The sequence below is a fragment of the Meridianimarinicoccus marinus genome, assembly GCF_040689105.1.
Classification (GTDB): domain Bacteria; phylum Pseudomonadota; class Alphaproteobacteria; order Rhodobacterales; family Rhodobacteraceae; genus Meridianimarinicoccus; species Meridianimarinicoccus marinus.
Genome location: NZ_JBFBVU010000002.1, coordinates 219751 through 274772 on the forward strand (window position 1 = coordinate 219751; position 55022 = coordinate 274772).

General features: G+C 64.8%; 57 protein-coding genes (2 of these 57 only partly in view). 31 read left to right on the forward strand and 26 right to left on the reverse strand.

The window, feature by feature from the left end; all coding sequences use genetic code 11:
* The 3 genes from coaBC to AB0T83_RS03140 all read right to left on the reverse strand — a co-directional run.
* Positions 1-1080, reverse strand: the 5' portion of a protein-coding gene (coaBC, locus tag AB0T83_RS03130; RefSeq protein WP_366191466.1) for a bifunctional phosphopantothenoylcysteine decarboxylase/phosphopantothenate--cysteine ligase CoaBC. The gene continues 114 nt to the left of window position 1, outside the view; the window shows 1080 of its 1194 coding nt (coding positions 1-1080); the start codon lies at positions 1078-1080; its stop codon lies beyond the left edge, outside the window.
* Positions 1081-1152: 72 nt separating this feature from the next.
* Entirely contained in the window at positions 1153-1938 is a 786-nt protein-coding gene (locus AB0T83_RS03135) for a ChaN family lipoprotein (RefSeq protein WP_366191467.1), read from the reverse strand.
* Positions 1939-1945: 7 nt separating this feature from the next.
* Positions 1946-2824 (reverse strand): RNA polymerase factor sigma-32, encoded by an 879-nt coding sequence (locus tag AB0T83_RS03140; protein WP_366191468.1) that lies wholly within the window; start codon positions 2822-2824, stop codon positions 1946-1948.
* An 84-nt stretch (positions 2825-2908) separates the two neighbouring features.
* Between AB0T83_RS03140 and cobU the strand changes: the two genes are divergently transcribed.
* The 4 genes from cobU to AB0T83_RS03160 are packed head-to-tail and all read left to right on the forward strand — an operon-like array spanning position 2909 to position 6334.
* A complete protein-coding gene (gene cobU / locus AB0T83_RS03145) occupies positions 2909-3448 on the forward strand; it encodes a bifunctional adenosylcobinamide kinase/adenosylcobinamide-phosphate guanylyltransferase (protein ID WP_366191469.1) in 540 nt (179 codons plus the stop codon).
* Entirely contained in the window at positions 3441-4016 is a 576-nt protein-coding gene (locus tag AB0T83_RS03150) for a histidine phosphatase family protein (RefSeq protein ID WP_366191470.1), read from the forward strand. The genes cobU and AB0T83_RS03150 overlap by 8 nt, the downstream gene beginning before the upstream one ends.
* Positions 4017-4074: 58 nt before the next feature.
* A complete protein-coding gene (locus AB0T83_RS03155) occupies positions 4075-4776 on the forward strand; it encodes a glutathione S-transferase (protein WP_366191472.1) in 702 nt (233 codons plus the stop codon).
* Positions 4777-4822: 46 nt separating this feature from the next.
* Positions 4823-6334, forward strand: coding sequence for a YifB family Mg chelatase-like AAA ATPase (locus AB0T83_RS03160; protein ID WP_366191473.1), 1512 nt, complete (start codon positions 4823-4825; stop codon positions 6332-6334).
* 37 nt (positions 6335-6371) lie between these two features.
* Here AB0T83_RS03160 and gshB read toward each other — a convergent pair whose 3' ends face one another.
* From gshB to rsmI, 3 genes are all read right to left on the reverse strand, one after another.
* Entirely contained in the window at positions 6372-7307 is a 936-nt protein-coding gene (gshB, locus tag AB0T83_RS03165; RefSeq protein ID WP_366191474.1) for a glutathione synthase, read from the reverse strand.
* Between the two features lie 70 nt (positions 7308-7377).
* A complete protein-coding gene (locus tag AB0T83_RS03170) occupies positions 7378-7728 on the reverse strand; it encodes a YraN family protein (RefSeq protein WP_366191476.1) in 351 nt (116 codons plus the stop codon).
* A complete protein-coding gene (gene rsmI / locus AB0T83_RS03175) occupies positions 7725-8585 on the reverse strand; it encodes a 16S rRNA (cytidine(1402)-2'-O)-methyltransferase (RefSeq protein ID WP_366191478.1) in 861 nt (286 codons plus the stop codon). The genes AB0T83_RS03170 and rsmI overlap by 4 nt, the downstream gene beginning before the upstream one ends.
* Positions 8586-8679: 94 nt before the next feature.
* Between rsmI and AB0T83_RS03180 the strand changes: the two genes are divergently transcribed.
* The 3 genes from AB0T83_RS03180 to murJ are packed head-to-tail and all read left to right on the forward strand — an operon-like array spanning position 8680 to position 14201.
* Positions 8680-9840, forward strand: coding sequence for a penicillin-binding protein activator (locus AB0T83_RS03180; protein ID WP_366191480.1), 1161 nt, complete (start codon positions 8680-8682; stop codon positions 9838-9840).
* Between the two features lie 12 nt (positions 9841-9852).
* Positions 9853-12660 (forward strand): [protein-PII] uridylyltransferase, encoded by a 2808-nt coding sequence (locus AB0T83_RS03185; RefSeq protein ID WP_435891137.1) that lies wholly within the window; start codon positions 9853-9855, stop codon positions 12658-12660.
* Positions 12657-14201: a murein biosynthesis integral membrane protein MurJ gene (murJ, locus tag AB0T83_RS03190; protein WP_366191482.1), complete on the forward strand. Its 1545-nt coding sequence runs from the start codon at positions 12657-12659 to the stop codon at positions 14199-14201. Before AB0T83_RS03185 ends, murJ begins: the two co-directional genes overlap by 4 nt.
* A 3-nt stretch (positions 14202-14204) precedes the next feature.
* Here murJ and AB0T83_RS03195 read toward each other — a convergent pair whose 3' ends face one another.
* Entirely contained in the window at positions 14205-14882 is a 678-nt protein-coding gene (locus AB0T83_RS03195; RefSeq protein ID WP_366191484.1) for a rhomboid family intramembrane serine protease, read from the reverse strand.
* Between the two features lie 75 nt (positions 14883-14957).
* Between AB0T83_RS03195 and trpS the strand changes: the two genes are divergently transcribed.
* From trpS to AB0T83_RS03255, 12 genes are all read left to right on the forward strand, one after another.
* Positions 14958-16013: a tryptophan--tRNA ligase gene (gene trpS, locus AB0T83_RS03200; RefSeq protein WP_366191485.1), complete on the forward strand. Its 1056-nt coding sequence runs from the start codon at positions 14958-14960 to the stop codon at positions 16011-16013.
* A 98-nt stretch (positions 16014-16111) separates the two neighbouring features.
* Positions 16112-16591 carry a VOC family protein gene (locus AB0T83_RS03205; protein WP_366191487.1) on the forward strand — a complete coding sequence of 160 codons (480 nt, stop codon included), beginning with the start codon at positions 16112-16114 and terminating at the stop codon, positions 16589-16591.
* Positions 16592-16666: 75 nt separating this feature from the next.
* Positions 16667-17122 carry a universal stress protein gene (locus AB0T83_RS03210; RefSeq protein WP_366191489.1) on the forward strand — a complete coding sequence of 152 codons (456 nt, stop codon included), beginning with the start codon at positions 16667-16669 and terminating at the stop codon, positions 17120-17122.
* A 75-nt stretch (positions 17123-17197) separates the two neighbouring features.
* A complete protein-coding gene (locus tag AB0T83_RS03215) occupies positions 17198-17758 on the forward strand; it encodes a NifU family protein (RefSeq protein WP_366191491.1) in 561 nt (186 codons plus the stop codon).
* Positions 17759-17762: 4 nt separating this feature from the next.
* Positions 17763-18416, forward strand: a complete 654-nt coding sequence (gene tsaB / locus AB0T83_RS03220; protein WP_366191493.1) for a tRNA (adenosine(37)-N6)-threonylcarbamoyltransferase complex dimerization subunit type 1 TsaB — start codon at positions 17763-17765, stop codon at positions 18414-18416.
* On the forward strand, positions 18413-18826 hold the full coding sequence (gene rimI / locus AB0T83_RS03225; protein WP_366191495.1) for a ribosomal protein S18-alanine N-acetyltransferase: 414 nt from the start codon (positions 18413-18415) through the stop codon (positions 18824-18826). Before tsaB ends, rimI begins: the two co-directional genes overlap by 4 nt.
* Positions 18827-19002: 176 nt before the next feature.
* Entirely contained in the window at positions 19003-19998 is a 996-nt protein-coding gene (locus tag AB0T83_RS03230; RefSeq protein WP_366191497.1) for a BMP family lipoprotein, read from the forward strand.
* A 6-nt stretch (positions 19999-20004) separates the two neighbouring features.
* A complete protein-coding gene (locus tag AB0T83_RS03235) occupies positions 20005-21582 on the forward strand; it encodes an ABC transporter ATP-binding protein (protein ID WP_366191499.1) in 1578 nt (525 codons plus the stop codon).
* Position 21583: 1 nt separating this feature from the next.
* Entirely contained in the window at positions 21584-22675 is a 1092-nt protein-coding gene (locus tag AB0T83_RS03240) for an ABC transporter permease (protein ID WP_366191500.1), read from the forward strand.
* On the forward strand, positions 22672-23640 hold the full coding sequence (locus AB0T83_RS03245) for an ABC transporter permease (RefSeq protein ID WP_366191502.1): 969 nt from the start codon (positions 22672-22674) through the stop codon (positions 23638-23640). Before AB0T83_RS03240 ends, AB0T83_RS03245 begins: the two co-directional genes overlap by 4 nt.
* Positions 23641-23763: 123 nt before the next feature.
* Complete coding sequence (locus AB0T83_RS03250; RefSeq protein ID WP_366191503.1) at positions 23764-24684, forward strand: sulfite exporter TauE/SafE family protein; 921 nt, start codon at positions 23764-23766, stop codon at positions 24682-24684.
* A complete protein-coding gene (locus tag AB0T83_RS03255) occupies positions 24684-25442 on the forward strand; it encodes a TIGR02186 family protein (protein ID WP_366191505.1) in 759 nt (252 codons plus the stop codon). The genes AB0T83_RS03250 and AB0T83_RS03255 overlap by 1 nt, the downstream gene beginning before the upstream one ends.
* On the opposite strand, the gene AB0T83_RS03260 is transcribed toward AB0T83_RS03255, so the two are convergent.
* From AB0T83_RS03260 to ccrA, 5 genes are all read right to left on the reverse strand, one after another.
* The gene (locus AB0T83_RS03260) at positions 25413-26972 is read right to left on the reverse strand and encodes an ATP-dependent DNA helicase (protein WP_366191507.1); all 1560 of its coding nucleotides are present in this window, start codon (positions 26970-26972) and stop codon (positions 25413-25415) included. The two genes, AB0T83_RS03255 and AB0T83_RS03260, sit on opposite strands and share 30 nt — an antisense overlap.
* Before the next feature lie 39 nt (positions 26973-27011).
* Positions 27012-27647: an acyl-homoserine-lactone synthase gene (locus AB0T83_RS03265; RefSeq protein WP_366191508.1), complete on the reverse strand. Its 636-nt coding sequence runs from the start codon at positions 27645-27647 to the stop codon at positions 27012-27014.
* Between the two features lie 104 nt (positions 27648-27751).
* Entirely contained in the window at positions 27752-28465 is a 714-nt protein-coding gene (locus tag AB0T83_RS03270; RefSeq protein WP_366191509.1) for a helix-turn-helix transcriptional regulator, read from the reverse strand.
* Positions 28437-28625: a hypothetical protein gene (locus AB0T83_RS03275; protein WP_366191511.1), complete on the reverse strand. Its 189-nt coding sequence runs from the start codon at positions 28623-28625 to the stop codon at positions 28437-28439. Before AB0T83_RS03275 ends, AB0T83_RS03270 begins: the two co-directional genes overlap by 29 nt.
* Before the next feature lie 205 nt (positions 28626-28830).
* A complete protein-coding gene (gene ccrA / locus AB0T83_RS03280) occupies positions 28831-30120 on the reverse strand; it encodes a crotonyl-CoA carboxylase/reductase (protein ID WP_366191513.1) in 1290 nt (429 codons plus the stop codon).
* Positions 30121-30479: 359 nt separating this feature from the next.
* Between ccrA and AB0T83_RS03285 the strand changes: the two genes are divergently transcribed.
* Genes AB0T83_RS03285 through AB0T83_RS03300 form a run of 4 tightly spaced genes read left to right on the forward strand, consistent with a single transcriptional unit; the run spans position 30480 to position 34671 of the window.
* Positions 30480-32447 (forward strand): methylmalonyl-CoA mutase family protein, encoded by a 1968-nt coding sequence (locus tag AB0T83_RS03285; RefSeq protein ID WP_366191515.1) that lies wholly within the window; start codon positions 30480-30482, stop codon positions 32445-32447.
* Positions 32444-32911, forward strand: a complete 468-nt coding sequence (locus tag AB0T83_RS03290) for a hypothetical protein (protein WP_366191517.1) — start codon at positions 32444-32446, stop codon at positions 32909-32911. Before AB0T83_RS03285 ends, AB0T83_RS03290 begins: the two co-directional genes overlap by 4 nt.
* A 57-nt stretch (positions 32912-32968) precedes the next feature.
* Positions 32969-33673 carry a purine-nucleoside phosphorylase gene (gene deoD, locus AB0T83_RS03295; protein WP_366191519.1) on the forward strand — a complete coding sequence of 235 codons (705 nt, stop codon included), beginning with the start codon at positions 32969-32971 and terminating at the stop codon, positions 33671-33673.
* Positions 33670-34671, forward strand: a complete 1002-nt coding sequence (locus AB0T83_RS03300) for an aldo/keto reductase (protein ID WP_366191521.1) — start codon at positions 33670-33672, stop codon at positions 34669-34671. Before deoD ends, AB0T83_RS03300 begins: the two co-directional genes overlap by 4 nt.
* On the opposite strand, the gene AB0T83_RS03305 is transcribed toward AB0T83_RS03300, so the two are convergent.
* The 13 genes from AB0T83_RS03305 to AB0T83_RS03365 all read right to left on the reverse strand — a co-directional run bounded on the left by AB0T83_RS03305 (position 34668) and on the right by AB0T83_RS03365 (position 43479).
* Positions 34668-35525, reverse strand: coding sequence for an urea carboxylase-associated family protein (locus tag AB0T83_RS03305; protein WP_366191523.1), 858 nt, complete (start codon positions 35523-35525; stop codon positions 34668-34670). The genes AB0T83_RS03300 and AB0T83_RS03305 overlap by 4 nt on opposite strands.
* A gap of 87 nt (positions 35526-35612) precedes the next feature.
* A complete protein-coding gene (locus AB0T83_RS03310) occupies positions 35613-35771 on the reverse strand; it encodes a hypothetical protein (protein WP_366191525.1) in 159 nt (52 codons plus the stop codon).
* Positions 35772-35884: 113 nt separating this feature from the next.
* Complete coding sequence (locus tag AB0T83_RS03315; protein WP_366191526.1) at positions 35885-36109, reverse strand: hypothetical protein; 225 nt, start codon at positions 36107-36109, stop codon at positions 35885-35887.
* A 3-nt stretch (positions 36110-36112) separates the two neighbouring features.
* Positions 36113-36313 (reverse strand): DUF3955 domain-containing protein, encoded by a 201-nt coding sequence (locus AB0T83_RS03320; protein ID WP_366191528.1) that lies wholly within the window; start codon positions 36311-36313, stop codon positions 36113-36115.
* 80 nt (positions 36314-36393) lie between these two features.
* The gene (locus tag AB0T83_RS03325) at positions 36394-37173 is read right to left on the reverse strand and encodes a succinate dehydrogenase iron-sulfur subunit (protein WP_366191529.1); all 780 of its coding nucleotides are present in this window, start codon (positions 37171-37173) and stop codon (positions 36394-36396) included.
* Positions 37174-37183: 10 nt separating this feature from the next.
* Positions 37184-38989 carry a succinate dehydrogenase flavoprotein subunit gene (sdhA, locus tag AB0T83_RS03330; protein ID WP_366191531.1) on the reverse strand — a complete coding sequence of 602 codons (1806 nt, stop codon included), beginning with the start codon at positions 38987-38989 and terminating at the stop codon, positions 37184-37186.
* A gap of 20 nt (positions 38990-39009) precedes the next feature.
* Positions 39010-39381 (reverse strand): succinate dehydrogenase, hydrophobic membrane anchor protein, encoded by a 372-nt coding sequence (gene sdhD / locus AB0T83_RS03335; RefSeq protein WP_366191532.1) that lies wholly within the window; start codon positions 39379-39381, stop codon positions 39010-39012.
* A gap of 13 nt (positions 39382-39394) precedes the next feature.
* Complete coding sequence (gene sdhC / locus AB0T83_RS03340) at positions 39395-39778, reverse strand: succinate dehydrogenase, cytochrome b556 subunit (protein WP_366191534.1); 384 nt, start codon at positions 39776-39778, stop codon at positions 39395-39397.
* 175 nt (positions 39779-39953) lie between these two features.
* Positions 39954-40988, reverse strand: coding sequence for a MaoC family dehydratase (locus AB0T83_RS03345; RefSeq protein ID WP_366191536.1), 1035 nt, complete (start codon positions 40986-40988; stop codon positions 39954-39956).
* Positions 40988-41191, reverse strand: a complete 204-nt coding sequence (locus AB0T83_RS03350; RefSeq protein ID WP_366191538.1) for a DUF1737 domain-containing protein — start codon at positions 41189-41191, stop codon at positions 40988-40990. The genes AB0T83_RS03345 and AB0T83_RS03350 overlap by 1 nt, the downstream gene beginning before the upstream one ends.
* Positions 41192-41194: 3 nt before the next feature.
* Positions 41195-41740, reverse strand: coding sequence for an NnrU family protein (locus AB0T83_RS03355; protein ID WP_366191540.1), 546 nt, complete (start codon positions 41738-41740; stop codon positions 41195-41197).
* A 2-nt stretch (positions 41741-41742) separates the two neighbouring features.
* Positions 41743-42615, reverse strand: coding sequence for an HpcH/HpaI aldolase/citrate lyase family protein (locus tag AB0T83_RS03360; protein ID WP_366191542.1), 873 nt, complete (start codon positions 42613-42615; stop codon positions 41743-41745).
* A 111-nt stretch (positions 42616-42726) separates the two neighbouring features.
* Entirely contained in the window at positions 42727-43479 is a 753-nt protein-coding gene (locus AB0T83_RS03365) for a sulfite exporter TauE/SafE family protein (protein ID WP_366191543.1), read from the reverse strand.
* Positions 43480-43640: 161 nt separating this feature from the next.
* Here AB0T83_RS03365 and mdh point away from each other — a divergent pair, with 161 nt between their 5' ends.
* The 8 genes from mdh (at position 43641) to lpdA (ending at position 54325) form a co-directional block, all read left to right on the forward strand.
* Positions 43641-44603, forward strand: a complete 963-nt coding sequence (gene mdh / locus AB0T83_RS03370; RefSeq protein ID WP_366191545.1) for a malate dehydrogenase — start codon at positions 43641-43643, stop codon at positions 44601-44603.
* A gap of 3 nt (positions 44604-44606) precedes the next feature.
* On the forward strand, positions 44607-45434 hold the full coding sequence (locus AB0T83_RS03375; RefSeq protein ID WP_366191547.1) for a glycosyltransferase: 828 nt from the start codon (positions 44607-44609) through the stop codon (positions 45432-45434).
* 248 nt (positions 45435-45682) lie between these two features.
* Positions 45683-46876, forward strand: a complete 1194-nt coding sequence (gene sucC / locus AB0T83_RS03380; RefSeq protein ID WP_366191549.1) for an ADP-forming succinate--CoA ligase subunit beta — start codon at positions 45683-45685, stop codon at positions 46874-46876.
* Between the two features lie 4 nt (positions 46877-46880).
* Positions 46881-47768 carry a succinate--CoA ligase subunit alpha gene (gene sucD, locus AB0T83_RS03385; protein ID WP_366191551.1) on the forward strand — a complete coding sequence of 296 codons (888 nt, stop codon included), beginning with the start codon at positions 46881-46883 and terminating at the stop codon, positions 47766-47768.
* 323 nt (positions 47769-48091) lie between these two features.
* The gene (locus AB0T83_RS03390; RefSeq protein WP_366191553.1) at positions 48092-51055 is read left to right on the forward strand and encodes a 2-oxoglutarate dehydrogenase E1 component; all 2964 of its coding nucleotides are present in this window, start codon (positions 48092-48094) and stop codon (positions 51053-51055) included.
* Between the two features lie 3 nt (positions 51056-51058).
* Positions 51059-52549 carry a 2-oxoglutarate dehydrogenase complex dihydrolipoyllysine-residue succinyltransferase gene (gene odhB, locus AB0T83_RS03395; protein WP_366191555.1) on the forward strand — a complete coding sequence of 497 codons (1491 nt, stop codon included), beginning with the start codon at positions 51059-51061 and terminating at the stop codon, positions 52547-52549.
* A gap of 1 nt (position 52550) precedes the next feature.
* Entirely contained in the window at positions 52551-52820 is a 270-nt protein-coding gene (locus tag AB0T83_RS03400; protein ID WP_366191556.1) for a hypothetical protein, read from the forward strand.
* A gap of 110 nt (positions 52821-52930) precedes the next feature.
* Positions 52931-54325, forward strand: coding sequence for a dihydrolipoyl dehydrogenase (lpdA, locus tag AB0T83_RS03405; RefSeq protein ID WP_366191558.1), 1395 nt, complete (start codon positions 52931-52933; stop codon positions 54323-54325).
* A gap of 513 nt (positions 54326-54838) precedes the next feature.
* Here lpdA and AB0T83_RS03410 read toward each other — a convergent pair.
* Positions 54839-55022 carry the end of a GntR family transcriptional regulator gene (locus AB0T83_RS03410; protein ID WP_193140752.1) on the reverse strand. The gene runs 485 nt beyond the window's last position, so 184 of the gene's 669 nt are visible here — the last part of the coding sequence; the start codon falls outside the window, past its right edge; its stop codon occupies positions 54839-54841.

A 55022-nucleotide genomic window follows, 5' to 3' on the forward strand; every position in this document is an offset into this window, starting at 1 on the left:
GCCGCCCATGATGCCAGTGCCCGGCGAGACATCGTTGGCAACGATCCAGTCGCAGCCCTTGCGGAGGCGTTTGGCCGTCGCATGGGCAATCACGTCATGGGTTTCGGCGGCAAAGCCGACCACCAGGCCGGGCCTGTCTGGCCCCTTCGAAACCCCCGCCAGAATGTCGGGATTTTCCACCAGATCCAGCGGCGGCGGCGCGCCGGTGCCGTCCTTTTTCAGCTTGCGGTCGCCGGCCCCGGCCACGCGCCAGTCGGCCACGGCGGCGGCAAAGACGGCAGCATCGGCGGGAAGGGCGGCGGTGACGGCTTCCTGCATCTGGCGGGCGGTTTCCACGGCGACGACCTGCACGCCGTCGGGCGGCGGTACGCTGGCCGGGCCGGTAACGAAGATCACTTCGGCGCCCAGATCCGCCAGCGCCGCCGCCAGGGCCGTGCCCTGCGCGCCGGACGAGCGGTTGGCGATATAGCGCACCGGATCGATGGGCTCATGCGTCGGCCCCGAGGTCACGACGATGCGCTTGCCCGACAGCGGGCCGGTGGCGAAATGGGCCCGCGTGGCGGCCAGAATTTCCGCCGGTTCGGCCATCCGGCCAAAGCCGAATTCGCCGCAGGCCATCGCGCCTTCGTTGGGGCCGACCACGCGCACGCCATCGCCCTTCAACACCGCCAGATTGCGCCGGGTGGCGGGATGATCCCACATGCGCACGTTCATTGCGGGCGCGATCAGCACCGGCGTGTCGGTGGCCAGCAGCAGCGTGGTGGCCAGATCGTTCGCCTGCCCGGTGGCCATCTTGGCCATCAGATCGGCGGTGGCCGGGGCAACGACCACCAGATCGGCGGCGCGGGACAGTTGGATATGGCCCATCTCGGCCTCATCCGTCAGGTCGAACAGATCGCGATAGACCTTCGATCCGGCCAGCGCCGAGACCGACAGCGGGGTCACGAATTCCTCGCCCGCGCGGGTCAGAACCGGCGTCACGCTGGCGCCGGCGTCCTGATAGCGGCGGATCAACTCCAGCGATTTATAGGCTGCGATGCCGCCCCCGATGATCAGAAGAATGCGCTTGCCTGCCAGCATCTGGTCCCGCTCCATGACTTGCCCGGACCCTAGGCCGGGGCCGCGGGCGGGGCAACCGGGGTTTTGGCGCCACTACCTTGCAAAGACCGCACAGGGATCGTCGCGCTCGGCCGGGGCCGACAGAATCCACAGATCATAGGGCGCGTCGTCGGGCAGCCTGCCCTGACGTTCGACCTGGCCCACCGACAGCACGGTGACCTCGGGTGCCGCGTGCGACAGGTAGACCGGGATGCCCCAGTCCTTGCGCACATGGCCGTTGCCGGCAATCACCGCCACCGGGCCGCCGGTGTCCACCAGCGCCTGCAGGATCGTCCGGGCAAAGACGGCATCACGGAACCGCTGGGCCTCGACCATCCCCGGCAGCATCTCGCGGGGGAGCGCCTCGCAATGGGCGGCGAACTGTGCCTCTTCGCGGGCCGCCTGTTCGTCGTCGGGCAAGGGCTGATCCAGCCCGAAGCGCGCGGCCTCGGGTCCGAAGGCCGCCGCTGCGCCACCGTCGAACACCGCGCCCAGATCGGCACGGGGCACGGCCATGCCGTAGACGCGCGTGGCCCGCGCGGCCTCGATCACCGGTTCATAAAGGGAAAAGTCTGGCCAGCCGGAGCCGTCCCAGTCCAGCGCCTCGGCCAGTGCCTCGCCCGAAAGCGGGCTGTCGGCAAGAACGTCGGCCTGCGCGGGCGTCAGCATCTCGAACACCACAGCGGCAGGCTCCATGCCCTTCAGGGCGGCGGCTTGCCGGTCGTGATGCGCGCCATTGTCATGCACCTCGCCCAGCAGAACAATCTGTGCGTCGGGCAGATCGATGCTGTCGACCGGCGGCGGCGTCCCTTCGAAGGCCGCCGCCGCGCCTGCCAGCACCAATAGACTAGACCAGAAAGCGATGAACCTCGCCGGATTGCGCCTCAAGGTTCTTGCGCATCTTGCCGAAAGCGGCGGCTTCCAGCTGACGGACCCGCTCTTTCGACAGGCCCAACTCGTTGCCCAGGCTTTCCAGGGTGCGGGGCGTATCGCGCAGCTTGCGCTCGCGGACGATGAACCGCTCGCGCTCGTTGAGCGCGCCCATGGCCTCCAGCAGCCATTCCCGCAGGCGGGAGGTATCGCGCGAATGCTCGACGATATGCTCGGCCTGAAGGCCATCGTCTTCCAGCGTGTCGATCCACTCACGGCCCTCATCCTCGGCGCTTTGCGTGGCGTTGAGGGAAAAATCCGACCCCGACAGGCGGCCTTCCATCATTTCCACGTCGTGCAGGGGCACCCCCACTTCCGAAGCGATCATCTGCCGCAACTGGTGCTTGTCAAGTTCCTCGCCGCGGGTCATGGCCTCGCGCTCCAGCCGCGCCTGCACCCGGCGCATGTTGAAAAACAGCGACTTCTGGCTGCTGGTCGAGCCGGTCCGCACCATCGACCAGTTGCGCATCACGTAATCCTGAATGGAGGCCTTGATCCACCACACCGCATAGGTCGAAAACCGCACGCCGCGATCCGGGTCGAACTTGTCGGCAGCCTTCATCAGCCCCAGCCCGGCCTCTTGAATCAGGTCGTTCATCGGCGCGCCGTAGCGTTTGAATTTCGCCGCCATCGAGATCGCCAGCCGCATGTAAGCGGTGATCAACCGATGCAGGGCCTCCTCGTCGCGTTGGTCGCGCCAGGCATAGGCCAGAGCCAGCTCGGTCTCGGCGTCCAGCATTTCCGCTTTCATTGCGCGGCGTGTCATGGATTGATCCGCGTATCCGTCCAGTGCCATATGATTTCCACTCCCGGTCGGTGCTGCTGTTCAGCGTTGTTGTCGGAAGGATTACGGACACCTGCGGAAACTGGATCACAACAAATGACAAAAAATGCAGTGCCCCGGCTTGCGCTTGTGACCGGCGGGGCGGCGTCAGGGAAATCCCGTTTCGCCGAGGCGCTGGTATCGGGCTTTGGCCGCCCCCGCGTCTATGTGGCCACCGCGCAGGCCTGGGATGACGAGATGCGCGCCAAGATCGCGCGGCACCGGGCGCAGCGCGGCCCCGACTGGCGGCAGGTGGATGCGCCCGACGATCTGGCCGGGGCGCTGGCGCTGGCCCAGCCCGAAGAAGTGCTTCTGGTCGATTGCCTGACCATGTGGCTGACCAACCGGATGCTGGCCGAGGCGGATCTGGCCGCCGAAAGTAGCGCGCTGGCACAGGCCCTGGCCCGGGCGCCCGGCCCGGTGGTCTGTGTCACCAACGAGGTCGGACAGGGCATCGTGCCCGAAAACGCCATGGCGCGCGCCTTCCGCGAGGTTCAGGGTCGTCTGAATCAGCAGGTGGCCGCCGAAGCCGATCTGGTGGTCGCGGTGATGTCGGGCCTGCCGCTGGTGCTGAAGGGCCGGCTTCCGCATGACTGAGCCGCTCACCATCTGGTGGGTCCGCCACGGGCCGACGCACGCCAAGACCATGATCGGCTGGACCGACCTGCCCGCCGACCTGTCGGATGCGCCGGTGCTGGCCCGCCTGCGCGCCTATCTGCCCGACGTGCCGGTGGTGTCTTCGGACCTGCTGCGCGCGCGCCAGACCGCCGAGGCCATCGCCGGGGACCGCCCTCGCCTGACCGCCCTGCCCGAGTTGCGCGAGATCCATTTCGGCGCGTGGGAGCATCGCAGCTTCGAGGAGGCCGAGGCCGAGGCCCCCGATCACGTCTTCCGGTTCTGGGACCAGCCCGGCGAGATTGCCCCGCCGGGGGGCGAAAGCTGGAACGCGCTGGCCGACCGGGTGAACCAGGGGGTGGCGCAGCTGCACGGTCTGGGGGAGGTCATCGCGGTCGCGCATTTCGGCGCCATCCTGACCCAAGTGCAGCGCGCGCAGGGTGTCAGCGCCAAGCAGGTGATGGGGCAATACATCAACAACCTGTCGGTCACCCGACTGGCCTTTGACGGGCAGCGCTGGTCGGCGCATCCGATCAATCACAGGCCGTGATGGGACGCTTCAAGAAAGATCGTTTCTCCGGATTGCCCGGCGCGTCTAGGGTGGCGCCATGACCCATATCCTCGCCCTTGCAGACCCCGCTCATTCCAGTTGGTCCATGCGGATCGGCCTGTTGGTCCAACGGTTCGGCCTGCCCGTCTCGCTGACCTTCGCCGATCTCTACACCTCTGATTTCCCGAAGATGCTGGCCGAATTCGCCCCGGCCCGCACCGTGCCCGCCCTGAAGCTGGAAGATGGCACCGTGGTTTGCGAAAGCCTCGCCATAGCCGAGGAACTGGCCAGCCGCTTTCCCGACGCCGGACTGTGGCCGCAAGACACCGCCGCCCGCGCCCACGCCCGCGGATTGACCGCCGAAATGCACGCGGGCTTCGTGGTGCTGCGCGACAAATGTCCGATGAACCTGCGCACCACTTATGCGAACACCCCCCTGCAAGCCGAGGTGCAGGCCGATCTGGATCGGCTGGAAGACATCTGGGGCCGCGCCCGCGACAGGTTCGCGGCGGACGGGCCGTGGCTTTGCGGGCCCTATTCCATTGCCGATGCCTTCTATGCCCCGGTGGCCGGGCGCATCGCCGGGTACGGGCTGAAGGTCGGCCCCGTCAGCGCGGCCTACACGGCGGCCCATCTGGCCGACCCGGCGTTTCGGGCGTGGCGCGAGATGGGGCTGGCTCAGGGGCCGCATCAGGCCACCTATGATCGCCCCTACCCGCAACGGTCCTGGCCGGAACCTGCGGACCTTAACCAATCCTAAAGGCTTCCTGCGCTCCCTTAACCATGAACACCCACAGGAGGGGATCATGGTGGCACGGGCCTTCACGGTGGCCTTCGAAGGGATCGATGCCCGGCTGGTCGAGGTGCAATGCGCCGTCGTGCCCGGCCTGCCCGCGTTCTCCATCGTCGGGTTGCCCAACAAGGCGGTGAGCGAGGCGCGCGACCGCATCCGCATGGCGCTGTCGGCCATGTCCATCGCGCTGCCCTCGAAGCGGGTGACGATCAACCTGTCACCGGCCGACCTGCCCAAGGAAGGTGCGCATTTCGACCTGCCGATTGCGCTGGCGCTGCTGGCAGCGCTGGACATCCTGCCGCCCGAAGAGGTGGCCGAGACCGTCGCCCTGGGCGAGATGTCGCTGGACGGCACCCTGCACCCGGTGATCGGCGCGCTGCCGGCGGCTTTGGCCGCGGCGGAGGGGGATCGCGCCCTGCTGTGTCCGCGCGCCTGCGGGGCCGAGGCGGCCTGGGTCGGGGACGCGCGCGTTCTCGCCGCCGGATCCCTGGGAGAGGTCGTCCGCCATTTCACCGGACAATCGCCGCTGCAGGATGCCCGTCCAGGCGAGGTGAGCGCCGTGGCCGATGTGGCCGACTTGCGCGACGTCAAGGGGCAGGAACGGGCCAAACGGGCGCTGGAGATTGCCGCTGCCGGACGTCACCACCTGCTGATGACCGGCACGCCGGGATCCGGAAAATCCATGCTGGCTGCACGGTTGCCGGGGCTGCTACCGCCCCTTTCGGCGGGCGAAGCCCTTGAAACCTCGATGATCCATTCGCTGGCGGGTCTGCTGGACGAAGGCGGCATTTCGCGGGTGCGCCCGTTCCGGCGGCCGCATCACACGGCCTCGGTCGCTTCCATCGTCGGCGGGGGCAAAGGGGCGAAACCGGGCGAGATCTCACTGGCCCACAACGGGGTGCTGTTCCTGGACGAACTGCCCGAGTTCCCGCGCGCCGTGCTGGAAACCCTGCGCCAGCCGATCGAGACCGGCGACGTGGTGGTGTCGCGCGCCAACGCCCATGTGCGCTATCCCGCCCGCTTCCTGCTGGTGGCGGCGGCCAACCCCTGCCGCTGTGGATATCTGAGCGATCCGGGCCGGGCCTGCGCACGGGCCCCGGCTTGCGGCGACGACTACTTGGGGCGTATCTCGGGTCCGCTGATGGATCGGTTCGACCTGCGCGTGGACGTGCCACCGGTCTCCTTCCAGGATCTCGACCTTCCCCGCGACGGCACGCCCAGCGCCGAAATCGCCGCCCGCGTGGCCACGGCCCGACAGGTGCAGGCCGACCGCTATGCGGGGCTGGACGCAGTGCGCGTCAACGCCGATGCAGAAGGCGAATTGCTGGAAGAGGTCGCCCGCCCCGACAAGGCCGGGCGCGAGCTGATGACCGCCGCCGCTGACCGGTTGGGCCTGACAGCACGTGGCTATCACCGGGTGTTGCGCGTAGCTCGCACCATCGCCGATCTGGCCGGGGATGCAGACGTCGGGCGCGCTCATATGGCCGAGGCGATCAGTTACAGGCTGGGCACCGAGCGGCGCTGAAGCCCCCGGCTGCGAACTGGCCCCGGGGGGACGAGGGTCAGCCCCGCCGCGCCTCGATGGCCTCCCAGATCCCTGCTGCGGCGTTGATGCCGTCGAACCGCTCCAGCTCCTGCAGGCCGGTGGGCGAGGTCAGGTTGATCTCGGTCAGCTTGTCGCCGATCACGTCGATGCCGACGAAGATCTGGCCATTGTCGCGCAGCACCGGGCCGATGGCGGCACAGATTTCGCGGTCGCGGTCGGTCAGGGTTGCAGGCTCGGCGCGTCCGCCGACATGCATGTTGGACCGGGTTTCGCCCTTCTGGGGAACGCGGTTGATGGCGCCGATCGGTTCGCCGTCCACAAGAATGACGCGCTTGTCGCCGTCTTGCACGGCGGGAAGATACTCCTGCGCGATCAGTGGCTCGTTGTTGAGGCCGGTGAAGGTTTCGTGCAGCGAGGCAAGGTTGCCATCGTCGGAACGCAGGCGGAACACCCCGGCGCCGCCGTTTCCGAACAGCGGTTTCACGATGATGTCGCCATGCTGCGCCTTGAAGGCACGCAACTCGGCCAGATCGCGCGTGATCATCGTGGCGGGGATGAGGTCGGGGAACTGCAGCACCAGCAATTTTTCAGGATAATTGCGCACCCAGAATGGGTCGTTCACCACCAGCGTTTCCGGATGCACGCGATCTAGCAGATGCGTCGTGGTGATATAGCCCATGTCGAAGGGCGGATCCTGGCGCAGCCAGACCACATCGAAATCGCTCAGCGCGCGGGTTTCTTCCGGCCCAAGCTGAGCATGATCGCCCTGCACACGTTGCACGGTGAAGGGATTGCCGCGTACCCGGATATCGCCATCGGCGTAGGTCAACGTGTCGGGCAGATAGAAGAACAGCTCATGGCCCCGCGCCTGCGCCTCTTCCGCAAGGCGGAAACTGCTGTCGGCATTGATGTCCACCGACTGGATCGGATCCATCTGGAAGGCGATTTTCATGACGGCAACCCCGTGTTGGTGCGTTTGGGGACTGCATGCCGCATCACCGGCGGGGCTGCAATGGCTGGGCCTACATTAAGGCGTTGGAAAGAATTTCGACCCGGCCCACCTCATCCACCAGTGCCACGTCGAACCGGCAATCGGTGTCCTGACCGCCCGGAAGCTGCCCAAGATACGACTGCGCAGTGCGGTTCAACCGTTGCATCTGCGCCAGACGCAGCGATTCGGCCGCACGCGCGAAACTGCGCGCCTTCTTCACCTCGATGAAGACAAGGGTCTTGCCATCGCTCATCACCAGGTCGATTTCGCCGCCCCGGCGTTTCCATCGGCGATCCCGCATCAGGTATCCGCATTCACGATAGCAATCTGCAACGCTGTCCTCGGCCGCCAGGCCGGCATGGACGGCAAGCGCCCCACTCATGCGTCCTTGTCCATGTGCAGGGCCATCTGGTAGGCGGCCTTTCGGGGAAGGCCGTATTGCGCCGCGACAAAAGCCGCGGCATCGCGCACCGACTGGGTTTTCAAGGCTTCCGCCAGCGCATCGCGCATATCATCCTCCGTCCATTCTGCGGCCCCCGGAGGGCCGACAACGACCACGCATTCGCCCTTGATGGTGCGGTCGGTCAATTCGGCGGCCAGATCGTCCAGCGGTGTGCGCACAACTTCTTCGAAGCGTTTGGTCAACTCACGGCACAGGGCGGCGGGACGGCTGCTTCCCAAGACATCGCGCAGATCATTTAACAACGCGTGAACCCGCTTGGGGGATTCGTAGATCACAAGGCTGCACGGCACCTGCGACACCTCGGCCAGCGCCTTTTTCCGGGCCGTGGCCTTGGGCGGCAGAAAGCCAAGGAACAGGAACCGATCCGTGGGCAGCCCTGACAACAGCAAGGCCGCGATGGCCGCCGACGGCCCCGGCGCGCCGGTCAAAGGCAGATCGGCGGCGATCATCTCGCGGGCCAGGTCAAAGCCGGGATCCGAGACCATGGGCGTGCCTGCCTCGGACGCATAGGCCACGCTGCGTCCCTGTTTCACCGCCTCGACCAGCTTCGCGCGCGTCCCGGCACCGCTGTGATCATGGTAGGACCAGACCGGACGGTCGCCCAGCGGCACGCCGTGAATGGCAAGCAGTTTCTTCAGGCTGCGGGTGTCCTCGGCCACCAGAATCTCTGCCGAGGCCAGGATATCCAGCGCCCGCAGGGTAATGTCGCGCGCGGTTCCGATCGGAGTCGCGACCAGATAGAGCCCCGGCTGCAACGGCGTGACGCGATAATTCAAGGTTGGCCCCGAGTTCATTGATGCGTAGGAAAGGCGTAGAGGAGCGCGGGGGCCGCTGCAAGGTCTGCCCCGGCCAGTTTGGAAGAGGGTTTCCATGACCAAGACCGGTGGCGGCATCATCCGCAAGCTTTCGAAATTCATCACCATGGGCGTCGCACTGGTGGCATTGGCCGCCTGTGATCCGGCGGCGATCACCTCGGGCGGACGCGGCGGCAAGGCGCAGGTGGCGCTTCTAGTGCCCAGCGGATCGGCCGACGGCAATGTCGCCTTTTTGGCCCAGTCGCTGGTCAATGCGGCCAAGCTGGCGGTGGCGGATCTGGAGGGCACCGACATCGACCTTCGGGTCTATGATACCGCCGGAAACGCCTCGCAGGCCGCCAACATGGCCCGCAATGCCGTCGCCGAAGGCGCCGATGTGATCGTCGGCCCGCTGTTCGCCGAAGCCGCCGCGGCGGTCGGGGTCGCGGTGGCCGGCACCAACACCGCTGTTCTGAGCTTTTCCAACAACGCCGATATTGCCGGGGGCAACGTCTTCGTGCTGGGTGCCACCTTCGACAACACCGCCCGCCGGATGATGGGCTATGCCAAGAAGCAGGGCATCGACAGCGTGATGGTGGTCAACGGCCAGACCACCGCCGAGCAGATCGGCCGCGACGCCATCGTGCGCGCCGCGCAGGATTATGGCATCCGCATTGCCGGCAGCGAGAGCTTTGCCATGTCGCAGGAAGGTGTGGTTGCCGCCGCACCGCGCATCGTCGCCCAGACCCAGGCCAGCGCCGCCGCCGCCCTGTTCCTGACTTCGAACACCGACACCGCCCTGCCGATCATCACCCAGCTTCTGCCGGAACAGGGGCTGACGCCGGAAAGCATCCAGTACATCGGCCTGACGCGCTGGGACGTGCCGGCCTCGGCGCTGGCGCTGCCAGGCGTGCAGGGCGGCTGGTTCGCGCTGCCGGACACGCAGGCCCTGAACCAGTTTTCCAGCCGCTATTCCACGGCCTTTGGCACCGCACCGCACAGCATCGCCGGTCTGGGATATGACGGCATCGCCGCCGTTGGCGCGCTGGCAGGATCGGGCAACGGGCTCAGCCCCGCCAGCTTTACACAGTCGCGCGGCTTTGCCGGGGCCAGCGGCGTGTTCCGCTTCCTGCAAAACGGCAGCAACCAGCGCGCCCTGTCCGTGGCCACCATCCAGAACAAGGCCGTGCGCATCCTTGACCCGGCACCGAAATCCTTCGGCGTCGCCGGTTTGTGAGCAGACTGACATTTGACCGACACAACACTTGACAGCGGGGCCGAAAGCTTCTGCGTTCCGGCCGCGCCCGCCACTCTGAACCTCATCGCCGCGCCCGACGACATCTTCGACCGGGAAGCGATGGCTTCGGCATTGAAACGGCTTGTCGAGGACACCGCCGACGCGAAGTCCATGCGCAACGCCACCGTCGGCCTGTTGTCGGCGCAAATGAAACATGGCCGCACCACCATCGCCGAAGCCATCGCCAAGCGCCCCCTGGACGCGGGACCGGCAGTGCGCGCCTATGCCTATCTGACCGATTGCGTGGTGCACACCACCTTTCTGCTGGCCACCAAGGTGCTGCATCCGGCCACCTCTGCCGATACCAGGGAGGGCGTCGCCCTGGTCGCGGTAGGCGGGTACGGCCGCGCCGAGATGGCGCCCTATTCCGACGTCGACCTGCTGTTCCTGACCCCATGGAAGCTGACCCCCTGGGCCGAGAGCGTCATCGAGTCGATGCTCTACATGCTGTGGGATCTGCGCCTGAAGGTCGGCCACGCCAGCCGGACCGTCAACGAATGCCTGCGTCTGGGCAAGGACGATCACACCATCCGCACAGCCCTGCTGGAAAACCGCTATCTGGCCGGGCACAAGCCCCTGGCACAGGAGTTGAGAAAGCGCCTGCGCAAGGAACTGTTCTCGAACACCGCCGGAGATTTCATCGAATCCAAGATGACCGAGCGCGAAGCCCGGCATTCGAAACAGGGCGGCAACCGCTACGTGGTGGAGCCCAACGTGAAGGAAGCCAAGGGCGGCCTGCGCGACCTTCAGGCGCTGTTCTGGATCGCAAAATACGTCCACGGCGTCGACCGTCCGGCCGAACTGGTCGAGCTTGGCCTGTTTACCCGCGAGGAATTCGGCTATTTCCAGCGCGCCGAGAACTTTCTCTGGGCGGTGCGCAACCAGCTGCACCTGATCACCGGGCGGGCCATGGATCAGCTGACCTTCGACCTGCAGGTCGAGGTTGCCGAGCGCATGGGCTACAAGGATCGCGCCGGGCGCCGCGGTGTCGAGATCTTCATGCAGGACTATTTCCGCCACGCCACCCGCGTTGGCGACCTGACCCGTGTGCTGCTGACCGCGATGGAGGCCGACCACATCCGGCGGATGCCCACCTTCGCCGGGCTGTTCCAGCGCCGCAAGCGGGTCAAGCAGGGCTACAAGATCCTGCACGGGCGGATCACCATTCAGGACGAAAAGGACTTCCTGAAGGATCCGCTGAACCTGCTTCGGCTGTTCGACGAGGCGCTGCGCACCGGCTACAAGCTTCACCCCGACGCGGTGCGCGCGGTCTCGGCCAACCTGGATCTGATCGACGACACGGTGCGCCGCGACCCGCAGGCGTCGAAGATCTTCCTGAACTGCGTGCTGAAACGCGACGATCCGGGCCGCGCCCTGCGGCGGATGAAGGAAACCGGCTTGCTGGGCGCCTTTATCCCCGAATTCCAGCCGGTTGTCGGGATGATGCAGTTCAACATGTACCACCACTACACCGTGGATGAGCACACCATCATCTGCATCGAAACCCTGTCGCAGGTGGAAAAGGGCATGTTGAAGGACGAGCTTCCGATCTCGACCCGGATCGTCGAAGACGGCATCAATCGCCGCGTGCTGTACCTTGCGCTGCTGCTGCATGACATCGGCAAGGGCCGGCCCGAGGATCATTCGCTGCTGGGCGCGCGCGTCGCACGCCGCGTGGCGCCGCGTCTGGGGTTCAAGCCCAAGGAATGCGAAACCGTGGAATGGCTGGTCCGCCATCACCTGCTGATGTCGGACATGGCGCAGAAGCGGGATCTGGCCGATCCGCGCACGGTGCGCGATTTTGCCAAGGCGGTGAAGACCCAGCAGCGGCTGGACCTGCTGTTGGTGCTGACCTCCTGCGATATTCGCGGGGTCGGTCCGGGGGTGTGGAACAACTGGAAGGCCATGCTGCTGCGCAACCTCTATCGCCAGACCACCGAGGCGCTGTCGACCGGGCTTGAGGACGTCAACCGCACGTCCCGCGAAAGCGATGCCAAGAAGGCGGTGCGCGAGGCGCTGACCGATTGGGACAAGGCCAAGTTGCGACGCGAGACCAGCCGCCACTACGGCCCCTACTGGCAGGGGTTGCAGACCGAAACCCATGTGGCCATCGCGCGGCTGCTGGACGGGTTGAGGGATGACGAGGTCCGCATCGACCTGCACGAGGACGTGGATCGCGACGCCACCCGCGTCTGCTTTGTCATGGCCGACCATCCCGGCATCTTTGCCCGGCTAGCGGGCTCTCTGGCGCTGGTCGGGGCGAATGTGGTGGACGCGCGCACCTTCACCACCAAGGACGGCTATGCCACCGCCGCCTTCTGGATCCAGGACACCGAAGGCCACCCCTATGAGGTCGACCGTCTGGGCCGGCTGAAGTCGATGATCCACAAGACCCTGGGCGGCGAGATCGTGGCCGGCGAGGCCATGGTCAAGCGCGACAAGATCAAGAAGCGGGAAAAGGCGTTCCGGCATCCGACCTCGGTGTCCTTCGACAACGAAGGCTCGGACATCTACACCATCATCGAGGTCGACACCCGCGACCGCCCCGGCCTGCTGTATGACATCGCCCGGACGCTGGCCAACAACAACATCTACCTGTCCTCGGCGCAGATCGCGACCTATGGCACGCAGGCGGTGGACAGCTTCTATGTGAAGGACATGTTCGGGCTGAAACTGATGGGCCAGACCAAGCTGGAAAACCTTGAGAAGAAGCTGCTGCACGCCATCGAACAGGGTGCCAGCAAAGCCGCCGCGCAATGAAGCCCATCCGGCTGCTGACCGGCCTGCTGACCGTGGGCGGCTGGACCATGGCCAGCCGGGTGCTGGGGTTTGTCCGCGACGCGATGATCGTGGCGCTGCTGGGCACTGGCCCGGCCTATCAGGCCTTCATCGTGGCGTTTTCTCTGCCCAACATGTTCCGCCGCTTCTTTGCCGAGGGCGCGTTCAACATGGCCTTCGTGCCGATGTTCTCGCGGCGGCTGGAAACCGGCGACCGCCCGGCCGATTTCGCGCAAGAGGCGTTCGCGGCCTTGGCCAGCGTGGTGCTGGGACTGACCCTGATCGCGCAACTGGCGATGCCGGGGCTGGTCTATGCCATGGCCTCGGGCTTTGCCGGGCAGGAGCAATTCGATCTGGCGGTCGGCTTCGGACGCATCGCCTTTCCCTATATCTTCTTCATCGCGCTGGCGGCGATGCTGTCGGGGGTGCTGAACGCCTCGGGCCGCTTCGTGGCCGCCGCTGCCGCCCCGGTGCTGCTGAACGTGATCTTCATCGCCTTCATGAGCCTTGCGGTCTGGCTGGGCGGCGACGTTGCCCGTGCGCTGATCTGGGCGGTGCCGGTCGCGGGCGTGGCGCAATTCGCGCTTGTCTGGAGCGCGGCGCGCAAGGCCGGCTTCACCCTGCGGCCCGCGCTGCCGCGCTTCACACCGGAAATCCGGCAACTGGCGATTGTCGCGGCGCCGGCGGCGCTGGCCTCGGGCGTGGTGCAGATCAACCTGCTGATCGGGCGACAGGTGGCCAGCTATTTCGACAAGGCGATGGACTGGATGTACACCGCCGACCGCCTGTACCAACTGCCTCTGGGCGTCGTGGGCATTGCCGTGGGCATCGTGCTGCTGCCCGACCTGTCCCGCCGACTGGCCGCCGATGACGCCGCCGGGGGCCGCGCCGCGCTCAGCCGCGCCGGAGAGATCTCGCTGGCCCTGACCCTGCCCGCCGCCGTCGCCCTGCTGGTGATTGCCGAGCCGATGGTCTCGGTGCTGTTCGAACGCGGCAAGTTCACCTCCGCCGACAGCCAGGGCACGGCGCTGGCGGCTGCGATCTATGGGTTGGGCCTGCCCGCCTTCGTGCTGCAGAAGGTGCTGCAACCGCTGTATTTCGCCCGCTCCGACACCCGCAGCCCGTTCCGCTTCGCGGTCTGGGCGATGCTGGTCAACGCGGGCTGCGCCGTCGGCCTGTCGCCGCTGATCGGCTGGCCCGCCGCCGCCCTTGGCACCACGCTGGCAGGCTGGGCGATGGTGGTCTTCCTGTGGCGCGGCACTGGCGCGATGGGCGCGGTTGCCCGCTTTGACGACCGCTTCCGCCGCGCCGTGCCCCGGCAATTGCTGGCCTCGGTCCTGATGGGCGCGGTGCTTTGGGCGCTGGCGCAGGGGCTGGAGGGCGCGCTGCACACCCCGGGCCTGCGCTATGGCGCGCTCGCCCTGCTGGTCGGGGCCGGGATCGTCAGCTATTTCGGCGCCGCGCACCTGCTGGGCGCGCTGACCCTGCGCGAACTGAAATCGGCCTTCCGGCGCGGTCACTGAGCCTCAGCGCCGCCGCAACGCCGCACGCAGCTTGGCCCAGCCGCCCGGCACCAGCAGAAAGGACAGGCTGAAGCCGCTGGCAAACCCCGCCACATCGGCCACCCAATCCTTCTGACCACCGAACAGCAGCCCGAACAGAAGCTGGATCGCCATCAGCAGGCCGATCAGCCGGAACGCCTGCAACTGGTTCTGGCGCAGGAACTTGGCCTGAACCCACATCAGGAAGGTGTAGCCGCCGATCAGCCCGTAGACGCCGGGATAGCCGCCCACCAGCGGGAAATCCTCGTTCAGCAGCAGACCGTAGGCCAGCGCCCCGCCGATCGACGCGCCGAAGAAGATGGCAAAGACCGCCACGTTGCCCAAGGCCTCGCCCACCATCTTGCCCATCGCCAGCAGGAAGACGCAGACGAACATTGCGTGGGTGAAGCTGAGATGCAGCAGCGGATAGGTGACGAAGCGCACCATCAGGTCGGGCGGAAACTGCAGGTTGACCACCATCCAGTCCAGCGCCTGTCCGAAGAAGGCGTAGTTCTCGACGGCGCGGGTGCGCAGACCGATGCCGCCGGGGCCGCCCAGCAGACCCCGCTCGGCCAGGGTGAACAGCACTTCGACGCCGAACACGACGGCGGCCAGCGCGATCACCGCTGCGGGCAAGGGATTGACGGGGCGGGCGGGTTCCATGGGTGTTCCTTGATTGACGGCATCCGGCCCCGCAGATAAGCGAGCCGTGCACGGAAATCCAGACGGAGAACCCCCATGACGGATGCGGTCCAAACGCAGTCCACCCCGGCCGACGCCCCGAACGCCGCCTTCACCCCGCGGGTCTTTTCGGGCATCCAGCCGACCAACCACCTGCAACTGGGCAATTACCTGGGCGCGGTAAAGCGCTTTGTCGACATGCAGGACAGCGGCATCGAGACCCTGTATTGCATCGTCGATCTGCACGCGATCACGGTCTGGCAAGACCCGGCCGATCTGACCCGCGCGACGCGGGAACTGGCCGCAGGATACCTGGCCAGCGGTCTGGACCCGAAGAAATCCATCCTGTTCAATCAGGCGCGCGTGCCCGCCCATGCCCAGATGGCCTGGCTGTTCAACTGCGTGGCGCGCATGGGCTGGCTGAACCGGATGACCCAGTTCAAGGACAAGGCCGGCAAGAACCGCGAAGCGGCCTCGACCGGGCTCTTTGCCTATCCGAACCTGATGGCCGCCGACATTCTGGTGTATCACGCCACACAGGTGCCCGTGGGCGAGGACCAGAAGCAGCACCTTGAGCTGACCCGCGACATCGCCATGAAGTTCAACAACGACTATGGCGTCGAATTCTTCCCGATCACCGAGCCTGTGATCGAAGGCGCAGCCACGCGGGTGATGAGCCTGCGCGACGGCTCCAAGAAAATGTCGAAATCCGACCCCTCGGACATGAGCCGGATCAACCTGACCGACGATGCCGACACCATCGCCAGGAAGATCCGCAAGGCCAAGACCGACCCCGAGCCCCTGCCCGAAAGCGCCGAGGGTCTGGCCGAGCGTCCCGAGGCCCGCAACCTGGTCAACATCTACGCCGGTCTGGCCGATATATCGGTCGATGCGGTGATGGCTGACCATGGCGGCAAGACGTTTTCCGAGTTCAAGCCGGCGCTGGCCGAACTGGCCGTCGCCAAGCTGTCGCCGATCACCGGGGAAATGTCCCGGCTGATGCAGGATCCCGCCGAGATCGACCGCATTCTGGCCGATGGCGCCGCCCGCGCCGACGAGATCGCCAAGCCGATCCTGAAACGCGCCTATGAGATCGTCGGCCTGCTGACCTGACCCGGCCTTGCGCGTCCCCGCACAGGGGGCGCGCGGGACCGTATGTATACATGCCCCCCGCACCCGGCCTAGGCTGTCTGCCAACCAAGGAGACCGCCATGACCTCTGCCCCACTTGCCACGCCAGGCATCGGCCACGTGCATTTGAAAGTCGCCGATCTGGATCGCGCGCTGCGCTTCTACACCGATCTTCTGGGGCTGGAGGTTCAAGCCACCGACGGGCGCGCGGTCGCGTTCCTGTCGTGGGGCGGCTATCACCACCATATTGCCCTGAACACATGGCACAGCGCCGGCGGCACGCCGGCACCTGTCCGACACACCGGCCTGTTCCACGTGGCCTTCCTGTATCCCACACGCGCCGAACTGGCCCGCGCCGTGCGGCGCATGGTCGAGGCCGGCGTGCCGCTGGACGGGGCCTCGGACCATGGTGTCAGCGAGGCGGTCTATCTCAGCGATCCTGATGGCAACGGGATCGAGCTTTACTGGGACCGTCCCCGCGCCGACTGGCCGCGCGATGCCAACGGTCAGCTTGCCATGTACACCCGGCGTCTCGATCTGGATGACCTGCTGTCGGAATAGGTCAAAAAAAGCCCACAGTCCCTTGCCTTGGCGCGTGCAAACGGCATCATGGCCGCCGGAAACAGGGGATCAGTCATGCGTACCTTTCTCGTCGTGCTCGACGACAGCCAGGAATGTCTCAACGCCATGCGCTTTGCCGCCATGCGCGCCGCCAACACCGGTGGCGGGGTCGAGATCCTGTCGGTAATCCCTCCGGACGAGTTCAACCACTGGGTCGGGGTCGGCGACATCATGCGCGAAGAGGCCCGCGAACGGATCACCGCCCATTTCGAGGTTTTCGCCAAATGGATGCGCGACAAGCAGGGCGTCGATCCGACTCTGGTGATCCGCGAAGGCGATCTGTTCAAGGAAGTCCTGGCCCAGATCCGCGACAACCCGGAAATCGGCGTGCTGGTGCTGGGCGCGGGTACCGAGAAAAGCGGCCCCGGCCCGCTGGTGTCGCAAATGACCAAATACGCCGCGCAGGTTCCGATTCCCTTCACCGTGGTGCCGGGCAACATGTCAAAAGAACAGCTGGAAAGCGTGACCTGAGCCCAGTTTGGAATCATTCCAAACATTGACTTCGCACGCGTCAAACCTCATATCAGGCGCAACGGAGGCGCTGCCATGTTCATTCAAACCGAATCCACCCCGAATCCCGCGACCCTGAAATTCCTGCCCGGCATGACGGTTCTGGAAAGCGGCACCGCCGATTTCCCCGAGGCCGACAGCGCCGCGAAATCGCCGCTGGCGCGCCGTATCTTCGCGGTCGACGGCGTCACGGCGGTGTTCCTGGGCACCGATTTCGTCACCGTCACCAAGAAGGACGGCACCGAATGGGACCACCTGAAGCCCGCTGTTCTGGGCGCGGTGATGGAGCATTTCCAATCCGGCGATGCGACGCTGGACGGGGCTGCCGAGAACGCCGGCCATGCCGCGCATGACGGGCCGGATTCGGAAATCGTCGGCCAGATCAAGGAATTGCTGGACACCCGCGTGCGGCCCGCCGTGGCGCAGGATGGCGGCGACATCACCTTCCACGGCTTCGATCGCGGCGTGGTCTACCTGCACATGCAGGGCGCTTGCGCCGGGTGCCCCTCGTCCACCCTGACGCTTAAAATGGGTATCGAGAACCTGCTGCGCCACTATATCCCCGAAGTGGTGGAAGTGCGCCCCGTCGCCGTCTGAGCCGATGCGCGACAACGGGCCGATCCTGGCCTTCGATACCTCCGGTCCCTTTTGCGCCGCCGCCCTGCTTCGGGGCGGCGAGGTGCTTTGGCAGGGCGATTGGCAGGGCGCACGCGGACAGGCCGAACAACTTTTTCCCCTGCTTGAGGACGGATTGGCCCAAACCGGGCTGACATGGGCCGACCTGACACGTCTGGGGGTCGGCGTCGGTCCCGGCAATTTCACCGGCATCCGCATCGCGGTTTCGGCCGCGCGCGGTCTGGCCCTGTCGCTGGGCATTCCGGCCATTGGCGTCAGCCGCCTGGAAGCGCAGGTGCTGGACGCCCCCCGCCCGGCGGTCTCGCTGGTCGCGGCCCCGCGCGGCAGCGCCTATGTGCAGGTGTTTTCGGCGGACAGCCCCCGCCCCCCGGCCCTGCACACCGCCGCAGACCTGCTGGCGCTGAAGCTTCCCGAAAACGCCCCGCTGCTGGGCGTCGATCCTACGGCGCAGGCCGAAAGCCTGAACAGGCCCATCATCGCCCCACGGATTCCGCTGGCGGTAGCCATCGCGCGCATCGCCGCCCAAGCACCTGCCGACAGCCCGCGCCCGGCGCCGCTGTACTTGCGCGCCGCCGATGCGGCCCCGGCCAGCGATCCGCCGCCGAAAATCCTTTCATGACGCCGTCCACGCTGGCGGCGCTGCATGCAGCCTGTTTCACCACACCCCGCCCCTGGCAGGCGACCGAGTTCGCCGATCTGCTGACTCAGCCCGTGGTGTTTCTGGAATCGCACCCGTCGGGCTTCGCCCTGGGCCGCGTGATCGCGGATGAGGCCGAGCTTCTGACCCTTGCCGTCGATCCGGCCCACCGACGGGCAGGCATCGGGCAGGCCTTGATGGCGCGCTTCCTCGATACGGCATGTCAGCGCGGCGCAGCGCAGGCCTTTCTTGAGGTCGCGGCGAACAACGCCCCGGCACTGGCCCTATATGACCGCTGCGGCTTTGCCCGCGCGGGCCTGCGCCGCCGGTACTATTCCGCCCCTGACGGTCAGAAGATCGACGGGGTAGTGATGACCCGGCCCATCGCCTAGGCAATCGTACCGCCCGCACGCCGCTGCCCTGGCGTTTCGGGCGGCAACCGCTTGGCAAACCGCAGAAACCTGTTGACCCCCTTCCCCTGCTGCGGCCTACTTCTGGCAAGACCGCGCCGCAACAAGGCGCGGCGTGCCGTTTTGCGCGGCAGAAGTCCAATAGTTGGGAGACTGCAATGACCTTCATGAAGACGCTTTTCGGAGCGGGCACCGCCCTGACCCTGAGCATGACCGCCGCACTGGCCGAGCCGGGGCTGATCATCGACCTGGGTGGCAAGTTCGACAAATCCTTCAACGAAAGCGCCTATAACGGGGCGCAGCGCTGGATCAAAGACACCAACGGGAAGTACAAGGAAACCGAACTGCAATCCGAAGCGCAGCGCGAGCAATCCATGCGCCGCATGGCCGAAAGCGGCGCCAACCCGGTGGTGGTTCTGGGCTTCGCCAATGCTTCCACCCTGGAAAAGGTCGCGCCGGATTACCCCGAAACCATGTTTACCATCGTCGATATGGTCGTCGATCAGCCGAACGTGCAGTCGGTGGTCTTCAAGGAGCATGAAGGCAGCTATCTGGTCGGCGTTCTGGCCGCGATGGCCACGGAATCTGACGTCGTCAGCTTCGTTGGCGGGATGGACGTGCCGCTGATCTCGAAATTCGCCTGCGGCTATGCCCAGGGCGTGAAAGCGGTCAAGCCCGACGCCAAGGTCATCGTCAACATGACCGGCACCACCCCCACCGCGTGGAATGACCCGGTGAAGGGCGGCGAGTTGACCCGCGCCCAGATCAGCCAGGGGTCCGATGTGGTCTATGCCGCCGCCGGCGGCACCGGCATCGGCGTTCTGCAAACCGCCGCCGACGAAGGCATCCTTGCCATCGGCGTGGACAGCAACCAGAACCACCTGCATCCGGGCAAGGTGCTGACCTCGATGGTCAAGCGCGTGGACAACGCGGTCTACGAGGCGTTTGATTCCTTCGAGAAGGGCGAATTCACCCCCGGCATCAAGGTCATGGGCCTGAACAATGGCGGCGTCGGCTGGGCGCTGGATGACAACAACGAAGACCTGATCACCGAATCGATGATGGCGACGGTCGAGGAAACCCAGGGCCGCATCATTTCGGGCGACATTGTGGTGCACGATTATACCACCGACAGCTCCTGCCCGGCCTTCTAATCGCAGATGACCGTTCAGACACAGACCGGGGGGCGGCCTGACATGGCCGCCCCTTCCGCTGCCCCGGCCATCGAGCTGCGCGGCATCTCGAAAGCCTTCGGCCCGGTACAGGCCAACAAGGACATCGCGATCCGGGTCGAACGCGGCACGATCCACGGCATTATCGGCGAAAACGGCGCCGGAAAATCGACGCTGATGTCGATCCTCTATGGCTTCTACAAGGCCGACGCTGGCGAGATCTTCATCGGCGGACAGAAAACCGAGATCCCCGACAGCCAGGCCGCCATTCGCGCCGGCATCGGGATGGTCTTCCAGCACTTCAAGCTGGTCGAAAATTTCACCGTGCTGGAAAACGTGGTGCTGGGGGCCGAAGAAGGCGCCTTCCTGCGCCCCTCGCTGGCCAAGGCCCGCACCTTGCTGACGGACCTGTCGCGCGAATACGCGCTGGACGTGGACCCCGATGCCCTGATCGAAAACCTGAGCGTCGGCCACCAGCAGCGGGTCGAGATCCTCAAGGCCCTGTACCGCAAGGCCGATATCCTGATTCTGGACGAGCCCACCGGCGTGCTGACGCCCTCCGAGGCCGACCACCTGTTCCGCATCCTTCACGGGCTGCGCGACGAGGGCAAGACCATCATCCTGATCACCCACAAGCTGCGCGAGATCATGGAGATCACCGACACCGTCAGCGTCATGCGGCGCGGCGAGATGACGGCCACGGTCAAGACCGCCGAAACCTCGCCCACCGAACTGGCCGAGCTGATGGTGGGCCGCAAGGTGCTGCTGCGCGTCGACAAGACCCCGGCCAAGCCAGGCGCCACGGTGCTGGATGTCTCTGACCTGCGGGTCACCGACGACAAGGGGGTCGAGCGTCTGAAAGGCGTGTCGCTGAACGTCCGGGCGGGGGAAATCCTTGGCATCGCCGGGGTGGCCGGCAATGGCCAGTCGGAACTGTTGCAGGTGCTGGGCGGCATCGCGGATGCCACGGGAACGATCACGCTGAACGGCAAGCCGCTGAAGCTGTCGGGCAAGGACAGCGACGGGCGCGCCCGCCGCGCTGTGGGCATCACCCATGTGCCGGAGGATCGTCACAAGCTGGGCCTGATCCTTGATTTCGCGGCGTGGGAGAACACCGGCTTCGGCTACCAGCATCGCCCCGAATACAGCCACAGCGGCATCATGGACAACGCCGCCCTGCGCGCCGACACCGATGGCAAGATGGAACGCTTCGATGTGCGCCCGCCGCACAACTGGCTGGCGGCAAAAAGCTTTTCCGGCGGCAATCAGCAGAAACTGGTGCTGGCCCGCGAGATGGAACAGAACCCGGAGCTGCTGCTGGTAGGCCAGCCGACCCGCGGCGTCGACATCGGCGCCATCGAGTTCATCCACCAGCGCCTGATCCAGTTGCGCGACGAGGGCAAGGCGATCCTGCTGGTCTCGGTCGAGCTGGAAGAGATCCTGTCCCTGTCGGACCGGATCGCGGTGATGTTCGACGGCCGCATCATGGGCGAACGCCTGCCCGGCGACACCGACGAGACCGAACTGGGCATGTTGATGGCCGGTATGGACGGAAAGGCGGGTTGAGATGAACAAGATGCCGAAATGGGCCGATGTCGCCCTGATCCCGGTCATCAACCTGATCCTTGCGCTGGCGGTCTCGGCGCTGGTGATCGCCTATATCGGCGAGAACCCGGTGCAAGCGATGAAGATCATGATCAACGGCGCCATCGGCTCGGCTTATGGCTGGGGCTATACGCTGTACTATGCGACCAACTTCATCTTCACCGGTCTGGCGGTGGCGGTGGCCTTCCATGCCCGGCTGTTCAACATCGGCGGCGAGGGGCAGGCCCTGCTGGGCGGGCTGGGCGTGGCGCTGGTCTGTCTGGCGGTGCCCTGGCCGCATTGGACGCTGGCGCTGCCGGCCTCGGTGATCGGCGGGGCGCTGTTTGGCGCCGCTTGGGCCGCGATCCCGGCCTATCTGCAGGCCAAGCGCGGCAGCCATATCGTCATCACCACGATCATGTTCAACTTCATTGCCTCGGCGCTGCTGGTCTACCTTCTGGTCAACGTGCTGAAGGTTCCCGGATCCATGGCCCCCGAAACCCCGCGCTTCCCCGAAGGCGCGCGGCTGCCCACGGCCTATGATTTCGGCGCCTGGCTGGGCTTCACCCGCTCGGCCCCGCTGAACGTGGCCTTTTTCGTCGCGCTGGCCTGCTGCGCCGGGGTCTGGTTCCTGATCTGGCGCACCCGTCTGGGATACGAGATCCGCGCCTTTGGCCAATCCGAACCCGCTGCCGTCTATGCCGGCATCCCGCCGGTGAAGATCACCGTGATCGCCATGCTGATCTCGGGCGGACTGGCCGGTCTGATGGCGGTGAACGCCGTGCAGGGCGAGGCCGAGCGACTGATCATCGACAGCGTTCAGGGCGCGGGCTTTGTCGGCATCGCCGTGGCGCTGATGGGGCGGTCGCACCCCCTGGGCGTGCTGATCGCGGCACTTCTGTTCGGCGCGCTGTATCAGGGCGGCGCCGAGCTGGAATTCGAGATCCCGGCCATCAGCCGCGAAATGATCGTGGTGATCCAGGCGCTGGTGATCCTGTTTACCGGTGCGCTTGACAACATGGTGCGGGCCCCCGTGGCACGGCTGTTCTCGGGCTTCGGAAAAGGAGCTGCATGATGGATCTGAACACGGTTCTTCAGCTTCTGGATTCCAGCCTGCGCCTGGCCACGCCGCTGCTGTTTGCCTGCCTTGCAGGGCTGTTTTCCGAACGCGCGGGCATTTTCGACATCGGTCTTGAGGGCAAGATGCTGGCCGCTGCCTTCTTCTCGGCGGCGGCGGCGGCGGTGTCGGGCTCGGCCTGGGTCGGGCTGGCGGCGGGCTGTGCCGCGTCATTGTCGCTGGCGGCCCTGCACGGGGTCGCCTCGATCACCTTCCGGGGCAACCAGTTGATCTCGGGCGTGGCAATCAACTTTCTCGCCGCCGGGCTGACGGTGCTGATCGGGCAGAACTGGTTCAAGCTGGGCGGGCGCACCCCGCCCCTGCAAGGCGACGCCCGGTTCCAGAACATCGATTTGCCGCTGGCCAGCACACTTGAATCGGTGCCGCTCCTTGGCCCGCTCTATTCCCAGGTGCTGTCGGGGCATTCGATCCTTGTTTATGTTGGGCTCCTGTCGGTGGTGGGCAGCTGGTACGTGCTGTTCCGCACCCGTTTCGGCCTGCGCCTGCGCGCGGTGGGTGAAAACCCCGGCGCTGTGGATACCGCGGGCGTCTCGGTCGTCGGGCTGCGCTATGCGGCGGTGCTGATCTGCGGGCTGCTGTGCGGGCTGGCGGGGGCCTATCTGGCCACCGGCCTGTCGGCGGGCTTCGTCAAGGACATGAGCGCGGGCCGCGGCTTTATCGCGCTGGCGGCCCTGATCTTCGCCAAGTGGCGGCCCTGGTCGGCCCTAGGCGCCTGCCTGCTGTTCGGCCTGCTGGAGGCCCTGGGCAACCGCTTCCAGACCGTGGAACTGGCCGGCGTCACTCTGCCCACGCAACTGATGCAGGCGCTGCCCTATATCCTGACGGTGGTGATTCTGGCGGGCTTTGTCGGCAAGGCCATTCCGCCCCGCGCCGGCGGCGAACCCTACGTCAAGGAACGCTGACCCCGTCGCACGGCGCACAAACTTGCGCCGTGGGGGACAGGTTTTTTCAGAAACTGCAAGAAAGCTGCACTGCAGAAAGCCTGAGGGACTGGACCCCGCCGCAAGGCTCACTATTGTCGCGCCATGCAAATCTATCTCCCCATTGCCGAAGTTTCGGTCAACGCGTTCCTGCTGCTCGGGCTGGGCGGACTGGTGGGCGTGCTGTCGGGCATGTTCGGAGTCGGCGGCGGCTTTCTGATGACGCCATTGCTGTTCTTCATCGGCATCCCCCCCGCCGTGGCCGTCGCGACCGAGGCCAACCAGATCGTCGCCTCGTCCTTCTCGGGCGTGCTGGCGCATTTCAGGCGCAAGACGGTGGATCTGAGGATGGGGGTCGTGCTGCTGACCGGCGGCCTGATCGGCGCGGCGCTGGGGGTGAAGGTCTTTGCCCTGCTCAAGGAGATGGGCCAGGTCGATCTGCTGGTGAAGCTTTGCTACGTGGTGTTCCTGGGCGTGGTCGGCGGGCTGATGTTCGTCGAAAGCCTGAATTCGATCCGCAAGGCGCGCCGCGTCGGCGCCCCGGCCCCCAGACGGCGGCGGTCGGCCTGGGTGCAAGCGCTGCCATTGAAGATCAAGTTCCGGACTTCGGGCCTGTATATTTCGGTCATCCCGCCGATTCTGGTTGGCCTGTTCGTTGGCGTGCTGTCGGCAATCATGGGGGTCGGCGGCGGCTTCATCATGGTGCCCGCGATGATCTATCTGCTGGGGATGCCCACCAAGGTGGTGGTCGGCACCTCGCTGTTCCAGATCATCTTCGTCACCGGGTTCTCGACCCTGCTGCACGCGACCACCAACTACACCGTGGATGTGGTGCTGGCCGTGCTGCTGCTGGTCGGCGGCGTCATCGGGGCGCAGATCGGCACCCGCATCGGCACCCGGCTGAAGGCCGAACAACTGCGCATCCTGCTGGCCGGCATGGTCCTGATCGTGTGCTTCAAACTGGGACTCGACCTGCTGATCCAGCCGTCTGAACTGTATTCCATCGGCACCGAGGGCGGACACTGATGCTGCGCCTGCTGATCATCGCCGCGTTGCTGTGGGCGCTGCCCGCCCGCGCGGAAGAGGTTGTCTTGGGTCTGAGCCAGGACGAGGTTGCCATCACCGCCACCTTCGACGGTTCGTCGCTGCTGATCTTCGGCGCCGTGAAGCGCGAGGAACCGCTGCCGAGGGATTCCGATCTGGATGTCATCATCACCGTCTCGGGCCCGCCCGGCCCGCTGGACGTCCGCCGCAAAGAGCGGCGCATGGGCATCTGGGTCAACACCGACTCGGTCCACCTGCTGCACGCGCCCAGCTTCTACGCGGTGGCCAGCACCCGACCGCTGGACCAGATCCTGAACCTGGACGAAGACCAGCATCACATCATCTCGGTGGACTACGTGATGACCACGGTCGGCCCGGCCCATGCCGCGCCCGACCTGGACGTGTTCACCGATGCGCTGGTGCGCATTCGCAGCGAGGCAGAATTGTACCAACAGCATGAAACCGGCGTGGCGCTGGATCAGCAGACGCTGTTCCGCACCTCGCTGGACCTGCCGGCGAACCTTGTGGAAGGCATATATTCCACGCGGATTTTCCTTGTCCGCGATGGCGCGGTGATCGACCGCTATGACACCACGATCGAGGTGCACAAGGTCGGGATCGAACGCTGGCTGTACAATCTGGCGCATGACCGGCCGCTGGCCTACGGAATCATGTCGCTGGTCATCGCCATCGCCGCGGGCTGGTTGGCCTCAGCCGCCTTCCGGATGTTCCAGCGATAGGGTCGGGTCGATCTCGCGGATCAGGTCGGGGGCGGGCGGCACCGTCAAGTCATCGGTGCCCAGCGGCACCGTGGGCTTGCCCAGCCGATATCGCATCACCCAGTGCAGCCGCGTCTCGGCGCGGGTGATCGCCACATAGGCCAACCGTTTCCACAGCGGCAATCCCGCCTCGGTCCGTCCGGCGCGGTAGGCGGCATAGATGTCGGGACCGAAGACTTGCACCTCGGGCCATTGCGAGCCCTGCGCCTTGTGGATCGTCACCGCCGCACCGTGCAGGAAGGCCGCCCCCATGCGGGCTGCGAATGGGATGAAGGGCTCTTCCTCGTCGGGATGTTCGATCTTGATGATCGAGGCCGCCGAGACCTGAGGTTCGGGCGCGCCCAGCACGTGCAGCCGGGAAAACCCCGGACGGCGGCCCTGCCCCAGATAGATCACCTGCGCGCCCTTGATCAATCCGCGCGCCTCAAGATCCAGCCGCTTCTTGCGATGTTTCAGCGGCAGTTCCAGCCCGTCACAGATCAGCGGCTCGCCGGGCAGCAGGCTGTCGTCGGGGGCGGCATGCGCCTTGCGGAAGGCCTGGATCAGCCGCACGCGGGTCGCATTGCGCCAGACCAGCACCGGAGAGCGCGCCATCAGGTCGGCCTCGACCCGGCCTGCAACCACGACACGATCATCGCTGCGGGCGGCGTCGTCGATCATCCTTTCGAACTGTTCGAAACCCACATCCGGGTCGCTCAAGGCATGGGCAAGGTCGAGAATCGGGTTGTCGCGTTCCTGACGGTGAATGCGACTCAGCACCAATTGGCGCTGTTCCGGCAGCTTGTCGAAGACCATTTCGCCCGATTGCCCCACCGGTGCCAGCTGCGCAGGGTCGCCAAACAGCACCAGAGTGGGAAAAATTTCTTTCAGGTCGTCAAATTGTCGCGCATCCAGCATCGAACTTTCATCGACGAATCCGATGTCCAGCGGCTCTTCGCGGCGTTTCCAGCCAGTGATGAAGTCCGATCCCCGCAATCCGGCCGAGGCCAGCGCCCCCGGCACCGACTTGTGCAGGTCGTAAAATGCCTTGGCGCGATCCAGCGCGGTGTCGTCCAGAACCTCGGTTTCCGGCCTTGGCCCGCGCCCGGCCAGCCATTCGGCGATCTTCTCATACTCCGGATCATAGACCGGCGTGTACAGCACCCGGTGAATCGTCGTCGCCGGAACACCCCGGTTGCGCAGGACCGAGGCCGCCTTGTTGGTGGGCGCCAGAATGGCAAGGGTGCGCCGCTCCTTGCGGCGGCGACCCTCGTAGTCGCCCGAAACGATCTCGACGCCCGCAGCCTCCATGGCGTGGTACAGCTGCGCCAGAAGGATGGTCTTGCCCGATCCCGCCTTGCCAAGAACGGCCAGGGTCTGATCGCCCTTCGATGCCGGGGGGCCAAGCCCCCCGCCCGCCAGGTCGATCCCGGCGGCGGCAAGGACTTCGGTCACCCGCGCAAAGGCGGCATCCTGATCTTCGGACAGGACAATATCGGTCACGGCATTCATGCCCGGACCCTAGCCCGGGACCGCGACGGCCACCAGCACTCAGGCGGTATGCGCCAGCTCGATCCGCGCCTGATGACGCGACAGGTGGAACCACAGGCGCGACTGTGCGCGCGGGATACCGGCCTTTTCACACAGGGTTTCCGCGCGGCTTTCGGAAAAACTCCACAAGCCCGCGCTGATCGCCTCGCGGCCTTCGCCCTGGGTGCCGACCACCAGCGGCGACCAGCCCAGGCGGCGGTAGATGCGCACCATGCGGGCATCGAAGACCCCGATCGAGAACGTCAGATCGAAGCCCAGACCAACCTCGCAGCCGCCCAGCATCAGCGCCGCCGACACCTGCGGTGCCGCGTTGCGGGCAAGGCAGAAGCGGGTGCATTCCCAGATCTGCGAATTGCGGATCCGTGCGCCGTCCAGAAGGTTGCGAAAGTGATCGTCCAGCATGTTCGGCCCCGACGTCGGCAGGAACCGCATCGAACCTCCGTGGCTGCCGTCGGGCTCTTCCCAGATCACGTAGAGCGGGTTCATCGCGTCGTATTCGTCGCGCTCTTCGCCATGGTCGTCGATGGACACATCCCAGCCCAGACGTGTGTGGAACTGATCGGCGCGATCCTGAAACATGGAGTCGCGCAGCTTCGGGTGATGGTTCAGTTCGTTCGAAAAAAGGTATCTCAGCATGTCTATCCCCAGTCCGCTGTGTTGACGGGCTCAGGGTGTTCAACCGCTGGTTAACCAGAGTTAATCGCACCGCGCGGTGCGTTAACGAAATGTTAAAATTTCGTTCAGACGACAATCAGGCCGCGGGCGATGGCACGGGCGACGGCGTGGGTCGTGTTCTGCGCCCCCAGTTTGAACCGCGCGGATTCGATATAGACCCGCAGGGTGTGTTCCGAGATGCACAGGCTTTCGGCGGCTTGCGCACGGGAGTAGCCAACCGCCAGAAGACTGAGCGTATCGATTTCGCGGGGCGACAGGCTGGCCGATTTCTGCACATCGGTGCCGTTGTCGATCTCAAGGGCTTTCTGATTGATGAAATGGGCCACGAGAATCAGATCCGATACATTGGACCGGCTGTAATTCGCCCAAGTCCGGTCACTTGCACGGCTGGAGGCCGTAAACAAGGCAAACTGGCCGTTCGGCCCGCGGATCGGAACCGAAAGTCCCTGGTTTCCAACCCCGGCGTCTGCGGCTTCGCCCATGAAATTGCGGGCCTTGGCGCCGGTCCAGTCCAGCTGTTTCCAATCCACCGGGTTGAAGCGCTGATAGCAGCCCTGCACCACTGGATCGATGCGGGCGTAATCCCGCTCGATATAGCGGTCCACCCATGAGGCGTCATAGGTGAGCGCCGCGTATTGTTCTCCAGCCCGGTTAACCGAATGGTAAACAACGTGATCCACATCATAGAGATCCCGGAGCCTGACAACGACATCCTGCAGATCTCCCCGTGTCGTTGCCTCTTCCAGGCTGCTAATGAGCGTCTCCAGTTTTTCCTTCATGACCTCGTGCCCGACATACGTCCCTGACCTTGTTACGCCGAATTTCCGTAGCGGCCACCATCATGGTATCATCAAGCTGCTCCGCCAACTCCAAAAACTGGTTGTGGCGCGCAAACTTCTTCAGGTCTGCCAGAACATCGATCATCCAATCCGCATCCATGGATCCGTCCTCAAGACTTGAAGAAATTCTTAACAACACCGTAACACGTCTTAGAATCGGGACACACTCGCCGCTTTGTGCCCCCCGAAAATAGGGAGGGCGTCGGCTGTAACCCCCTGAAATCCCTAATGCTGTCCTCACCGGAAACGCAAACCGCCCCGGAAACCGGGGCGGCGCGATTGTCTTGCAAATTTTAACGACTGGCTCAGCTCTTGCCGGCTTCCAGCGTGTCCTCGAAGGTGCGCAGCCCGGTTTTCGGGGCCTGCACCAGAACCGCCATGTTGCCCGGCTTGTGCTGGTTACGCAGCATCTTGATGTGGGCGTCGGGGATCTCTTCCCACGGGAAGACCTCGGACATGCAGGGATCGATGCGGCGCTCGATCATCAGCTTGTTGGCGGCGGCGGCCTGCTTGAGATGCGCGAAATGCGAGCCCTGAAGGCGCTTCTGGTGCATCCACATGTAGCGCACGTCAAAGGTACAGTTGAACCCCGAGGTGCCGGCGCAGATCACGACCATGCCGCCCTTCTTCACCACGAAGGTGGAGACCGGGAAGGTGGCTTCGCCGGGGTGTTCGAACACCATGTCGACGTTGTTGCCCTTGCCGGTGATGTCCCAGATCGCCTTGCCGAACTTGCGGGCTTCCTTGAACCAGGTGTTGTATTCCGGCGTGTTCACCGTGGGCAGCTGACCCCAGCAGTCGAAGTCCTTGCGGTTTAGAACGCCCTTGGCGCCCAGGCTCATGACGAACTCGCGCTTGTCCTCGTCCGAGATCACCCCGATGGCGTTGGCCCCGGCGGCATTGGCCAGCTGGATCGCGAAAGAGCCCAGACCGCCCGAGGCGCCCCAGACCAGAACGTTCTGGCCCGGCTTCAGCTCGTGCGGGTGGTGGCCGAACAGCATCCGATAGGCGGTGGCCAGCGTCAGCGTGTAGCAGGCGCTTTCTTCCCAGGTCAGGTGACGCGGGCGCGGCAGCAGTTGCTGAGCCTGCACGTTGGTGAACTGGGCGAAGGAGCCGTCCGGGGTCTCATAGCCCCAGATCCGCTGGCTGGGCGAGTACATCGGGTCGCCACCGTTGCACTCCTCGTCGTCACCGTCGTCCTGGTTGCAGTGAATCACGACCTCGTCGCCGACTTTCCAGCTTTTCACCTTGTCGCCGACAGCCCAGACGATGCCCGAGGCATCGGAGCCCGCGATGTGGTAGTCCTCGCCATGGCTGTCGAACGGGCTGATCGGAATGCCCAGACCCGCCCAGATGCCGTTGTAGTTCACGCCCGCGGCCATCACGAGCACCAGAACCTCGTGGCTGTCCAGAACCGGAACATCGACGACTTCGACCTGGAAGGACTTGTCCGGTTCGCCGTGACGCTCGCGACGGATGGCCCAAGCGTACATCTGCTTGGGCACATATCCCATCGGGGGCATCTCGCCGATTTCGTACAGGTCCTTCTGCGGGGCGTCATATTCCGCAATCGCCGAATGTGTATCGAGAGCCATCAAAGCCTCCAAGCTGGTCCACATAAATGCCGCATCGCAGAATCAATGGGCGGTGTCTGGTCGGGATACTGCCCTTTGCGCAACTTCGCAACACCGTTCGCGCGAAAAATGAAAGATTATGTCTCGCAAGCCCGGCGCCGCGATGGGTTTAAATGCATATCAGGCAGGAGATTGGCCAAAACCTAAGACCTTTTGGCAGTTGCAGCACCACTGCGGCGCCAAATCCCGTGATCCGCGGCTTTTTTCGCCGTATATGTGACGTATGCCGCCGCAACGCAGCGAATTGACAAGGTCATAAAATTCCATATATGCAGTCGCGGACGCACGTAAATTACCGGCCCCAAGACGCGAGACGAGATATGAGTGAAGTGAAAAAAGATCGCCCCTGGCTCTTCCGCACCTATGCGGGTCATTCCACGGCCAAGGCGTCGAACGCGCTTTACCGCAACAACCTTGCCAAGGGGCAGACCGGGCTGTCGGTGGCCTTCGACCTGCCGACCCAGACCGGCTATGACAGCGATCACGAACTGGCGCGCGGCGAGGTCGGCAAGGTCGGCGTGCCGGTGTCGCATCTGGGCGACATGCGCGCCCTGTTCGACAATATCCCGCTGGAACAGATGAACACCTCGATGACCATCAACGCGACGGCGCCCTGGCTGCTGGCGTTGTACATCGCGGTGGCCGAGGAACAGGGTGCCGACATCACCAAGCTGCAAGGCACGGTGCAGAACGACATCATCAAGGAATATCTCAGCCGGGGCACCTATATCTGCCCGCCCAAGCCGTCGCTGCGGCTGATCACAGATGTGGCGGCCTATTGCTATACCAATGTGCCCAAGTGGAACCCGATGAACGTGTGTTCCTACCACCTGCAAGAAGCCGGCGCGACGCCCGAGCAGGAACTGGCCTTTGCGTTGGCCACCGCCTGCGCGGTGCTGGATGACGTCAAGGACAAGGTTCCGGCCGAGGATTTCGCCCAGGTCGTGGGGCGGATTTCCTTCTTCGTGAACGCCGGCATCCGCTTCGTCACCGAGATGTGCAAGATGCGCGCTTTCGTCGATCTGTGGGACGAGCTGTGCGCCCATCGCTACCACGTCGGCGACGCCAAGTTCCGCCGCTTCCGCTATGGCGTGCAGGTGAACTCGCTGGGCCTGACCGAGCAGCAACCCGAGAACAACGTCTACCGCATCCTGATCGAAATGCTGGCCGTCACCCTGTCGAAGAAGGCCCGCGCCCGCGCCGTGCAGTTGCCCGCCTGGAACGAGGCGCTTGGCCTGCCCCGCCCCTTCGATCAGCAATGGTCCCTGCGCATGCAGCAGATCATGGCCTATGAGACCGACCTGCTGGAATACGCCGACCTGTTCGATCACAACCCGGCGGTCGAGAACAAGGTCGAGGAGTTGAAGCAGGGCGCGCGCGCCGAACTGGCCAATATCGACGCCATGGGCGGCGCGGTTTCGGCCATCGAATACATGAAGTCGCAACTGGTCACCGCCAATGCCGAACGGCTGGGCGGCATCGAGCGGGGCGACACCATCGTCGTGGGCGTCAACAAGTGGACGCAGGGCGAGCCCTCGCCGCTGATGGATGCGGACGGCGGCATCATGACTGTTGATCCGGCGGTCGAGGCCGAGCAGATCGGCCGCCTGAATGACTGGCGCGCCTCCCGCGATGCCAAGGCCGTCAAATCCGCGTTGGCCGCTCTACGGGCGGCGGCCAGGGATGGCACCAACATCATGGAGCCTTCGATCCGTGCCGCCAAGGCCGGTGTCACCACCGGCGAATGGGCCGAAACCATGCGGCAGGTCTTTGGCCAGTATCGCGGCCCCACCGGCGTGTCGCGCGCCGTGTCGAACAAGACCGAAGGATTGGACGACATCCGTGCCTCGGTGGATGCCATCTCTGACAAGCTGGGCCGCCGCCTGAAGTTCCTGATGGGCAAGCCGGGTCTGGACGGCCATTCCAACGGTGCCGAGCAGATCGCCTTCCGCGCCCGCGACTGCGGCATGGAAATCGACTATGAGGGCATCCGCCTGACCCCGGACGAATTGATCGCTGCGGCCAAGCGCGAAGATCCCCATGTGATCGGCCTGTCGATCCTGTCGGGCAGCCATATCCCGCTGGTCGAAAGCTTCATGGACAAGGTGAAGGCCGAAGGGCTGTCGCATATTCCGGTTCTGGTCGGCGGCATCATCCCCGACGAAGACGCCCGGCGCCTGCTGGCGATGGGGGTGGCCAAGGTCTACACCCCCAAGGATTTTGAATTGAACCGCATCATGGTCGATATCGTGGAACTGGCCGATCCCTCAGCGGTGGCGGCCCAATGAGCGCGCGGGCGATCCTTCTAGCCCTGTCGCTGGCGGCGACGGGCGCCGCGGCGGAGACCGAGGTTCCGGTGCCTCTTCAAAGGTTTTTATCCGATGCAATCGACGCCTGTCAGGATCTCGACAACGGCGAAATTGCGGTAGAGCCCAAGGCACTGCGCAGGGTGGATGTGTCTGGCGACGGCACCGATGACTGGGTTCTGGACGAGGCGCAGCTGGCCTGTTCCTCGGCGGCATCCCTGTTCTGCGGCACCGGCGGATGCATGGTGCATTTCCTGGTCGGAGACACTGTGACAAGCTATCTGGCCAAGGGCTGGGAAGCCGTCGACTTCGGCCCGTTCCGCCCCATTCTTTTGCAGGTGCATGGGTCCAATTGCGGTGGCTTTGGCTACAACACCTGCGTCGAGGCGGTGGTCTGGCAGGAGGACGAAAAGCGGTTCTTCTCGGTCCGGCCCGTGGCCGAATAATACTCTTCCCCACACGGTTCGGGCGACTATAGTTCGCGGAACCACGGGGAGTATGACATGACAGTCCATATCGGTGCCGAGCCCGGCGATATTGCAGAAACCGTGCTGATGCCCGGCGATCCGCTGCGCGCGAAATGGGCCGCCGAGACCTTTCTCGACGACCCGTTCTGCATCAACGAAGTGCGCGGCATGCTGGGCTTCACCGGCACATGGCGCGGCAACCGGGTGACGATCCACGGCTCGGGCATGGGGATGCCGTCGCTGTCGATCTATGCCAACGAGCTGATCTCGACCTATGGCGCCAAGACCCTGATCCGCATCGGGTCCGCCGGGGCGATGCAACCCCATGTGAACCTGCGCGACGTGGTGCTGGCGATGACCGCGACCAGCCTGTCAACGCCCTCGCGCGGGTTCTTCAAGGACATCAATTTCGCGCCTTGCGCTGACTATGGCCTGCTGAAAGCCGCCGAAGAGGCCGCCGCCGCGCGCGGGGCCGCCACCCATGTGGGCGGGATCTATTCGTCGGATGTGTTCTATGACGAGCGCCCCGATCTGAACGAGATCATGACCCGCCACGGCATCCTGGCGGTCGAGATGGAAGCGGCAGAACTGTACAACCTCGCCGCCCGCTTCGGGGTGCGGGCACTGGCCGTGGTGACGATCTCGGATCACCTGCTGCGCGATGAGGCGATGAGCGCCGCCGATCGGCAGTCAAGCTTTTCCGATATGGTCGAGATCGCGCTGGAGGCCGCCTTCGCATGAGCGGAATCGGCGGGATGCCAAAGCGGCGATTGGGCGCGGGTGGCCCGGCGGTCGCCCCCATCGGTTTCGGCGGGATGAGTTTCGCGGGCTTTTTCGGCGAAACCACCGCCGAGGAAAGCTTTGCCTGCATGGATGCGGTCGTCGCCGCCGGGATCGACTTCTGGGACACCTCGAACATCTATGGCATGGGCCGCTCGGAACGGGTGATCGGAGAGTATCTGGCTCAATCCGGCGCCAAGGTGGTGCTGGCAACCAAGGTCGGCATCGTGCCGGGCCCGCCGCGCCGCTTCGACAATTCCGCCGACCACATCCGGGCCGAGCTGGAAGCCTCCCTCACCCGGCTCAAGCAGGATCGGGTGGAGCTTTACTACATCCATCGCCGCGAACAGGAACGCCCGGTCGAGGAGGTGGTGGAAACCATGGCCCGGCTGATCGAAGAAGGGCTGATCGGCGGTTACGGCCTGTCCGAGGTCGCGCCCTACACCCTGCGCCGCGCCCATGCGGTGCATCCCTGCATGGCAGTGCAGAACGAATACTCCCTGTGGACGCGGCTGCCGGAACTGGGGCTGATCCAGACCTGTGCCGAGCTGGGGGTGGCCTTCGTGCCGTTCTCGCCGCTGGCGCGCGGCATGCTCGTGGACAGGCCGGTCGAACTGGCTGCACTGGGGCCAAAGGATTTCCGCCGCAGCAACCCGCGCTTTGTTGAACCGAACTATGTCCTCAACCGCGCGCGGATCGACGGGTTCCGCGACTTCTGCCACAGCCGGGGCTGGACCACGGCCGCCGGGGCGCTCGCCTGGATCCTCGATCAGGGCGACCAGATCATCCCGATCCCGGCGACGCGCACGGCGGCGCATTTCCGGGAATGGCTGGATGTGGCGAAGATCACGCTGACCGAGGCCGACCGGGCCGAGATCGCCCGACTTCTGCCCGTGGGCTTCGCTTATGGCGACCGCTATGCCGACGCCAATATCGTCGGGGTCGAACGCTACTGCTAGGGGGCGCCGCCCGCGCCGTGGCTGCGGTCATAGGCATTGACGACCGGTTCGCTCCAGCCGTCCAGCGCGCCTTCGGGCAGGTTAAAGACATCGACGCGCAGCGGATGGCAGGCGGCGGCATCACTGGAATGCTCGGCCCCGCAATCGCCGCCCGGACAGGCCGACAGCGCGCCCAGAAGATCGATCTCGGCGAAGAACTCCAGATGGTCACCGGGCCGCACCGGGCTGGCCTTCATGAAATACTGGCCGGTGTCGCGGGTAAACCCGGTGCACATGAAGACATTCAGCACGTCGTGCACATGCGCCTCGGCCTCGGCCAGCGGCAGACCGGTTTCCGTGGCCAGCGCGCGGGTCAGGTTGGAATGGCAGCAGTGGTGATAGTGCCCGCCCGACAGCAGGTTATGGGTATAGGGATCGCAGCGGGTACCGATCACATCGTGGACCGCGCCGCCAAAGGCGTCGATGCCGTACCAATCCAGTGTGTCACGGGTGATCGTGGCCATCGGGCGCAGCGTCGGAAAGCCGGACCAGAGCCGGTCGCCGGTGCTGACATGGCTGCCGTGCAGGGCACGGGTCTTGCCGGAATAGAACCGCTCGCGCAGGTCATGGGCGTTCCACAGGTTCAGATCGCCGACCTGCGGCCCTTCGATGCTGGTGATGCGGAAGATCTGTCCGGCTCGGACGTGGAAACAGGCAGCCTGGCGCGCGGGCACCGTCGTGCTGCTGGCCAGCTGCATCTGTGACCGCTGCGCGTCCTCGGGAAGGAAGGCGGAGCGGGGCAGGGTTTCGGTCGGATAGCAGATCACCGGGGCGACGGCGCGCCGGGCCGCGGCATCCTGTGGCGATTGGGGCATGGGCGGAACCTTTCGGGGCGACACCTGAGGGGTTTGCCCCCAGAACGCCCCGGATCGGTTCCGGCTGCAAGTGCATTCCGCCCGTAATCATGCGGCTTCGTAGTAGCCTTCGAAGGTGCGGGCGTCGCGCCGCAACACCTCTTCATCGGTCAGGACCGGGGTTGGCATGTAGTAGGCCCAGGACTCTTCCAGAATGGCCAGGGCCTTGTCAGCCGGCGTTTTCGGAAACACGGATACTTTGTTCATCGGAGACTCCAGAACAAGACATCCTCCCTGCCGCATGAGATAGGTCCGCCTGACGTGCGCGTCACCGCCCAAGTCGGCAAGGGCGCCATGCACGCAACACATGTCAGGCGGAATCAGGGGCGCGGCCTGCGCCGTGTGTTGCGCAGGCACACGGGCGGCGGCAGGTTGTTGGCGGCAAAGGTTTCCGCGCCGCAATTCATGCAGATGAAATAGCGGCCCTCGGGGGTGTCCTTGGCGTGGTTTTCACGCCAGCGGCAGTCTTTCAGGCGCTGGCGCGCCTTGAAGGTCAGGATCATCCAGACCAGCACGATCACGGCCACGACAAGGATCAGGGGCATGGCTCAGCGTCTCCGGAACAACCGTGTGATCAAGGCGATCAGCACCAGACCGGTCCCGGCCAGCATCAACAGCCAGCCACCGCCCAGCAGGTAAAACGGCTCTTGCAGGATGCCGTTCTCGTCGATCTCGCTGCCAATCAGTCCGAAGGCGACCCAGCAGGCGCCCGCAAGGATCATCAGGATCAGTCCCAGACGCAGGATCATCGGCGGCTCCCCTTGGTGCAATGCAATCGGGGGACACGGCCAAAAGCCGCGCCCCCCGAAAACCGTGTCAAACCGCTTCCTCAGACCTGGCGTTCGATCATCATCTTCTTGATCGAGGCAATGGCCTTGGCCGGGTTCAGACCCTTGGGGCAGGTCTTGGAACAGTTCATGATGGTGTGGCAGCGATACAGCTTGAAGGGATCCTCAAGCTCGTCCAGACGCTCGCCCGTGGCTTCATCGCGGCTGTCGATGATCCAGCGGTAGGCGTGCAGCAGCGCGGCCGGGCCGAGATAGCGATCACCGTTCCACCAGTAGCTCGGGCAGGAGGTCGAGCACGAGGCGCACATCACGCATTCATACAGACCGTCGAGCTTCTTGCGATCCTCGATGGACTGCTTCCACTCTTTCGCCGGGCGGTTGGTCTTGGTTTCCAGCCACGGCATGATGCTGGCATGCTGGGCATAGAAATGTGTCAGGTCGGGGATCAGATCCTTGACCACCGGCATGTGCGGCAGCGGGTAGATCTTCACGTCGCCCTTGATTTCATCCATGCCATAGATGCAAGCCAGCGTGTTGGTCCCGTCGATGTTCATCGCGCACGAGCCGCAGATGCCTTCCCGGCAGGACCGGCGGAAGGTCAGCGTCGGGTCGATCTCGTTCTTGATCTTGATCAACGCGTCCAGAACCATCGGACCGCAGGTGTCCATGTCCAGGAAATAGGTGTCCACGCGCGGGTTCTGACCGTCATCCGGGTTCCAGCGATAGATCTGGAACTTGCGCACGTTGGTCGCGCCCTCGGGCTTCGGCCAGGTCTTGCCCGTGGTGATCTTGGAGTTCTTGGGCAGGGTAAATTGTACCATCGTCGCCTCCTTAGAACGTCCGCGCCTTGGGCGCGATTTTGGCCAGGCTGATGCCGCCTTCAGCTTCGGTGGACAGCGGGTCAGTGACGACCGGGCGATAGCTCAGATCGACGGCATTGCCGTCGACGCGGGCCACGGTGTGCACCCGCCAGTTGTCGTCATCCCGTGTCGGGAAGTCCTCATGCGCGTGGGCGCCACGGCTTTCCTGACGCGCCTCGGCCCCGTTGATTGTGGCCAGCGCGTTCGGCATCAGGTTGGTCAGTTCCAGCGTTTCCATCAGATCCGAGTTCCAGACCAGCGAGGTGTCGGTGACCTTCAGGTCATCCAGCTTCGCGGCGATGGCGGTCATCTTCTCGACGCCTTCCTTCAGGGTTTCCGAGGTGCGGAACACGGCGGCGTCGGCCTGCATGGTCTTCTGCATTTCCAGGCGCAGCTCGGCGGTGCCGATCGTGCCCTGTGCATACCGCAGCCCGTCGAACCGGTCGAAACCCTTCTGGATCTTGTCCACCGGGGCGGTCGGGATCGCGGCGTCGCGGTCCACAACGTCACCGGCGCGGATCGCGGCGGCGCGCCCGAAGACCACGAGGTCGATCAGCGAGTTCGAGCCCAGACGGTTCGCCCCATGTACCGAGGCACAGCCCGCTTCACCGACAGCCATCAGGCCCGGTACCACGGCGGTGGGGTTGTCGGCGGTGGGGTTCAAAACCTCGCCCCAATAGTTCGTCGGGATACCGCCCATGTTGTAGTGCACGGTGGGCAGAACCGGGATCGGTTCCTTGTTCACATCGACACCGGCGAAGATCTTGGCGCTTTCCGAGATGCCCGGCAGGCGCTCGGCCAGGGTTTCCGGCGGCAGATGGTTCAGGTGCAGGTGAATATGGTCACCCTCGGCACCCACGCCGCGGCCTTCGCGGATCTCCATGGTCATCGACCGGGAAACATAGTCGCGCGGGGCCAGATCCTTGTAGGTCGGGGCGTAGCGTTCCATGAAACGCTCCCCTTCCGAGTTGGTCAGGTAGCCGCCTTCGCCGCGTGCCCCTTCGGTGATCAGGCAGCCCGAGCCGTAGATGCCGGTCGGGTGGAACTGCACGAACTCCATGTCCTGCAGCGGCAGGCCCGCGCGCGCCACCATGCCGCCACCGTCGCCGGTGCAGGTATGGGCCGAAGTGGCCGAGAAATAGGCGCGGCCATAGCCGCCGGTGGCCAGAACGACCATCTTGGCGTTGAACACGTGAAAGGTGCCGTCGTCCAGCTTCCAGCACAGCACGCCCTGGCAGACACCGTCATCGCTCATCAGCAGGTCGATGGCGAAATATTCGATGTAGAACTCGGCGTTGTTTTTCAGCGACTGACCATACAGCGTGTGCAGGATGGCGTGGCCGGTGCGGTCCGCCGCGGCGCAGGTGCGCTGCACGGGGGGACCTTCGCCGAATTCGGTGGTGTGACCGCCGAAGGGACGCTGGTAGATCTTGCCTTCCTCGGTCCGCGAGAAGGGCACGCCGTAGTGTTCCAATTCATAGACGGCCTTGGGCGCTTCGCGTGCCAGATATTCCATGGCGTCGGTATCGCCCAGCCAGTCCGACCCTTTGACGGTGTCGTACATGTGCCACTGCCAGTTGTCGGGGCCCATGTTGGACAGCGACGCGGCGATGCCCCCCTGTGCCGCCACGGTGTGCGACCGGGTCGGGAAGACCTTGGTCACACAGGCCGTGCGCAGCCCCTGTTCGGCCATGCCCAGCGTGGCCCGCAGGCCCGCGCCGCCGGCGCCGACGACAACCACGTCATAGTCGTGGGATTCGTATTCATAAGCAGCCATTTGGTGTCAGCTCCGTCAGCTCAGAGGGCCAGCCGCACAAGCGCGAAGACGCCCATGCCCATGGCGAAATAGGAAAGGCAGGTGACGGCGATGATCAGCCATTCCCGCGTCATGCCGTGGGAGTAGTCCTCGATCACCATCCGCATGCCGCGGATGAAGTGCAGAAAGCCCGCCACCAGCATCAGCGCGGTGATCACCGCCGGATACGGGCGGGCGAAATGGGCCAGGACCTCTTCGTAAGGTTGACCCAGTTGCGACCCGAAGGTGCACAGGAACAGCGGGGTCAGGATCAGCAGCCCATAGGAGCTGACGGTCATCCACCAGAAGTTCTGGGTGCCGGTCTTGGCCGAGCCCATGCCCACGGCGCGCTTGCGGTCGGTAAGATATGCCATTGTTCCGGTCTCCTTAGACGGCGATCGCGGTGATGAGGGTCAGCAGGACAGAGCCGCCGATAATGCCATAGGCCAGCTTGTCGGCCATCTCGACCTCAAGGCAGTAGCCCGCGTCCCAGACAAGGTGCCGGACACCGGCCAGCGCGTGGTACCACAGCGCCCAGACCGAACAGAACATGATCAGGTCGCCGATGAAGCTGGTGACGATCCCGTCGACGAAAGCGAAATACTCCGGCCCGGACGCAGCACCGACCAGCCACCACACGGACAAAAGCGCGCCCAGCAGTAGACCCACGCCGGTGATCCGGTTCAGGATCGAGGTAATGGCCGCCAGCGGCATACGGTAGATCTGCAGATGCGGCGAGAGCGGACGGGCGCCGCGGTTCACATCAGCCATAAGTCATCCTTTCACGGGATCGAAAATTCTTGCTGCATAGGTGATAGCAGCTTTTCGCAAGCTGTCAGCGCGGCAAGCCCCGCAAATGGCGCGGTGTTTTGGCGCAATTAGCGGTAACGGCAGGGAAACGTGATCACAGGAAAATATTTGTGATCACGTTCCGGGGCGCGACTCCTCAGGTGGGAATCAGCGCCCAATAGTCGAGATCGAGAAGGACCTCGGGCTTGTATTTACCATCCTCGCCCTTCAGCGCGAAGGGGTCTGCCCCGTCCTTGGTGGCCACAAGCCGCAGGCGCAGGGCACCGACGCCGGGGGCCGGGGTTTCGGCCTTGTCCAGCACTTCGGACCACGCCTTGACGGTCAGCCCCGAGAACGCCGGGTTGGCATGAGCGCCGCCGTTCAGGCCGACGATCATCTGCGCATTGGCCAGCCCGTTGAACGACAGAGCGCGCGCCAGCGAGATAATGTGCCCGCCATAGATCAGGCGCTGGCCATCGGGGCGGAAGGTGGCGTCGAAATGTACCTTGGCCGTGTTCTGCCACAAACGCGTGGCCAGCATGTGCTCGGCCTCTTCCAGCGTCACGCCGTCGACATGGTCGATCTTCTCGCCGATCTCGTAGTCGCCCCAACGGTGCGGCTCACCGGCCAGCGCGAAATTGTAGCCGGTGAAATCCAGCCCCTCGGGGATCACCAGATCGGCCGGGTCCACCACCGTGCGCAACTCGGGGATCACGGTTTCGGGGGCCTGGGCGTCCAGATCGCGTTTGCGCACCATCACCCAGCGGACATATTCCAGCACCGGCTCGCCATTCTGGTTCAACCCGGTGGTGCGCACATAGACCACGCCCGACTTGCCGTTGGAGTTCTGCTTCAGCCCGATGACCTCGGACACCGAATTGAGCGTATCGCCGGGCCAGACCGGGGCCAGCCAACGGCCCTCGGCATAGCCAAGGTTGGCCACAGCGTTCAGGGAAATGTCGGGGACGGTCTTGCCGAACACCACGTGGAAGGCCGCCAGATCATCCAGCGGCGCACTTTCCAACCCGCAGTCCTGCGCGAACATGTCGGAAGAATAGAGTGCATGCCGCGCCGGATACAGCGCGTGATACAGCGCCCGCTCGCCCTCGGCCACGGTGCGCGGCACCGCGTGGGCGATCACCTCGCCGACGCGGTAGTCTTCGAAAAACCGGCCCGGATTGGTCTTGCCCATCACTGCTCTCCCAGCTTGATGTCGGGGCTGTAGTCGCCCGGCGCATCCTTGACGACCGCCTGCCCGCAGCGCATCACGCCGCGCGCCGCGTCGAAGGCATAGGTCGGATCTCCGTGCAGCATCCACCCCTTGTTCAGCGCCGCCGTCACCTTGTGGCAGAAGGCGCTCGTGTCATCCTCGCTGAGGAACCGATAGATTTTCATGGATCACCCGAAAACAGAAAGACCAAACAGAGTGTGCACCCAGGCCAGCACCGCATAGATCACCAGCGAGATGCCGATGTTGATCACGTCGCCGCGCGGCTTGATCTCGGCGGGCGGGGTCCATTCCGGCTCGGCCTTGTTGATCAGCACCACTTCGGCCACGGCCCAGCCCAGAATCCCGCCGAACAGCAGTATCGAGGCCAGATCGCCGTTCACCAGCAGATGCGCAAACGCCCAGGTCTTGACGCCTGTCAGCATCGGATGTCGGATGATCTGCGCCAGACGGCCCTTGGCCGAGCCGACCCCGAACAGGTAGACCGAGATCAACATCAGCAGATTGTTGACATGGGTCAGGAAGGCCGGCGGCGACCAGATGGCGATGTAATCCGCGCCGCGATAGCCCAGGATCATCAGCACAAGGCCCGCGCCGATGGCCAGCGCCACCATGCCCTTGCCCTTCTCCCCCAGGCTGGCCCGATGATCGGGAGCGATCCGCTTGAACAGATGGGCGCCGATCCACAGCGCCAGACCCAGGATAAGAAGGAACATGATCAGCCCTCCAGAGCTGCAACCGCCGACGCCTTCGCCAGAACCTGGCGGGCGGTGACGATATGTAGGTTTTCAACGATCTTGCCGTCGACAACGGCCACGCCCTTGCCTTCGGCCTCGGCGGCCTCGAAGGCCTCGATCTGGCGTTTCGACAGTTCGATCTCGGCCTCGGACGGGGCGAAGGCGGCATTGGCGACCGCCACCTGCGCCGGGTGGATCAGGGTCTTGCCGTCAAAGCCCATGTCGCGACCCTGATCGCATTCGACCTGCAGCCCGGCCTCGTCCTTGAAGGCATTGTAGACCCCATCGACGATGGCGATGCCAGCGGCGCGCGCCGCCAGAAGACACAGTTGCAGCGAGGTCAGCAGCGGTTCCCGATCGGCGCGGAAGCGGGTCATCAGTTCCTTGGCCAGATCGTTGGTGCCCATGACAAAGCCGCCCATACGCGGCGCCGCAGCAATCTCGGCGGCGTTCAGGATGCCTTGCGGGGTCTCCATCATCGCCCAGATGCGGGTCTCGGCGCAGGCCGGGATGGCATCCAGCCTGGCCGCCACCGCCTCGATCTCGGCGGCCGAGCCGACCTTGGGCAGCAGCACCGCCTGCGGGCCGACGGCAGCGATCACCTCAAGATCCTTCGGACCCCAGTCGGTGTCCATGCCGTTCAGGCGAACGATCTGATAGCGCTGGCCATATCCGCCCGCACTCAGGGCCGCGGCCAGCGTGACGCGCGCACTGTCCTTGGCGTCGATGGCGACGGCGTCTTCCAGGTCGAAGATGATGGCATCCACCGGCAGGGTCTTGGCCTTCTCCAATGCCCGCTCGTTCGAGCCGGGGATGTAGAGGACGGACCGGTAGGGGCGCGCGAGATTATCCATGATTCCCTCATTCGTTTTCTGCGCCATGCCATATTTATGCCGCAGCTGCAAAGGGGGTGCGCAATAAAAATGCGCCGGAGGCTGGTTTTTCGAAGGATTTTTACCCGGCCGTCAAGCAAGTGCATCCCAAATCAGCTTTGATCCGGCAATTGTCAGCAAGACATAGGTAATGCCGAAGAACAGCCGGTCCGACAGCAGGCGGTTGGCAAAGACCCCCAGAATGGCTCCCAGAACGGCCACCGGCGCCAGCCACAGCACGATGGTCATGCCCTCCAGCGTGAACATGCCCAACCCGGTATAGACCACCGCCTTGACCGCATTGACCACCGAAAACATCGCCACCGTGGTGGCCTGGAACATCACCTTGGGCAGCCCCTGCGACAACAGATACATCAGCGTCGGTGGCCCGCCCGCATGGGCCACGAAACTGGTGAACCCGGCGCCCAGCCCGCTCAGCAGGCCGATCCTCGGCGGCAGCGGATCTGTCCGCGCCTTGACCCAGCCCTGCGCCACCGCCGCCTGAAAGCCGACGAACAGCAGCGCGATGGCACCGATCAGAAAGCGGAACACATTCGGGTCGGCAAAGCCATAGACAGCAGCGGCCAGAAAGATGCCGGGCATCGCCCCGGTACACAGGATGCGGAATTCCCGCAGGCTCCACTTGCCCCAATAGGCTTTCAGCCCGGTCACATCCATCAGCATCAGCAGCGGCAGCATCACGCTGACCGCCAGCCCCGGTTCCAGCACCAGCGCCAGGATCGGCGTGGCCGCGAACGAGGCGCCGCCGCCGAAACCGGTCTTGGACACTGCGGCAACCAATACCCCGATAGACGCCACGGAAAGAAAGAACAGGTCGAATTGCATGGGGTCACCGAACGGATGTTTGTCACCATCCTCGGATTATTTGGATTTGTTACCGGACGCGAGCGCTAACTGCTGCGGTTCGCCGCGTCTGCGATACTTGCACCAACGTCGCAATCGGACTACGCACCCCGCACAATCCATAGGATCGGAGATCAAGACTCATGGCCAGACCCAAAATCGCCCTGATCGGTGCGGGACAAATTGGCGGCACCCTTGCCCATCTCGCAGCTCTGAAAGAACTGGGCGACGTCGTTCTGTTCGACATCACGGACGGCATCCCGCAGGGCAAGGCCCTGGACATCGCAGAATCGGGTCCGTCCGAGGGCTTCGATGCCGCGATGACCGGCACCACCGACTATGCCGACATTGCCGGCGCGGACGTCTGCATCGTCACCGCCGGTGTGCCGCGCAAGCCGGGCATGAGCCGCGATGACCTGCTGGGCATCAACCTGAAGGTCATGAAATCGGTCGGCGAAGGCATCCGCGACAATGCCCCCGACGCCTTCGTGATCTGCATCACCAACCCGCTGGACGCCATGGTCTGGGCGCTGCAGCAATTCTCGGGCCTGCCCGCGAACAAGGTCTGCGGCATGGCCGGCGTTCTGGACAGCGCGCGCTTCCGCCACTTCCTGTCGGTGGAATTCGACGTGTCGATGAAAGACGTCACCGCCTTCGTTCTGGGCGGCCACGGCGACACCATGGTGCCGCTGACCCGCTATTCCACCGTCGCCGGCATCCCGCTGCCCGACCTGGTGGACATGGGCTGGACCACGCAGGAAAAGCTGGACGCCATCGTGCAGCGCACCCGGGACGGCGGCGCCGAGATCGTTGGCCTGCTGAAAACCGGCTCGGCCTTCTACGCCCCGGCCACTTCGGCCATCGAAATGGCGGAAAGCTACCTGAAGGACCAGAAGCGCGTCCTGCCCTGTGCCGCACAGTGCAACGGCGAATTCGGCCTGAAGGACATGTATGTGGGCGTGCCCACCGTGATCGGCGCCGGTGGCATCGAAAAGGTCATCGACATCAAGCTGGGCAAGGACGAACAGGTCATGTTCGACAAGTCGGTTGATGCCGTCAAAGGCCTGATGACCGCCTGCAAGGGCATCGACGATACGCTGGTCTAAGCCATGACCACCGCGACCGGCACAACCGCCACGGCCCCTTGCGGCTTCGTTTTCGGAGCCTCGGGCGATCGGTTTGCCAAGGTCGCGGATCGGGCTGCGCGCTCCTTGCGCGCAGCCTCCCCCGGCATCCCCATCGACATCTATACCGACAGTCCGGTGGACGAGAGCGCCTATGACATGGTGCACGCGCTGGACAAAAGCTGGTTCCGGCCGAAGTTCGAGGCGCTGCTGCGCTCGCGGTTCGAACGCACGGTCTATTTGGATGTGGACATCGTCGTTGTCGGCGACATCTCGGATATTTTCGAGGTGCTGGAGCGGTTCGACGTGGCCCTGGCCCATGTGCAGAACCGCAACCAGAAGTTCGCGCGCAAGACCTGGCGCAAGCCGATCCCCAATGCCTTCCCGCAGTTCAACGGCGGGCTTCTGGGCATCCGGCGCAGCCCCGAAGTCACCGAAATGCTGATGGAGTGCATTGCCGCGCTGGAAGCGGGCGAACCCAAGGACCAGCCGGTCCTGCGCGAGCTGATCTATGACAGCAGCCTGCGCGTGGCGACCCTGCCGCCGGAATACAACTCCCGCGACCGGGCGTTGTGGCAGCACGGCAGTTCCCGACTGACCGCCCCCCGCGTGCTGCACGCCAGCCGCTTCATGCGGTTCAAGAACGGCCAGCCGATCACGCCCGAGCAGCTGTACGGCCGCGCCTTCATGCGCCATGTGAAGAACCTGCTGGCCGAGGACCGGACCCTGAACCCGGATGCCACCGGCTATGTGCCGCGCCCCTATGATCTGGGCGGCAGGCTGGGCAACCTGTTCAAGATCAAGCGCGGCTGAAACCATCCATGGGGCTGTGAACGACGGCCCCGATCAGCCCGGCCCCTCTTGGGTGATTCGCATGTGAATGTGTGTTTCCGCTATCATCTCGCGCATCGGGAATTGATTTGTGATCACTAATTTTTTGCTGTGATCACAAACGCCGAAAAACCCGCTAAAACCCCGTTAGTGCGACCAAATGGTGTTTCCGACTGGGAATAACCTGTGGTTAGTCAGGCGCATCACATGAACCAAGACGGGACAGTTTCATGAACATTCATGAATACCAGGCGAAAGCCCTCCTCCGCGACTACGGCGCTCCGGTGTCCGACGGCCGCGTCGTTCTCAAGGCCGAAGATGCCAAGACTGCCGCAGGCGAGATGGACGGCCCGCTGTGGGTCGTGAAGGCTCAGATCCATGCCGGCGGACGCGGCAAGGGCTCTTTCAAGGAAGCTGACGCCGGCGAAAAAGGCGGCGTGCGCCTTGCCAAATCGGTGGAAGAAGCCGCCGAGGAAGCCAAGAAGATGCTGGGCCGCACCCTTGTGACCCATCAGACCGGCCCGGCGGGCAAGCAGGTCAACCGCATCTACATCGAAGACGGCTCGGGCATCGAGACCGAGATGTACCTGGCGCTGCTGGTCGATCGCCAGACCTCGCGCATTTCCTTCGTCTGCTCCACCGAAGGCGGCATGGACATCGAGGAAGTGGCCGCGGCCACCCCCGAGAAGATCCTGTCGTTCTCGGTTGATCCCGCCACCGGCTACCAGCCGTTCCACGGCCGCCGCATCGCCTTCTCGCTGGGTCTGAAAGGCCCGCAGGTGAAGCAATGCGTTGCGTTGATGGGCATTCTCTACAAGGCCTTCGTCGAGAAGGACATGGAGATGCTGGAAATCAACCCGCTGATCGTCACCGACGAAGGCAGCCTCAAGGTTCTGGACGCCAAGGTCGGCTTCGACGGCAACGCGGTCTACCGCCACGCCGACATCGCCGCCCTGCGCGACGAGACCGAGGAAGACCCCAAGGAACTGGCCGCCTCCAAGTTCGACCTGAACTACATCGCGCTGGACGGCGAGATCGGCTGCATGGTCAACGGCGCGGGTCTGGCGATGGCCACCATGGACATCATCAAGCTGTATGGCGCCGAGCCGGCCAACTTCCTGGATGTCGGCGGCGGCGCCACCACCGAGAAAGTGACCGAAGCCTTCAAGATCATCACCTCGGATCCGAACGTCAAAGGCATCCTGGTGAACATCTTTGGCGGCATCATGCGCTGCGACGTGATCGCGGAAGGCGTGGTCAGCGCGGTCAAGGAAGTCGGTCTTCAGGTGCCGCTGGTGGTCCGGCTGGAAGGGACCAACGTGGAAAAAGGCAAGGAGATCATCAACACCTCCGGCCTGAACGTGATCGCGGCAGACAACCTGTCCGATGGCGCCGAGAAAATCGTGAAAGCGGTGAAGGGTTAAGAAAATGGCTGTTCTTGTCGACGAAAACACCAAGGTCATCTGCCAGGGCTTCACCGGCTCGCAGGGCACCTTCCACTCCGAACAGGCCATCGCCTATGGCACCAAGATGGTCGGCGGCGTGACGCCGGGCAAAGGCGGATCGACCCACCTTGACCTGCCGGTGTTCAACTCCGTGCATGAAGCCAAGGATGTGACTGCGGCCAATGCATCGGTGATCTATGTGCCGCCGCCCTTCGCTGCGGATTCGATCCTGGAAGCCATCGACGCCGAGATGGAACTGATCATCTGCATCACCGAGGGCATCCCGGTGCTGGACATGATGAAGGTCAACAAGGCGCTGGAAACCTCCAAATCGCGCCTGATCGGCCCGAACTGCCCCGGTGTCATTACGCCCGACGCCTGCAAGATCGGCATCATGCCCGGCCATATCCACAAGCGTGGCTCGGTCGGCGTGGTCTCGCGCTCGGGCACCCTGACCTACGAGGCGGTCAAGCAGACCTCCGACGCCGGTCTGGGCCAGTCCACCGCCGTGGGCATCGGCGGTGACCCGATCAAGGGCACCGAGCATATCGACGTGCTGGAAATGTTCCTGGCCGACCCGGAAACCACCTCGATCATCATGATCGGTGAAATCGGTGGCTCGGCGGAAGAAGAAGCCGCGCAATTCCTGGCCGATGAGAAGAAGAAGGGCCGCTGGAAACCGACCGCGGGCTTCATCGCCGGCCGCACGGCGCCTCCGGGCCGCCGCATGGGCCATGCCGGGGCGATCGTTGCCGGTGGCAAAGGCGGCGCCGAGGACAAGATCGAGGCCATGCAAGCCGCTGGCATCGTCGTGGCGGACAGCCCCGCCGGTCTGGGCGAGGCCGTGCTGAAGGCCATCGAACTGGGCTGAGCCCCGGCCCGCGCCGCCAAGGCGCGCACATGATCCCCGAGGGTGCGGCCCCGCCGCGCCCTCGCCCTGCTACCGGAAATCGGGCGCACGCCCGAAAAATGAAGGCCACCATGATCGCAGTGCTTCCTTCCGTTTCACGCCACCTGCCGGGCATCCCGGCCGGATTGGCTGTTGATCGGACCGGGGCAACTGGCATGATCGGTGCTGTGCCCGTCGTGTGGTCTTCGACCGCACCCCAAAGTTTCCCCGCGCTCCCCCCGGCGCCCCTGCCCGCCCGTACAGGGCAGCCCCTAATCCGGTCCTAACCCGCAAGAGGCAACCAAATGACCGATCAATCCCCCAACGACCTCTTTCATGCGTCGTCCTTCCTGCAGGGACACAACGCCGAATATGTGGAACAGCTCTACGCCCGTTACGCGACCGATCCGGCCAGCGTCGACGCGGCCTGGGCCGAATTCTTCCGCGCGCTCGGGGATGCCGAAAACGACGTGCGGGCCGAGGCCACGGGTCCGTCCTGGGCCCGAGCCGACTGGCCGCCGGTGCCCAATGACGATCTGACCGCCGCGCTGGATGGGCAATGGTCCGACCCGGTCAAGGAACAGAAGGCTGCGGGCGACAAGATCAAGGCCAAGGCGCAGTCGCTGGGCGTCGAGGTCAGCGACGATACCATCAAGCGCGCGGTGCTGGACTCGATCCGCGCCCTGATGATCATCCGCGCCTACCGGATCCGGGGTCACCTTGTGGCCGATCTGGACCCGCTGGGGATGCACGACCAGACCCCGCACCCCGAGCTTGACCCGCGTTCCTACGGGTTCACCGAGGCCGACATGGATCGCCCGATCTTCATCGACAAGGTGCTGGGGCTGGAAATGGCCACCATGCGCCAGATCGTCGAGATCGTGAAGCGCACCTATTGCGGCACCTTCGCGCTGCAGTACATGCACATCTCGGACCCGGAGCAGGCCGGCTGGCTGAAGGAACGGATTGAAGGTTACGGCAAGGAAATCCAGTTCACCCGGGAAGGCCGCCGCGCCATCCTGAACAAGCTGGTCGAGGCCGAGGGCTTCGAGAAGTTCCTTCACGTCAAGTACATGGGCACCAAGCGGTTCGGTCTGGACGGCGGCGAAAGCCTGATCCCGGCGATGGAGCAGATCATCAAGCGCGGCGGTGCGCTTGGCCTGCAGGATGTCGTGATCGGCATGCCGCACCGTGGCCGCCTGAACATCCTGGCCAGCGTGATGAGCAAGCCCTACCGCGCCATTTTCAACGAATTCCAGGGCGGCAGCTTCAAGCCCGAGGACGTGGATGGCTCCGGCGACGTGAAATATCACCTCGGCGCCAGCTCGGACCGCGAGTTCGACGGCAACACCGTGCACCTGTCGCTGACCGCCAACCCGTCGCACCTGGAAGCCGTGAACCCGGTGGTTCTGGGCAAGGCCCGCGCCAAGCAGGACCAGCTGGGCGATGTCGAGCGGACGGCGGTTCTGCCGGTGCTGCTGCACGGCGATGCGGCCTTCGCGGGCCAGGGCGTCGTGGCCGAATGTTTCGCCCTGTCGGGCCTGCGCGGCCACAAGACCGGCGGCACCATGCACATCGTGGTCAACAACCAGATCGGCTTTACCACGGCGCCGCATTTCTCGCGCTCGTCGCCTTATCCGACCGACAACGCGCTGGTGGTCGAAGCCCCGATCTTCCACGTCAACGGCGACGACCCGGAGGCCGTGGTTCACGCCGCCAAGGTGGCCACCGAGTTCCGCCAGAAGTTCCACAAGGACGTGGTTCTGGACATCTTCTGCTATCGCCGCTTCGGGCATAACGAAGGCGACGAGCCGATGTTCACCAACCCGGCGATGTACAAGAACATCAAGAAGCACAAGACCACGCTGCAGCTGTATACCGAGCGTCTGGTCGCCGACGGGCTGATCCCCGAAGGCGAGATCGAGGACATGAAGGCCGCCTTCCAGGCCAAGATGAACGAAGAGTTCGAAGCGGGTACCGAATACAAGCCCAACAAGGCCGACTGGCTGGACGGGCGCTGGTCGCATCTGGACCCGCGTCAGGAAGAATACGACCGTGGCCAGACCTGGATCAAGGACGAGGTGTTTGACGAGGTCGGCACCGCTCTGACCCGCAAGCCCGACGACTTCAAGGTGCACAAGACCGTGGACCGGCTTCTGGACGCCAAGCGCAAGATGTTCGAAAGCGGCGAAGGTTTCGACTGGGCCACCGGCGAGGCGCTGGCTTTCGGGTCGCTGGCAACCGAGGGCTACCCGGTGCGCCTGGCCGGTCAGGACTGTACACGCGGCACCTTCTCGCAGCGTCACTCGGCCTTCATCGATCAGGAAACCGAAGAGCGCTACTATCCGCTCAACAACATCCGCGAAGGTCAGGCCCGCTATGAAGTCATCGACTCGGCGCTGTCGGAATACGCGGTGCTGGGCTTCGAATATGGCTATTCGCTGGCCGAACCCAACGCGCTGACCCTGTGGGAAGCCCAGTTCGGCGATTTCGCCAACGGCGCGCAGATCATGTTCGACCAGTTCGTCAGCTCGGGCGAGCGCAAATGGTTGCGGATGTCGGGCCTTGTGTGTCTGCTGCCGCATGGCTTCGAAGGCCAGGGACCGGAACACAGCTCCGCTCGTCTTGAGCGGTTCCTGCAGATGTCGGCGGAAGACAACTGGATCGTGGCCAATTGCACCACGCCGGCCAACTATTTCCACATCCTGCGCCGCCAGATCCACCGCAGCTTCCGCAAGCCGCTGGTGCTGATGACGCCGAAATCGCTGCTGCGCCACAAGATGGCGGTGTCGCGCCGCGAGGACTTCCTGGAAGGGTCGTCCTTCCACCGCGTGCTGTGGGACGATGCCGAACAGGGCAATTCGCCCACCAAGCTGGTGGCGGACAAGAAGATCAAGCGCGTCGTCATGTGCTCTGGCAAGGTCTACTACGACCTGCTGGAAGAGCGCGACGCGCGGGGTCTGGACGATGTCTATATCCTGCGGATCGAGCAGTTCTATCCCTTCCCGGCGCTGTCGCTGGTCAAGGAGCTGGAGCGCTTCAAGGGGGCCGAGATGGTCTGGTGCCAGGAAGAGCCCAAGAACCAGGGCGCATGGACCTTCATCGAGCCGAATATCGAATGGGTCTTGCGCCGCATCAAGGCCAAGCACTCGCGCCCGGTCTATGCCGGACGCGCCGCCTCCGCCTCCCCGGCTACGGGTCTGGCCAGCCAACACAAAGCACAGCAAGCCGCGCTCGTGAACGAAGCGCTGACGATCGAAGGGAAATAACCCATGTCCACCGAAGTCCGTGTCCCCACCCTTGGCGAAAGCGTCACCGAGGCCACCGTGGCCACCTGGTTCAAGCAGCCCGGCGATGCCGTCGCGGTTGACGAGATGCTGTGCGAACTGGAAACCGACAAGGTGACCGTCGAGGTTCCCTCGCCGGCTGCCGGCACCCTGTCCGAGATCGTCGCACCCGAAGGCACCACCGTCGGCGTCGATGCCCTGCTGGCCTCGATCGCCGGTGAAGGTGCCGCCGCCGCGCCTGCGCCGAAAGCGGCAAGCGCCCCTGCGGCGGCCCCGGCCGACAGCGGCGGCGAAAGCGTCGACGTGATGGTGCCCACGCTGGGCGAATCCGTCACCGAGGCCACCGTCTCCACCTGGTTCAAGCAGGTCGGCGACAGCGTCGCGCAGGACGAGATGCTGTGCGAGCTGGAAACCGACAAGGTCTCGGTCGAGGTTCCGTCCCCCGCCGCCGGCGTGCTGACCGAGATCCTGGCCCCCGAAGGCACCACCGTCGACGCCTCCGCCAAACTGGCGGTTCTGGGCGGCGCCGGTGCTTCTGCAGCGGCGCCCGCAGCGGCCCCGGCCGCAGCCCCTGCTGCCTCGGGCGGCAAGGACGTGGAAAATGCGCCTTCGGCCAACAAGCTGATGGCCGAAAAGGGCATCGATCCGGCCTCTGTCACCGGCTCGGGCCGCGATGGCCGTGTGATGAAGGGCGACGTGCTGGCCGCGATGACCGCCCCGGCAGCCCCTGCCGCAACCTCCGCCGCGCCGCGTGCCCCGGTTCCGGCCGATGACGCTGCCCGCGAGGAACGGGTCAAGATGACCCGCCTGCGCCAGACCATCGCCAAGCGCCTGAAGGACAGCCAGAACACCGCCGCCATGCTGACCACCTACAACGAGGTGGACATGTCCGAGTCGATGGCCCTGCGCAAGGAATACAAGGACCTGTTCGAGAAGAAACACGGCGTCCGCCTGGGCTTCATGTCCTTCTTCACCAAGGCCTGCTGCCACGCCCTGAAAGAGGTTCCCGAGGTCAACGCCGAGATTGACGGCACCGACATCGTCTACAAAAACTTCGTGCACATGGGCATCGCCGCCGGCACGCCGACCGGCCTTGTGGTTCCGGTCATCCGCGACGCCGACCAGATGTCCTTTGCCGAGATCGAGAAGGCCATCGCCGAGAAGGGCAAGCGCGCCCGTGACGGCAAGCTGTCGATGGCGGAAATGCAGGGCGGCACCTTCACCATCTCGAACGGCGGTGTCTACGGCTCGCTGATGTCCTCGCCGATCCTGAACCCGCCGCAGTCGGGCATCCTTGGCATGCACAAGATCCAGGATCGTCCGATGGTCGTGAACGGCGAGATCGTGATCCGCCCGATGATGTACCTGGCACTGTCCTACGATCACCGGATCGTCGACGGCAAGGGCGCCGTGACCTTCCTGGTGCGGGTCAAGGAGGCCCTCGAGGATCCGCGCCGCCTGCTGATGGATCTGTAAGATGGCGATCCACCTTCTCTGGCAGGCCGATGTGGCCGATTTCGATGCCTGGCACGCGGTGTTCCAGGAAGACCGGAAAGCCCAGCATGCAGCCGGGCTGACCACCCTGCACGTCTGGAAGGATCCCGAACAGCCCAACCACGCGCTGGTGCTGTTCGCGGTGTCCGACCGCGAGAAGGCCAAGGCCTTCCTGAAGTCCGACGATCTGGCCATGCACCTGGAACGCGGCGGCGTCGCGCATGTGCAGATGAAATTGCTGGAAGCCGTTTGAACGCGGCTGGCCCGCCCCTGACCGGGCGGGCCGCTTGCCACCTGACACTCACAGAACACGCGGGCGCGCGCTGCGCCCTGCCCGCAAGACCGACCTGAAGGAGTCTCCCCATGGCTGACTATGACGTCATTGTAATCGGCGCCGGCCCCGGCGGCTATGTCTGCGCCATCCGCTGCGCCCAGCTGGGCCTGAAAACCGCCGTCGTCGAAGGCCGCGAGACCCTGGGCGGCACTTGCCTGAACGTCGGCTGCATCCCCTCGAAGGCGCTGCTGCACGCCACCCATTCGCTGCACGAAGCCGAACACAATTTCGCCGACATGGGCCTGAAGGGCAAAGCCCCCTCGGTCGATTGGGAGCAGATGAAGGGCTACAAGGCCACTGTGGTCGGCCAGAACACCGGCGGCATCGAGTTCCTGTTCAAGAAGAACAAGATCGACTGGCTCAAGGGCTGGGGGTCGATCCCCGAGGCCGGCAAGGTCAAGGTCGGCGAAGAAGTGCACAACGCCAAGAACATCGTCATCGCCTCCGGCTCCGAAGCCGCCTCGATCCCCGGTGCCGAGGTGACCATCGACGAGAAGATCGTGGTGACCTCCACCGGCGCGCTCGACCTGCCGAAGATCCCCAAGAAGATGGTCGTGGTCGGCGCCGGTGTCATCGGGCTGGAAATGGGCTCGGTCTATGCCCGCCTGGGCACGGAAGTCACCGTGGTGGAATTCCTCGACCACATCACGCCGGGCATGGATGCCGACGTACAGCGCGCCTTCCAGAAGATCCTGTCCAAACAGGGGCTGAATTTCGTGCTGGGCGCGGCGGTGCAAAAGGTCGACACGCTGAAGACCAAGGCCAAGGTCACCTACAAGCTGCGCAAGGATGACAGCGAACACACCATCGACGCCGACACGGTGCTGGTCGCCACGGGCCGCAAACCCTTCACCGAAGGGCTGAGCCTCGACACGCTGGGCGTTGAACTCAGCAAGCAGGGCCAGATCGTCACCGACGCCCATTGGGCCACCAGTGTGAAGGGCATCTATGCCATCGGCGACGTCATCTCGGGCCCGATGCTGGCACATAAGGCCGAGGATGAAGGCATGGCCGTGGCCGAAGTGCTGGCGGGCAAGCATGGTCACGTCAACTACGACGTGATCCCCGGCGTGATCTACACCACCCCCGAGGTCGCCACCGTCGGCAAGACCGAGATCCAGCTCAAGGAAGAGGGCCGCGCCTACAAGGTCGGCAAGTTCTCCTTCATGGGCAACGCCCGCGCCAAGGCGGTGCACCAGGGCGACGGCTTCGTGAAGCTGCTGGCCGACAAGGACACCGACCGCATCCTTGGCGTCCACATCATCGGCCCGGGTGCCGGCGATCTGGTGCATGAGGTCTGCGTGGCCATGGAGTTTGGCGCGTCGGCGCAGGATCTGGCGCTGACCTGCCATGCCCACCCGACCTATTCGGAAGCCGTGCGCGAAGCCGCGCTGGCCTGCGGTGACGGCGCCATTCACGCCTGATCCGGCCACCCGAACCCCGAGACAAAGCAGGGCGCGGAGACCTCCGCGCCCTTTTCATGTCTGCCGTTAACATGGTGCTTTCTGCATAGCAGCATTGCATTTTTCTGCAGTTGCACAATAGCTGCCCGCGTCGTAGCTCCCGGTCATCCAAGGCCCTTTGGCCAGACCCTGATGACAGAGTGATCCGATGCATCCGAACCTGATGAATTTCGACCCCGAGACCACCAAAGCCCGCGCCGCCCGCCCGCGCCTGAACTGCTGGAACATCTTCCGCCTGTTCTCCATCGGCCGCCGCACCGCCTGAGTCCTCAGCGCGCCGCGCCGCCGCCGGGCCTGCCCGACGCCTGCCGAAATCGGTCTACGCGCTCATTCGAACAACGGCTGGGGCTCCGCCCGTTCGCGCCTCAAACGATCCCCCGGATCGTCTGGTCGACGGCGCTCACTTTTTCTTGTCGAAAATACTCCGGGGGTGAATGCGCCACAGGCGCAGAGGGGGCAGCGCCCCCGCCCCTTTCAGCTCAACAGCATCCGCAACCCTTGCGTCACATCGCTGCGCAGCGCCAGCCGTAGCCCGGGTTCGTCCCCGGCTCGCAGCGCGGCCACGATCAGCCGATGCCCGCGCGGCGGCTCGGTCCGGTTCAACCGGCCATAGAGCTTGGCCATGGTCGGCCCCAGTTGCAGCCAGACCGTTTCCAGC

What these genes read in the sequence shown, in the direction of transcription:
- murJ (WP_366191482.1), top strand. Translation starts at nt 12,657, where the DNA reads ATGAAGCCCATCCGGCTGCTGACCGGCCTGCTGACCGTGGGCGGCTGG.
- AB0T83_RS03140 (WP_366191468.1), bottom strand. Translation starts at nt 2,824, where the DNA reads ATGGCACTGGACGGATACGCGGATCAATCCATGACACGCCGCGCAATG.
- gshB (WP_366191474.1), bottom strand. Translation starts at nt 7,307, where the DNA reads ATGAAAATCGCCTTCCAGATGGATCCGATCCAGTCGGTGGACATCAAT.
- tsaB (WP_366191493.1), top strand. Translation starts at nt 17,763, where the DNA reads ATGCGCGACAACGGGCCGATCCTGGCCTTCGATACCTCCGGTCCCTTT.
- AB0T83_RS03345 (WP_366191536.1), bottom strand. Translation starts at nt 40,988, where the DNA reads ATGGGCAAGACCAATCCGGGCCGGTTTTTCGAAGACTACCGCGTCGGC.
- AB0T83_RS03320 (WP_366191528.1), bottom strand. Translation starts at nt 36,313, where the DNA reads ATGATCCTGCGTCTGGGACTGATCCTGATGATCCTTGCGGGCGCCTGC.
- AB0T83_RS03310 (WP_366191525.1), bottom strand. Translation starts at nt 35,771, where the DNA reads ATGAACAAAGTATCCGTGTTTCCGAAAACGCCGGCTGACAAGGCCCTG.
- sdhA (WP_366191531.1), bottom strand. Translation starts at nt 38,989, where the DNA reads ATGGCTGCTTATGAATACGAATCCCACGACTATGACGTGGTTGTCGTC.
- cobU (WP_366191469.1), top strand. Translation starts at nt 2,909, where the DNA reads ATGACAAAAAATGCAGTGCCCCGGCTTGCGCTTGTGACCGGCGGGGCG.
- AB0T83_RS03350 (WP_366191538.1), bottom strand. Translation starts at nt 41,191, where the DNA reads ATGAAAATCTATCGGTTCCTCAGCGAGGATGACACGAGCGCCTTCTGC.
- AB0T83_RS03150 (WP_366191470.1), top strand. Translation starts at nt 3,441, where the DNA reads ATGACTGAGCCGCTCACCATCTGGTGGGTCCGCCACGGGCCGACGCAC.
- AB0T83_RS03290 (WP_366191517.1), top strand. Translation starts at nt 32,444, where the DNA reads ATGAGCGCGCGGGCGATCCTTCTAGCCCTGTCGCTGGCGGCGACGGGC.
- AB0T83_RS03270 (WP_366191509.1), bottom strand. Translation starts at nt 28,465, where the DNA reads ATGAAGGAAAAACTGGAGACGCTCATTAGCAGCCTGGAAGAGGCAACG.
- AB0T83_RS03265 (WP_366191508.1), bottom strand. Translation starts at nt 27,647, where the DNA reads ATGCTGAGATACCTTTTTTCGAACGAACTGAACCATCACCCGAAGCTG.
- AB0T83_RS03285 (WP_366191515.1), top strand. Translation starts at nt 30,480, where the DNA reads ATGAGTGAAGTGAAAAAAGATCGCCCCTGGCTCTTCCGCACCTATGCG.
- AB0T83_RS03390 (WP_366191553.1), top strand. Translation starts at nt 48,092, where the DNA reads ATGACCGATCAATCCCCCAACGACCTCTTTCATGCGTCGTCCTTCCTG.
- AB0T83_RS03365 (WP_366191543.1), bottom strand. Translation starts at nt 43,479, where the DNA reads ATGCAATTCGACCTGTTCTTTCTTTCCGTGGCGTCTATCGGGGTATTG.
- AB0T83_RS03355 (WP_366191540.1), bottom strand. Translation starts at nt 41,740, where the DNA reads ATGTTCCTTCTTATCCTGGGTCTGGCGCTGTGGATCGGCGCCCATCTG.
- AB0T83_RS03400 (WP_366191556.1), top strand. Translation starts at nt 52,551, where the DNA reads ATGGCGATCCACCTTCTCTGGCAGGCCGATGTGGCCGATTTCGATGCC.
- AB0T83_RS03215 (WP_366191491.1), top strand. Translation starts at nt 17,198, where the DNA reads ATGTTCATTCAAACCGAATCCACCCCGAATCCCGCGACCCTGAAATTC.
- AB0T83_RS03300 (WP_366191521.1), top strand. Translation starts at nt 33,670, where the DNA reads ATGAGCGGAATCGGCGGGATGCCAAAGCGGCGATTGGGCGCGGGTGGC.
- AB0T83_RS03275 (WP_366191511.1), bottom strand. Translation starts at nt 28,625, where the DNA reads ATGGATGCGGATTGGATGATCGATGTTCTGGCAGACCTGAAGAAGTTT.
- AB0T83_RS03375 (WP_366191547.1), top strand. Translation starts at nt 44,607, where the DNA reads ATGACCACCGCGACCGGCACAACCGCCACGGCCCCTTGCGGCTTCGTT.
- odhB (WP_366191555.1), top strand. Translation starts at nt 51,059, where the DNA reads ATGTCCACCGAAGTCCGTGTCCCCACCCTTGGCGAAAGCGTCACCGAG.
- AB0T83_RS03235 (WP_366191499.1), top strand. Translation starts at nt 20,005, where the DNA reads ATGACCGTTCAGACACAGACCGGGGGGCGGCCTGACATGGCCGCCCCT.
- AB0T83_RS03160 (WP_366191473.1), top strand. Translation starts at nt 4,823, where the DNA reads ATGGTGGCACGGGCCTTCACGGTGGCCTTCGAAGGGATCGATGCCCGG.
- AB0T83_RS03305 (WP_366191523.1), bottom strand. Translation starts at nt 35,525, where the DNA reads ATGCCCCAATCGCCACAGGATGCCGCGGCCCGGCGCGCCGTCGCCCCG.
- AB0T83_RS03325 (WP_366191529.1), bottom strand. Translation starts at nt 37,173, where the DNA reads ATGGTACAATTTACCCTGCCCAAGAACTCCAAGATCACCACGGGCAAG.
- AB0T83_RS03240 (WP_366191500.1), top strand. Translation starts at nt 21,584, where the DNA reads ATGAACAAGATGCCGAAATGGGCCGATGTCGCCCTGATCCCGGTCATC.
- trpS (WP_366191485.1), top strand. Translation starts at nt 14,958, where the DNA reads ATGACGGATGCGGTCCAAACGCAGTCCACCCCGGCCGACGCCCCGAAC.
- AB0T83_RS03180 (WP_366191480.1), top strand. Translation starts at nt 8,680, where the DNA reads ATGACCAAGACCGGTGGCGGCATCATCCGCAAGCTTTCGAAATTCATC.
- AB0T83_RS03170 (WP_366191476.1), bottom strand. Translation starts at nt 7,728, where the DNA reads ATGAGTGGGGCGCTTGCCGTCCATGCCGGCCTGGCGGCCGAGGACAGC.
- AB0T83_RS03155 (WP_366191472.1), top strand. Translation starts at nt 4,075, where the DNA reads ATGACCCATATCCTCGCCCTTGCAGACCCCGCTCATTCCAGTTGGTCC.
- AB0T83_RS03315 (WP_366191526.1), bottom strand. Translation starts at nt 36,109, where the DNA reads ATGCCCCTGATCCTTGTCGTGGCCGTGATCGTGCTGGTCTGGATGATC.
- deoD (WP_366191519.1), top strand. Translation starts at nt 32,969, where the DNA reads ATGACAGTCCATATCGGTGCCGAGCCCGGCGATATTGCAGAAACCGTG.
- AB0T83_RS03195 (WP_366191484.1), bottom strand. Translation starts at nt 14,882, where the DNA reads ATGGAACCCGCCCGCCCCGTCAATCCCTTGCCCGCAGCGGTGATCGCG.
- sucC (WP_366191549.1), top strand. Translation starts at nt 45,683, where the DNA reads ATGAACATTCATGAATACCAGGCGAAAGCCCTCCTCCGCGACTACGGC.
- AB0T83_RS03230 (WP_366191497.1), top strand. Translation starts at nt 19,003, where the DNA reads ATGACCTTCATGAAGACGCTTTTCGGAGCGGGCACCGCCCTGACCCTG.
- AB0T83_RS03245 (WP_366191502.1), top strand. Translation starts at nt 22,672, where the DNA reads ATGATGGATCTGAACACGGTTCTTCAGCTTCTGGATTCCAGCCTGCGC.
- AB0T83_RS03205 (WP_366191487.1), top strand. Translation starts at nt 16,112, where the DNA reads ATGACCTCTGCCCCACTTGCCACGCCAGGCATCGGCCACGTGCATTTG.
- AB0T83_RS03360 (WP_366191542.1), bottom strand. Translation starts at nt 42,615, where the DNA reads ATGGATAATCTCGCGCGCCCCTACCGGTCCGTCCTCTACATCCCCGGC.
- ccrA (WP_366191513.1), bottom strand. Translation starts at nt 30,120, where the DNA reads ATGGCTCTCGATACACATTCGGCGATTGCGGAATATGACGCCCCGCAG.
- sdhC (WP_366191534.1), bottom strand. Translation starts at nt 39,778, where the DNA reads ATGGCTGATGTGAACCGCGGCGCCCGTCCGCTCTCGCCGCATCTGCAG.
- mdh (WP_366191545.1), top strand. Translation starts at nt 43,641, where the DNA reads ATGGCCAGACCCAAAATCGCCCTGATCGGTGCGGGACAAATTGGCGGC.
- AB0T83_RS03260 (WP_366191507.1), bottom strand. Translation starts at nt 26,972, where the DNA reads ATGAATGCCGTGACCGATATTGTCCTGTCCGAAGATCAGGATGCCGCC.
- AB0T83_RS03255 (WP_366191505.1), top strand. Translation starts at nt 24,684, where the DNA reads ATGCTGCGCCTGCTGATCATCGCCGCGTTGCTGTGGGCGCTGCCCGCC.
- lpdA (WP_366191558.1), top strand. Translation starts at nt 52,931, where the DNA reads ATGGCTGACTATGACGTCATTGTAATCGGCGCCGGCCCCGGCGGCTAT.
- AB0T83_RS03250 (WP_366191503.1), top strand. Translation starts at nt 23,764, where the DNA reads ATGCAAATCTATCTCCCCATTGCCGAAGTTTCGGTCAACGCGTTCCTG.
- sdhD (WP_366191532.1), bottom strand. Translation starts at nt 39,381, where the DNA reads ATGGCATATCTTACCGACCGCAAGCGCGCCGTGGGCATGGGCTCGGCC.
- rimI (WP_366191495.1), top strand. Translation starts at nt 18,413, where the DNA reads ATGACGCCGTCCACGCTGGCGGCGCTGCATGCAGCCTGTTTCACCACA.
- sucD (WP_366191551.1), top strand. Translation starts at nt 46,881, where the DNA reads ATGGCTGTTCTTGTCGACGAAAACACCAAGGTCATCTGCCAGGGCTTC.
- AB0T83_RS03210 (WP_366191489.1), top strand. Translation starts at nt 16,667, where the DNA reads ATGCGTACCTTTCTCGTCGTGCTCGACGACAGCCAGGAATGTCTCAAC.